Genomic DNA, 55156 nt, shown 5'->3' with positions numbered 1-55156 from the left:
CACGTGGTAGCTGATGACACTCAGCCCGAGCGCGGCCGCCGCGACGACGACGTTTCCCCACCACCCGTGGGTGGTGGCCAGGATCGACGGGGCGAGCACGATGAGCGGCCAGTGCCACAGGTACCAGCCGTAGGACATCCGGCCGCCGAACTGCATGGCCGGCCGGCCGAGGAACCACTGGGCCGACCCCGCGGTCGTCTTCAGACCGGCCGCGACGATCAGGGCGGCGCCGCCGACCGGAACGGCGGCGGCGGCTCCGGGGAACTGGGTCGCGTCGGTGAAGAAGACCGCCGAGGCCCCGATCAGGAGCAGTCCGACCCAGCTTGCCGCGTTCCCGAAACGCTGCGGCAGGCGGAGCAGCATCGGGGTGGCCAGGGCGATCGCGGCCCCGACGGCGAGTTCCCAGGCCCTGGTCTGGATCGCGAAGTACGCCAGGGCCGGGTTCTGCCGGGTGTCGACGATCGAGATCAGCAGGGAGCCGACGCCCACCAGGCCGGCCACCGTCAGGGCGGCGGTTCTGGTCCGCCCGCGAAAGGCGAGGCCCAGCAGCACGATGATCAGCGGCCAGCCGATGTAGAACTGCTCCTCGACGGCCAGCGACCAGAAGTGCTGAAGCGGTGACACCGGGCCGCCGGCGTTCTGGTAGTCGATGCCCTGCGTGGCCAGCCGGAAGTTCATCAGGTAGAAGGTCGCGAAGATGCCGTCCCGGGCCACCGTCGCCGACTGTAGCGCCGGGCCGAAGAACCGGGCCGCGACCTCGGTGCACAGCACCACCGTCAGGGCCATCGGCAGTAGCCGCTTGATCCGCCGGGCGTAGAACGAACTGAGCGACACCCGGCCGGCGCGGTGGTGCTCGGTGATCAACTGACGGGTGATCAGGAATCCGGAGATCACGAAGAAGACATCGACCCCGACGTAGCCGCCGCGGACGACCGGCACGGCGCAGTGGTACAGGACGACCAGCAGCACCGCCACCGTCCGCAGCCCTTGGATGTCCGGCCGAAACCTGCGGTCCCCGAGCACGGTGAGCCCGCCGGCCCCGGCCGGGCGAGGCTCGCCGGGCCGTGGGGGCGAGCTCACCAAGGACACCTGGACGATGGTAGGTCAGCTCATACCGGGCGGCCGCACCCTCAGCTGAACGACACCGTCTCGGCCCCCAGTACGGCCCGGGCCGCCCAGGACGTCGGATCCGCCGCGAAGTAGCGCTGCAGCCCACCGTGATCGAGCACCTTGTCGATGGACGCCATGATCATCGACTGGTCCAGGACGAGGCGCCGGTGTCCGATGGCCCCGGTGGTGGGGTTGATGGCGTCGTAGAACCCGCCATCGCGCGAGTAGCTGCCGGGGAACAGCCGGCGCATGGTGTCGATGTTGTTCATCGCCGCCTGTGGGGTGACGGTCAGCGCCAGGAACGAGGCGTGCGGGGTCACTGTGGTCTCGGTGGCGCAGCTGGTGCACTGCGACAGCTGCTCACCGGCGGGCAGGGTCAGACCGACCGCCCCGAAGATTCCGTACCCGCCGGTGTCGTCGGCCGTGCTGGACGGCGACTCACCCCAGATCGGATAGTGCAGGGCATCGGTGGCGTACTTCTGCTGGACCTGTGCGGTCCGCACGTCGGCCCGGCCCAGGCCCTTGGCCCCCCAGGTGGTCTCCGGCACCACGAGGTTCGCCATCAGGCCCTCGAACATCCCTCCGCTGAAGGTCGGGAGGTAGCTCAGATCGGTGCCGGGATAGGTGTAGTGCCCCTCCCAGACCCGGAACGTCTTGTGCGACAGCGGATCGACGACGTTCGTCCAGTACCCACCGGGCGCCTGGCCCTGCCAGGAGAAGTCGGGATCGGTCGTGCACTGCTGCGGGGGCAGCGTCCGCCAGGTCCGCCACCAGACGTCACCGGGCATCTGGCGCAGACCCATCCCCATGTACATGGCGATCCGGGGGTCGCTGTACAGGGCGCCGTTGTGATAGCCGGCCGGACCCTGGTCCACGTAGTAGCCGCCGTACATCTGGCCGGTCGGCTGGTTCCCGGCGACGGCCGGGTTGGTATTGCACGCCGTCTGGGCCCGGTTGTCGTAGAAGATCGAGAAGTCCATCGGGGCGATGAGCGCGTCGACCGGCCGGGACAGTTCCGGAACCGCCTGCCTGACCACAGCGAGACCGGACGCGTACCAACCGTTGTCGACGGCCGAGAGGAAGGAGCAGTTGTCCTGCGCCGGCGTCGTCTCGGTCGAGCAGTTCGCATCGCCGGGGTTCTTGATGGTGGCCCCGGTGGAGGTGTCGTACCACTGGTAGAGGAAACCGTGGGACCGCTGGAGGCGGCTGACCGTGGCCAGGGTCTGGCCGAGCCGGGTGCGCGCCTCGCGGCGGCTGATGATGCCCAGGTCACGGGCCGAGACGACGGCCCAGAGGTAGACGCCGATGTTGGCGGCGGACGTGTACTCGCCCCGGACGGAGCCGGGCCCGAGGTTGTCCAGCGGCAGGTGGGTCCTGGGATCGACGTCGGCCCGGAAGAAGTTCCAGGTGTCCGTGGCTATCGACAACAGGGAGGCGCGCTGGGCCGAGGAGAGTCCGCCCGACGGAGTGGGGACGGGATGCCCGGGTGGGGCGCCGGCGTCGGCCGGCCCGGCCAGACCGACCAAGGCCATCACGAGGGCCAGGGGGAACAGGAGCCGGCGGTAGCGGCGGGCGATGGTCATCGGGCGGGCCTCCTCGAGGTGTGGCGATGCGTCTTTGCATCCGTGGGCCCGTTTCCCCGGTCCGGCGGGACTCAATCACGATCGGTGTCGCGCCGGACACGCCCCGTGATCCATCAGTCCAGTTCGAACTGGAATACGCCGATCTCGATGTCCTCGTCCGCTTCCAGTTCCGAGAAGTCGGTCAACCCGTCGGTGATGGCGGCGGCCAGTTCGTTCGCCGACCACCGACCGGAGGCGGGGACGCCGACAGCCACGACCAGGCCGGCCGGGCGTCCCGGCACCGGGACCACCGCCGTTCCCCACCGCCGGCCCCTGTCGACCTCCCGGGGGAACGGCGAGGTCAGATCGATCCCACCCGGCAGGAGGAGACGGCGGGCCTGGGCCACGAGGGTGTCCACGGTGCTGATGAGGTCCTCCAAGGGGCAGAGCGGATGCCGTGCACGCTACCGGTGGCACGATCACCCGATCAGGTCCGGCATCGGGCGGCCGCCGGACGACGCCCCAATGGTCGAATCGGCGTCACTGAGGAAGGATTCTCACGTGTTCCACCGCTCAACGCGGCAGTGGTTCGGCATGATCGAGCACGGGGCCGGCACCGGCCGGACCTCGACCGAATGATCTGCCCGCGCCGGAATCCCCTCGTTCCGGTCGGGTCTGGGCGGGAGCGACCGATGGCGCTAGCGGTACTGGCTGCTCTGGCCAGCGCCTTCTGCTTCGCTCTGGGGGCGGCGTTGCAGCACCGCGAAGCGATCGCGGTCAGTTCCAGCGGGGTCGCCGATCCGCGTCTCCTGTGGAAGCTGTGCCAGCGCCCACTCTGGCTGGCCGGTACGTTGGCCGACCTCGCCTCGATGGCCCTGCACGTCCTGGCACTGTCCCTGGGCACGCTGGCCCTGGTCCAGCCGCTGGGCGTCACGGGTCTGCTGTGGGCCATCCCGCTGGCTGCGGTCCTTCGGCGGACAGCCGTGCGCAAGAGCGATATCGCCGCCGGCGCCGCCGTCGGACTCGGTTTGTTCGTGCTCCTCAAGGCGCTGCCCACGCGGCCCGGGCATCACCTGCCGACGTCCTGGTCGATGCTCGCGCTGGCCGGAGGGGTGTTCGTGTTCGTCGCCGCCATGACCGGCATCGCCCATTTCGCGCCCGGCCGGCCCAGAGCCATCCTGCTCGCCCTGGCCGCCGGCACCTCCTTCGGCCTGACCGCGGTCCTCATCCGGACCGTGATGCTGCTGGTCCGGCACGGCGGTACGGCCGCCCAGTTCGTCACCGCATCCGTGGCGACATCGGTGCTGGGTCTGATCGGCTACCTGCTGCTGCAGACGGCCTACCGGTCCGGCCACTTCGCCGGCAGCCTGGCCACCACGTCGGTGCTGAATCCCCTGGTCGCCGTGCTGGCCGGGGGTCTGCTGCTGCACGAAGGCCTGCCCGGCGGCTGGAAGCACCTGACCGTCATCGGGGTCGCCGGAGCCGTCATCTGCGGCGGCATCGCGCAACTCGTCCGCTCGCCGGCGGTGCTGCACTTCGAGACGGGATCGCCCGTCCCGCCCCTTACGGGCGTCGCGTCCGGTCCTGGAGTTGCCGTCGACGAGGCCCCGGGGGTCGTGGTCGGCGCCGCGCCCAGGCAGTGATCGACCGCGCCCGGGGGCTCGGGGCGAGCATGCTGGAGTTCGGGCCCGGCACGGCGCCCGGCCGGTCTGCGCGATGCCCGGCACCACGACGACGGAGGATCCACCGATGGGCGACTCACCGAACGACATGACCGACGAGCAGATCGAAGGTCTCAAGAAGATCCTCGCGCTGAACGCCGAGCACGCGAACCAGCGGTTCACCGATCTGGCCGCCGAATGGGGACTCGGCGGGATCCGGCACCAACTCGACGAGTTGCTGGCCGGTCTCCGCGACGAGGATCGGCCGGTGGTGGCCACGGCTCTGGCCGTCGCACTCGGAGCGTACCTGGATCAGTTCGGACCCACCGGGGTGGTCGGCCGGGCGGACACCTTCCGGGACCACAGCTGACTGTCGGGGGTCACCTCTAAACTTGCCGACATGCCTGAACCCGGTTCCCCGACCGAAATCCAGCTCGACGTCAGGGCGGAACTACCGGCCCTGCCCGACGGATACGGCTTGCCCGAGAGCATCAGCGGGCTGTTGCCGTGGGACCGCGTCGAGTCCGAGCTCGCCGCCGCGCAGCACTACTGGCTCACCAGCGTCCGACCGGACGGCCGTCCCCACGTCGTGCCCCGCTGGGGCGTGTGGCTGGACGGCCGCTTCTACTACGACGGCTCGCCGGCGACCCGCCACACCCGTAACGTCGAGGTGAATCCGGCCGTGACCCTCAACCTCGAGAGCGGCAGCCGGGTCGTCATCGTCGAGGGAACCAGCACCGCCACCCGGGCCGACGCCGACGGTCTCGGCGGGCGTCTGTCCTCCGCCTTCGGCAAGTACGCCGACGCCGGGTACGCCCCGGCGCCCGACGCGTGGGCCGGGATCGATGGCGGGGGACTGCGGGTCATCGCGCCCACCCGCGCGCTGGCCTGGTTCGACTTTCCCCGGGACTGCACGCGGTTCCGCTTCGAGTGATGGTGGTCGACCGGGTCGCGCTCGCGAGGCGACCCGGGGTCGCTGGACCAGGCAAACCCGGGACCTTGTGCTCTACCCGCCGGTAGGCCGATCAACGATCGTTGAGCCATGGTCAACGAACCCGCAGGCACGATGGTGGCGCGATGAAGCAGAGCGTTCCTGAGGATCACACCGGTATGGGCGTTCTGCCTCTCGAGACATGCCTGGAGCATCTGTCGTCGGCCCGGATCGGTCGGGTCGCGTTCCTGGCCGACGGCTACCCGATCATCCTGCCGGTGAATCACGGCGTGGATCACGGCACGGTGGTGTTCCGGACGACCGAGGGTTCCAAACTGGATGCGGCCGAGCTCCAACTTCCGGTTGCCTTCGAGGTCGACGGATTCGACGCCGAGCGCCGGACCGGATGGAGCGTACTGGTGCGTGGGATCGCCGCGCCCGTCGCGAGTCCCGCGGAGATCGCACGGCTGTCCGAGCTGAGGGTCTGGCCCTGGGCCGATTCGGTGTCCCGGACCTCCTGGGTGCGCATCACGGCCCACGAGATCACCGGCCGGCAGATCGTCCATCACTACAACTACTGACCGGTGGGGGTGGAACGCGGCCACGGCCGCCTCCACGCCTTGGTCGGATAGGGAGCAGTTCCATGCGCGCACGCGAAATCATGTCGTCCCCGGTCGTCTCCGTGCCACCGGACATGCCGGTCACCCAGGCGTCGGACCTGTTGGCTCAGCGCGGGTTCACCGCTCTTCCGGTGGTGGACGAGGACGGCCGGTTGATCGGCCTGGTGACCGAGGCCGACCTGATCCGTGACCGGGTCGCACCCGACCCGAGGATCCACGGGTTCGCCTCGCCCGCCACCGGAGGGGGCCGCGCGTCAACCGTGGCCGATGTGATGACCACCTCGGTGGAGTCGTTCACCCCCGGTGCGGATGTCGCCGACATCGCCCGCACCATGCTCGACGAGCGGGTCCGCTGCTTCCCGATCGTCGACGGAAACGCGGTGGTCGGTGTCATCACCCGCCGAGACCTGTTGCGCTCGGCGGTCTCTCATTCCGATCTGGAGCTCGAGCGCGACGTCACCAAGGCGCTGGCCGCCCTGGATGATTCCGATCGCTGGCAGGTCACCGTGCAGGGCGGGGTGGCGCAGGTGGATGACGTGGAGGACGGCCCGGACTCGGCCCGCGACGATGACCGGGCGCGCAGCACTGCGGCGGGTGTACCGGGCATAGTCGCCGCCACAATGCGTCACCGCCCGCCGGATCGGACCTGAGACCCGCTGCACGCTCAGCGCCGGGCTACGTGGCCGGTGACCGCACCGGACCCGATCCGGGTACCGGTTACGGTGAGTAGGTGAAAACCCTCACCGAAGCCCTGCTGGATCAATCCGCCCGACCGGCGGTCGTCAGCGACCTGGTCGACGTCGTCAATGACGAGGTGCACGACAAGAAGGGCGTCTCCGGCGTCACCGTCAAGACGGCGATGGCCACCGTGCGCAAGGTCAGCCCCCACATCATCGGCAAGGCGATCGACCGGATGCTGCCGGACTTCGCCCGGGTCCTGGAGCCGTTCTGGGTCGACTTCGCCGGTGACGGCGACTTCGGCACCTACCTGGCCGGCCGCGGCCGGGAAGCCGCGAACGCCCTGGTCGGCGTGACCGACCGGAAGGCCGAGAGCACGTCGCGGGCGCCGCTGCGAAAGGCCTACGGAGCGTTGCGGCCACGGGCGATCGACAACGTCACCGCCGCGCTGCCCCGACTCGGCATCGTCATGCAGAAGTACGCCACGTCGGGCTGACCCGCGCCGTCGTGGCCGCCGCGAAGCGTCGCGCGAACTGGGCCGCCGGGGGTTCGGACGAGGCGGGGTCACGGTAGGCCCGCCAGACCGCGGACGCCGTGCGGGTGAGCGGGAGAAGATCCGTGTCCTGGACCCTGAACACGGCCAGGCCGTACTCCTCGGCCACCGATCGGGCATCGGAGGTCAGCGCGAAAGCGTCCTGCTCGAAGAACACCACCGGTCGGCCCCCGGCCCGTTCGACCGCCCGCCGGACATCGGCCGGCGTGCGCGTCTCGACCGGTGCGAGCACCGCCAGGTCGGGCGATCCGCCCAGGCGGCGCAGCCACCGCACCGGTAGGGAGTCGCCTCGGCCCTCCCGCTGGACGTCGACCGGCGGACCGAGCGGCGTCCAGGATCCCGGAATTTGGGACGACCACATCAGGCCGGCCGCCTGCTCCGCGATCCGGGTGACGACGGTACGGGCGACGTCACCGGCCCGGATCCGGGCCCGCTGCACGCGCTGGTTGGCGGCCAGGATGCCGAACGCCGTGGCCCAGACCAGCGCGACCACACAGATGACCAGCCGCACGGCCGACAACGGACCGGCGCCGAACGAGCCGATCCCGAGCACGCAGACATCCAGCAGCGCCGCCCAGGCCAGGGCCTTTCCCAGCGTGGTGAAGAACGCCCGGCCGTGGGCCGGCACCGCGGCCAGGCTCTCCACCTCGATCTGGGCGTTCGCGGTGGACAGAGCCTGCGCAGTGATCACGGACAGGTCCTCGCCCGCCGCCGCCCGCCGGGCGGCGTCGTCCCAGATGTGCTGGTACGGACTGGGCGGCGACCGGTGGGACGGCATGGCCCGATCATCCTCCCGGCGGATCATTCAGCTCGAACCCATCGATCGGTGGCCTGGTCGAAGCGGGCCAGGCCGGCGGCGGCGAAACCGTCCAGCCAGCCCGACATGGGCCAGAAACCCCAGCGCCGGTGGAAGATCCCGGCGTTGCGCAGGATGTCGTCCAGATGCTGCGTCGGCAAGGGCGACGTCGGGTGGTACTGGTGATAGGCATCGGCCCCGCCCGTCCACACCAGGTCGATCCCGAGGCGGTGGGCCCGAAATCCGAAATCGGTGTCCTCGGCGCCGTAGCCGACGTAGGCCTCGTCGAATCCCCCGATCCGCTGCCAGGTGGGAGCCGCGACGGCGAACGACAACGACCAGAACAACGCCCAGTCGTCGGACCGGAGGATCTGGCCGGACTCGGGCCGGGGCCGGGCCGGGTGGGCCACCCCCAGCGGCCCGACCGCTTCGGTCCGGGCCAGGTCCACCTCGGGTCCGAGGTAGCGGACCACCCCGCAATGCAGGGCCGGCGCCCCCGGACTGGCCAGGGACCGGGCGTAGGAATCGATCAGGCTCGGTGACGGCACGCAGTCGACGTCGAGGAAGATGAGCCGGTCAGCGCCGGCGGCCAGCGCTTCGGCCGCGCCGGCGTTGCGGGCCGCGGCCAGCGGGAGGTCGGCCGGGGCGTCGAGGAGCCGGGTGCGGATCCGGCAGTCGGTCACGGCCATCGGCCCGCATCGCGTCTGGTCCACGGCGTGGGCGTCGCCCATCGCGACGACGACGTAGAGGTCCGGCAAGCGGCCGGATCGGGCCAGGCCGATCTGCTGGTTCCGGAGATGCTGGGCCCGTCCGGCGACGATGGTGATCACAGCGACCGTCACGACGCGGCCGCCGGTGGTGGCAACGCCGGCCGCAGCCGCTCGGCCGTCTCGGCCAGGAAGGCCGCCGCCCGCTGCGCGCCGTGCGGCGTGAGCCACCGCGACCACTGTGCGCCGCCCAGGGCCAGGGCGCGGTCCAGCAGCTGCGGCCAGTCATCGACCGCCGGCCAGCCCGGGAGCCCGACGGCGATGCCGGCACCGGCGAGGGTCATCGCCGTGTCGTTCTGCTCGCCGTGCGGCCGGGCGTCGGCGATCACCACGGCCGGGGTTCGCGCCGCGGCGACCTCGGCGACGGCGTTCTGCCCGGCGTGGGTGATGACCACATCGGCCCATCCCAGCAAGCGATCGACTTCCGCCCGGTCCACCCGGTGCTCGCCGGTGCCACCGGCGAACCGCCAGTCCCACTGCGGATGCGCCTCGCGCAGAGCCCCGACCCGGGCGGAACCGAAACCGGTGGTGGACGCCTCGTCGCCCCCGGCGCCCCACAGCACCAGGATCCGGCGGGGTTCGTGCACGGCCGGCCGGATCGGTCGCCCACCCGCCGGTGCCGTGATCGGTCCGGCGTGGAAGGTCTTGTCGGTCCAGGATCTGGGCCACCAGGACGGGCCGAACTCCGGTGCCCAGGGAGCGATGAGCGCGTGGGCGCTGTCATATGCGGTGACGTGCGGCCGGTCCGAACGATCACCGCGCATCGCCAGCAGAACCGTTGGCACGCCGAGCAGGCGAGCCAACCCGGCCACCTCGACCGAGACGTCGACCACCAGTAACGCGGGCTGCGCCCGCGCGATCCACTCCGCGATCAGGGCCATCCGCGTCCGCAACCCGGGGTGGTGCAGCGGCACCCAGTGCCAGGTGCCGTTGGCTGTCGGCTCGAGGAAGTCCTGGCCCGAGTCGTCGCCGGGCAGGTGGACCCAGCTCGGCCCGGCGGCCGGACGCGGCAGGCTGGACAGCACGGTCAGCGGGACGGCCATCTCGGCGGCGATCGCCAACATGCGTTCCCGGTGGCCGACGCCTTGATGATGGACGTAATAGCCGATCACCGAGCTCGCCGGACCCGTACCGCGTCGCCGTAGACCTGTTCGTAGCCGATGACCATTCGCTCGACGCTGCAACGGTTCACGGCCTCCCGGCGGACCGCGGCCCGATCCAGCCGGCGGGCCTGCGCGATGGCCTCGAGCGCCGCACCCACCTCCGCGCGGTCGAGTCGATCGGCCTTCGGGGCCGGCAGCAACCGCCCGGACCGGCGGTTCACGACCTCCGGCAGTCCGCCCCGGGCGAAGGTGACCACGGGGGTACCGCAGGCCATCGCCTCGGCCGCCACCAATCCGAACGGCTCGTCCCAGGCCGGCGTGACCAGGGCGACGGCGCTGACCCCGACCAGGCGGGCCAGGTCGGAGCTGGACAGGTGCCCGACATAGCGGATCCGGTCGGTCAGACGCGGGACGATCTGCGCCTGGAAGTACGGCTGGTCCACCACCGGTCCGGCCAGGCACAGACCGAGGCCCGCGGCCGCGGCGATGTCCATCGCCGTGTGCGGAGCCTTCTCGGCCACCAGTCGGCCCGACCACACCGCGTCGGGCCCGCCGGGACCGAGAACCCAGGTGGCGGTGTCGATTCCGTTGCGGACCACCCGGGGTGAAAGGTGTTCCGACCACGAGGCGCCGGTCGAACGGCTGACCGCGACGAAGTGCGCGCTGCGGTGCACACCCGAACCGAGCACGCGGGCCGCCCAGGGCAGCGGGGGTGTGTGCAGCGTGGTGATCAGCGGGCTCGGCAGGGTGGCCGCGCGGTCGACCAGCAGGGGGTACAGGGAGTTGTTGTGAATGATGTCGAAGTCCCCGAGCAGGCCCGTGCGGAGGTCGTCGGCCAGGGATTGGAAGCCGGCCCGCTCGGCGATCCGGACGGCCGGGCTCTCGGTGATGTCGGCGCGTTCGCCGCCGTCGTCGCGGGGCAGTGATCCGAAGACGTGGTCGACCAGACGTGGATCGCTGCCCTGCGCCCCGGCGACCACGACCAGATGCCCGCGATCCCGCAGACCCCGGGCCAGCGCCGCCGTGTGCGCCTCCAGGCCACCGGCGAATGGCTCGGCGATCGGATAGCGCAGGGAAGCGACGAGAAGGATCTTGAAGGTGTCGGCGGCTGGGGTCGACTGATCGGCCGTGAGATCACTCATGACGCCACCGCGGCCAGCGCTCGCCGGTAGACCCGTTCGTGGGCAACGGCAATCGCCCGGCGTTGCGCCGGACGGTCCGGGCGGGAGGGCCGGGCCGGGCTGGGGTCGGCCGCCAGCTCCCGTACCCGTTCCACCAGTTCGGCCCGGTCCCGGAAGGTGGGATGTCCGTGCTGGTCGTGATAGCAACCGGCGGACGGGGCCAGGACCGCGGTGCCGAGGTCGACGCACGCCTCGAGCCAGCCCGAGTGGGTACCGAACCGGTACGGGAGGATGCACAGGTCCAGCGACTCCAGGTAGGTCCACAGATCGCCGTCGTCCATCCGCGGGTGGATCTCGATCCGGATGCCGGGCTGCGAGCGCACCTGTGCGATCCATCGCTGCAATTCGATGGCCCGGCGGTCGGGGTGACCGGGCTCCAGCACGTCGGGATGGACATCCAGGCGCAGGACGACACCCGGCATCGTGGGCAAGGCGGCGGTCAGCTCGTGCAACAACGGAACCGGGTCGATGTTCGCCCTCAGGCTCTTGGCGTGGATACCGACGACGAACGGCCGACCCGATGGCTCGCGATCGCCGATCCGGTCGAGCGGGACGACGTGGGGATGCGGGATGACGGCGGCCGTGCGGCCCCAACGGCGGCTGATCACGGAAGCCGCGCCCGGGGTCAGGGTGATCAGCTCCGCCGCGGCCGGGACGAGCACGTCGAGCTGATCCCGGTGCCGCTCGGGGTCCACGAAGTGCGGGTTCAGCAGATCGTGGACCGTGAACACCAGCGGTCGCCGACAGCGGCGGAGCACGGCGGCGAAGTCGCTCAGCTCGCCCGGCGTCGAGGCGTCGAATCCGAAATGCAGATGCAGCAGATCGAATTCCTCGTGGTGCGCCTGCACCCAACCGGGATCCAACAGGCGCGGCGGCCACCACTGACCCGGAATGGGTTGCGCCACCGCGGGTGCGGGGTCGGGCAGCCGTATGACCGCACTGGGCCGGTCCGGATCGGACAGGTGCCGGACGTAGGGATGCGCGGCCGGGACCGACGCCACCCGGACGGGCGCGATGAGCACAACCACCTTCGTTCCTTCGGGCTCGCAGCCACCACAGCGCCTTCCACTCGAGGGGGCGCCGCGGGTCTGGACGGATCGTCGGTGTCGATCGACCGACGCGCGTCCGGTACCCCGGTGGCCCCGTTTCGAATCCGCGCCACCGGGCATTGGCCGCTCGGCGGCCGGGACCGGCGGCGGGATGTCGGCGAGCCGGAGCCACCGCGTCGAGGGAAGGGCCGACCACCGTGGAAGATCCCGTTGCGTTCGTGTCCTGCGGACCGTCGGAGAACGGGATCGTCCGGTTCGGCCGGGATCTCGTGCACGCCGCCCGTTCCGTCGGCTTCGGCGGTGTGGCCCGGCACGAACCCGATCCGCTGCGGCTCGACGAGTTGGTCGGCCACCTCCCGCCGGGAATCACCTGGGTACACCTCCAGATCAACGACTGGCTGCTGCGCGACGGTCGGACCGCACCGGAGGAGCGGCTCGCTTCGTTCGCCGCGGCCGTACGGGCAGCCGGAGCCGGTCTGTCCCTGACCCTGCACGATCTGCCTCACCCCGCGGTCGGGCCCGAGTTGTTCCGCCGGCGAGCGCTCACTTACGCCCGGATGTGCGCCGAGGCCGTGGCCGTGGTGGTCAGCAGCGAACACGAGCGGCGGTTGCTGGCGGATGCACTCGCGGTCGCCGCCGAGGTCGGGGTGGTGACCCCAGGACGGCCGACCACCGTCATCCGGCTGCCGGTTCCGTCCCCGGTCGCCGGTCACGACGCTCCGTCCGCGCCGGAATGCAGCGCAGGCAGCGTCGGGATCCTCGGCTTCGTCTATCCCGGAAAGGGGCATGACGACGTGCTGGCGGAGCTCGGCGATCGGGCCGGACCGGCGCCGCCGTTGACCGTGGTGGCCATCGGCCGGCCGTCGCCCGGACACGAGGACATGCCGGCCGAGCTGGCCGCTCGCGCCGCGCGACTGGGTCTGGGATTTCGCTGCACCGGATACGTCCCGGACGAGCAGCTGGCGGGTTACCTCCGCGCCGTGGCTGTGCCGGTTGCCCCGGCCGCCCGGATGTCGGCCTCCGCATCGATCAATTCCTGGATCGCGGCCGGGCGGCGACCCCTGGTTCGGGACAACCGGTACAGCCGGGAGTTCGAAGCGGCCAATCCGGGTGCGATCCGGCGCTACGCGCGCGGCGGGTTGGGAACGGCGGTGGAGCAGGCCAGGGCCCGACCCGCCTCGACCTGGCTGCCGGAGACGTTCCGGGGCGAGCCCGACGCCGCCGCGGCGGCGGCGCAGTACCTGCGCTTCGTACGGGATCTGGGGTGGCACCGGATGCGGTGATGGCCGCGGTGGCGGGTGGTTTCAGAAACCGGGAGCCGGGCATTGAGGGACCCGAGGAGTCGATACCCGCAGTCCCGGAAGAAGGTAGGTCAGGCCGTGCCCATGAGTTCATCGGAGGGTAAGGGCTGGGTCAAGGAGCGCGTCGAGGCCCTGGCCGGCGGCCCGCTCGACGTGGTCGACGTCGGCCCCGGGGTCGGGACCTACGCCAAGCTTCTGGCCGGCCCGTCGGTCGGCCGCATCGTGGGGATCGAGATCTTCGAGCCCTACGTGACGACGTACCGGCTGCATGAGTACTACGACGAGATCATCATCGGTGACGTCCGCGAGGTGGAGCTGCCCAGCACCGACGTCGTGATCCTGGGCGATGTGGCCGAGCACATGACCGAGGAGCAGGCGCTCGACCTGTGGGCCCGATCGGCGGCCGCGGCCCGCCGGGCGGTCTATCTGTCCATTCCGATCGTTCACTACCCGCAGGGCGAGATCGAGGGCAACGAGCACGAGCATCATGTGGTCGACGACTGGGACCACGACAAGGTGATGTCCGCCTTCCCCGGTATCGGTCGCTACTTCACGGGCAACGAGGTCGGGGTGTACGAGCGGCTCACCAGTTGATCCCGGAGACCGCGTCGACCCTGGAACCCACGTCCGTCGGCGCCGGCCGATGGGCGGTTCCGGGCAATCGGTGGGATCTGCTCGACGGCATCGACAGTCGCTCGGAGCCGCCCGAGATCTCGGTGGTCATACCGTATTTCGAGAACCAGCACGACCTGGATCTGCTGCTCACGGCCCTGCGCGGGCAGACTCACCCGACGAGTCGTCTGCAGGTCGTCATCGCCGATGACGGATCCGTGGAGCCGCCCCGGACCGACGCGCTGGGCGCCGCGGTCGAGGTGTCGGTGGTTCGACAGGCCGATCGCGGATTCCGGGCCGCCGCGGCTCGCAACCTCGGTTTCCACCGGGCGGAGGGTTCCGTGGTGTTGTTCCTGGACGGCGACACCGTGCCCGAACCGGAGTACGCGGCCCGGCTGGCCCGGCTGCCCGACCTGATTCCGGATGCGGTCGTCTCCGGCCGGCGGCGGTACGCCGACCTGAGCGCTGTGACGCCGGCCGGTTTGGCGAAATGGCTGGGTAGCGGGCCGAACCCCCCGGACGAATGGGCCGAGCCGACCTGGCTGAGCAACCACTACCAGCGGACCGGCAACCTCCTGAGCGTCGACCCGCGAAGCTACAAGTACCTGATCGGTGCCGTGCTCGGGTGTTCGGCGGAGATGTTCGGCGAATTGGGCGGTTTCGACGATTCCATCGTCGGTTACGGCGGCGAGGACTACGACTTCACGTACCGGGCGTTCACCGCGGGAGGCGTGCTGGCCCATGTGCCGTCCGCGGTCGCCTGGCACGACGGGCGCGATTGGGCCGGCCGCACCGCGCCGCAGGAGCGGACGCCCAGGAAGAACCGCGAAGTGATGATGTTGGCCGAACGCATCCCCGAGCCCTCGATGCGGGGAACTGGTCAGCTGTACGGCATTCCCGACGGGGTCGTCACCATCGACGCGTCGAACTGGTCCCTCGGGGCCGGCGTGCTCTGCCTGCGATCCTTGCTGACCGTCCTGGACTGCCGGGTCTGCGTCGTCGGCCGGGACCAGACGTCACGGCGGCTGCGCCGGGCCTTCGACCAGGACCCTCGGGTGTCCGACCGGGGCCCCGAGTCGGACCGGTTCCGGCGCGAACGCTGGTACCTGGACGTGTCACGCCCGGTGGTGGCCACTTCGATCTTTGCCGATCATCTGGCCGCGCAGTGGGAGGCGGACGTCGGCTCGCTGGCCGTGTGCGCCGGCGGCGACCTGATCGTGGCGGCCGAGTCGGCGCGCTACCACTGGCGTTCGCAACGCCACCGATCGCTCCCGGCCGCCCTTCGCGACCAGTGGTTTGCGCGCTGTCGGTACGACCTTGACGAGTGCGGCCTGCGCCTGATCGCGGACGAGCCGGCACTGGACGCGGAATTCGGCGGGTACTGAGCCGGTCAGTCGGCCCGCTTGAGCCGGAGGGCGAGCACCGGGCACGCGTTGGCCGCCGCTCTGGCCCGGCGGACCAGACCCGGCGCCAGAGCCCCGGCCGGCAAGATCGGGTAGCCCCATTCGTCCAGCCGGATGGCCTCCGGCAACTCCTCCGCGCACAGGCCGTGGGCCCGGCAGCTGACGGCATCGACCTTGAGCAGAACGCCGTGGCGGCCGATCACCGGGCACCGCCCTGCGAGTCGGCCGGGCGCGGCCCGACGGGGACGATCGGTGCGGGCGAGTTGCATTGACCGTGGCGCAGGTGGATCTCCAGGTGGGCCGGTTCGCTGCGGATGGCGTTCATGGTGCTGGCGGCCAGGGCCACCGCCCCGTCGGGATGTCCGCACCCACCGCGCTTGTCGATGGTCGGCAGGCGACGTAGCAGCCGGTTCGCGGCCGAGCGGTCACCCTCGCTCAGAGCCTGGACGTCGGCCGCCACCGCCGGCAGGCCGAACATGCAGGGCCCGCATTGGCGGGCCCCGGCGTCGGCCAGGAAGCTCAGGATGCGCGCCGCTTCGGTCAGCGGGCAGCCGCCGGGCGGCAGCACCACGATTGACGCGACGCCCTTGGTCGCCCCCACCGCGCTGAGTTGGGCGTTGGAGAACCCGACCCCGGAGTGGCGTGACAGGTCCAGCCACCGACCGGCCAGGCCGCCCACCAGGGCCCAGGAGGAGGCGTACCGGGGCCCGGCATCCCATCCGCAGGATGCGGTGATGACCGAGATCGCGGTCCCGATCGGCACCTCCACCACTCCCGGTCCCGACACCGCGCCGCTCACTGTGACCAGCGCCGTTCCCGGTTCGGCGGCGGTGCCAACCGATCGGAACCAGTTGGCGCCGTACCGCGCGACGAGGGCCAGTTGGGCGAGGGTCTCGGCGTTGTCGACCAACGTGGGACGCCCGTCGACGCCGGCCTTCCAGATCGCGGAGAACCGGCCGGCCGGACGGGCGTCCCCCGAGTTGAGGTAGCGGACCAGGGCCGTCGCCTCGGAGGCGACGAAGCGCTCCGGTACGCCGACGACCGTGGCCCGGGCCGCGATCGACGGGCGGTCGGCCAGGGCCTGCCGCAACCGATCGGCGGCCGCCGCCCCGTGGTGGGTGACGAAGATGATGCGGTTGGCGCGCACCGCGGTGGCGGCGAGCTCGGCGCCGTCGATGACCAGATGAGGCGAGACGTCCAGGAGGACGGCGTCCTTGGCCGACGTCGGATCGCCCTCGCAGCAGTTGACCACGACCACACCCGGATTGCGTGCGCTGGTGTGCTCGGCGACTCCGGTCAACTTGCGCATCGTGGCGACCGACGCCCCGCCGCGGCCCAGGAGGCCGGCCTCGCCGACGACGTCGATCAGGTGGTGCCGGGTCCGCTGGATGATCCCGCCGAAGTGCCGGACATGATCGGCGTACCGGAGGACCGGATCGATCGGGAGGAGCCGGTTCGAACCGGCCCGCGCGATCGGCACGGCCGAAAGGGTGGGTGAGTAGGTCTCGGTCAACGGTTTGCTCCAGGTGGGGTGCGGGGATGTACGACGTCTGCGACGGACCGCTGCAGGGTGTCCGGATGACGGTCCGGCCGCAGGCGGACGAGCAGCATGCCCGCGACGGCGGCGATGCAGACGACGTCCAGGGCGAGCATCCACGTCGAGCGGCCGTCACCGCCGGCGATGCCGAACCCGTGGACGAGGGCGATCGGCCACATCGCGTACGAGGCCAGGTGCACCAACCGCCACGTCCGCACGGTCAGACGACGGCGCACCGCGCTGGACACCAGGACGGCCAGCAGCAGGTCGACCGCGACCGATCCGAGGCCGACCCACAACGGGTCCCAGGCGGCGGTGAAGGGCAGGAACACGTCCCAGTAGTTCAGCTTCACGTATCCGTCGGCGATGGCGGTGACGATGTGCACGGTCAGGAACACGACTGCCGTGACGGACACCGAACGGTGCAGCCGCAAGGTGGCCGAGCGCGGGAAGGCCGGGCGGTTGTGACGCCGGGCGGTGCTGATGCCGAGCAGGATCACGGCGGTGAACAGGACGAGTGAGACCGCGCCGGTGGCCCGGCTGGCGTACCAGAGGGTCTGGGTGTTCATCAGGCGGCCACCGCCGGTCCGGCCGGCCACCCGGCGATCCGGCGGGTCTCGCCGTCGAGGGCCACCAACCGGGCCGGCAGGCCGAGTTCGGCCAACCAGGCCGGTGCTCGGTCGCCGAGGATGATGGCCGCCGTGGCGGCGGCATTGGCTTCGGCCGCGGACCGGGCGGTCACGCTGACCGTCCGCCAGGGGCTGTCCGGGTTGTCGCCGGTGCGGGGGTCGATCAGATGGTGCCGCTCGCCGCGGCTGGTGGGCCACCGCCGGCCCATCACCGAGGACGTGGCCAGGCCGCCGTCACGGATGGTGACGGTCACGTCCGGCCGCGTCTCGCTGGTGCGGTGGTCGTCGCCGACCGCGATCGTCCAGCCCGGTTCCGCAGGCTCCCCGGCCACCGCTATGTCCCCGCCCAATCCGACCAGCACCCCACCGCCGGTGACCGCGGCGATCCGTGCCGCCGCCCGGTCGGCGGCCAGCGGTTTGGCCGTTGCGCCGAGATCGAGCCCGACACCGACCGGCACCGTCACGGTGTGCGCCTCCCGATCGTGGTCGACCAGCCAGGCCCCGGGGGCCGCCAGCGGGCCGCAGGTCACGAACGGCAGTTCCCGGTCGCGCACCTGCCGGATGTCGCGGTCGTACCCGAGGGCGATGACCGCCGCGGCGACCGTCGGATCGACCAGGTGATCGGTGGCGCGGGCCAGTCGCAGGGCCGCCGTCAGCGCGTCGTTGAGGACCGGGGACAGCTCGACCTCGACCCCAGGGGTGCGCAGCAACCGGTTGATCTCCGAGTCGGGCCGGAACCGGCTGCAGGCCAGGTCCATCGCCGCCAGCTCGGCGTCCAGTTCGGCACGGGCCCGGTCGAGATCGCGAGCGTCGGTCACCACCAGAGTGGCGGTGGTGGACCAGATCTCGAAATCGACCCGGGTCGCCTGCCGGTCGGCCGGGCTGGTTCGGATGGCTTCCATGGGTTCGATCGTGCCGGGGTTCCTTCTGTGTGCGTTCTCAACCGGCCCCGTGGGGCCGGTGTCGGAACCCGGCTGTCAGCCGCCGAAATGGGCCGCATCCAGGGCCGATTGCAGGGAGGACTGGAATCCCTGGCTGGTGTATGTGGCTCCGCTCACTCCCTGGATTGCCGCGCTCTGCGCGGAGATCACTTCCGATTGCAGCTGGGGGACGGCGAACGAACTGATGTCCGAACTGTGGCCGCCGGACGGGTACTGGATGGCCGTCGCCCTGGTGATCCGCCGCCCGGTGATCACCACCTGGACCTGGACCGGCCCGAAGGCGGTATCGACGGTCCCGCCGTTGACGACGATCGGCGCGGGCGCCGGGGGCTTCGTGGGCGGGGGAGTCCGCGGCTTGGGCGGTGGCGGTGGCGGTGCCGGTGCCGCGGTCGTGGGTGCCGGGCGTGGGGCGACCCGGTGGGTGCTCGGCGGCGGCGCCGGGACGGACGTGTGGTGGACCGGAGCAATCGTCCGCGGCGGCGCGACGGCTGAGGTCGCAGCGGCTGGGCGTGGGGCGGGCGTGCTGGGCGGCGGCGCCGCGGCGGCTGGTGCGACCGACGTCGTGGCCGGGGTCGTCGCCGCCGTCGGGGTGCCGACCGTGGTCGGTCCCGACGGCAGTGGACGCCCGCTGCTCGGTGTGCCCGGCGGTGTCCGCTTCGTCGGGGACCCACTCGAAGGGGTGGCGGAGAGCGGAGCCGAGGACGGCGGGCCGCCGGGGGCGACCGCCGGGCCGGACGTCAGCGGACCGACCATGACGGAGCCGCTCGGCGGCGAGGACGAGGGGTCGGGACCGGACGAGACCGACCCGGAGACCACCTGACCGGCCACCACCTGCGCGGCCGCGACGATCCCACCGGCCTCGGATCCGGGGGCTACCCGGTGCGGGTCGCTCTCGCGGTACGCGAGCAGCAGCATCCCGACCGACACCGTGCTCACCAGGGCCATCCCGGCCCGCCTCATCCCCGTTCCCCGGGCTGGGCGCGATCGTCGGGTCTGGGTCGGGTCACCATTGGAACTCCTCGGCGTGGATCTGCTGTTCGGGGACACCGGCCGCCACCAGGTGGCGACGTGCCTCGTGCATGAAGGAACGGGGCCCGCACAGGTACACCTCTCGGGACACCAGGCCCGAAACCAGGGTGGGGAGCCGGCGCTGCGGGTCGACCTCGTCCGGTCCGGGGAAGATGGACGAGTGCTCGCTGCGCCGGCCGATCAGGGGAACGACCGTCAGGTCGGCTCGGCGGGACAGATAGGCGAATTCGGCCGCAAAGGTCTGGTCGGCCGGCGCCTGGACCCGATGCAGGATGGTGACGGCCGGTCGCCGCAAGCGGCCGGAGTCAAAACTGGCGCCCTCGTTGAGAATGTGCTCGGCCAGCGCCCGCATCGGGGTGATTCCGATTCCGGCGCACACCATCAGCACGTCCCGGCGGTGCCGGCGCTCCGGCGTCATCCGTCCGTAGGGGCCCTCGAACAACACGCGCTGGCCGGGCCGGAGATCCTTCAGCGCGCGGCTGCCGTCACCCAGGAACTTGGCGGTGATCCGCAGCCGGTCCCCGGTGGGCATCGCCGACAGAGAGAACGGGTGGGCCCTGGTCCAGCCGCGGCCGCCCAGGAACCGCCACTGGCAGAACTGCCCGGCCCGCAAGCCGGCTCGGTCGAGCCGTCGCCCGGACATCACCACCGACACCACACCCGGCCCCTCGTCGATGACCTCGTCGACCTGGATCCGGTGACGCAGGCTCCGCAGGATGGGCAGGGCGATCCGGCACGCGATGACGGCCAGCGTGGCACAGGCCCACAGCCCCCACCAGAACACCGTGGCCGCCTGGGACCTGGTGAAGTCCGTTCCCGCCCAGAGCTGATGGGGCAGGGCGAGTCCGACCCCGAGGTAGGCGTACAGATGCAGCAGATGCCATGACTCGTACCGGAGGCGGCGACGAGCGGCCCGCACGGACGTCACGACGACGACGACCAGGGCGGCGGTGCCCGCCGTGGCCAGCAGCATTCCGGGATAGGTGGTCACCTCGGTCCACGTCTGGGCCAGGACCGGCGCTCGGCCGGCCTCCGCGTAGCCGATGGTGATCAGGACGATGTGCGCGACCATCAGATGGAACGAGGCGAATCCGACCAGCCGGTGTCGACGGGCCAGGACATCCTGTCCCCAGGTTCGCTCGACCCAGGGGATGCGGGCCATCAACAGGACCTGCAGCAGCAGCAGGACCGACGCCACCAGCCCGGTGACCCGGCCCAGCGACGACGGGACCGATCCCGGTCCGACGTTGTGCTCGATGCCGCCCCCACGGACCCACAGGGCGATCGCGATCACCACGAGAAGGACGGTCAGTGCCCCGAACACGTCGGCCCGCAGCACGTGAAGGCGCCGGGCCCGATGGGATCGCCCGCTCGCGTAGGTGGTCGTGCGGCGGTCCTCGGCGGTCGAGCTCCGGGTGGTCAAGACGCAGATCCCGAGAGGCGATCGATGGGACTCGTGGTTCTGCTGGGGCTGCTGTGACTGCTGTGCATTCGCGGAGCCTGGCAGACCAGGCTCTGAAAGCACTCTGAATCGGCCCCGGCGTCGCGGCGCCCGACGGGACCCGGCGATGGTCGGGCCCGTCCCGGCTGACGTGGCCATACACCCGGTCGGGCGCATGATCGGGCCGGTCGAGCGCCCCGCGGCACCGCCCCGGCCGAGGGTCGGGTGTCCCTACAGTCGGGTGATGTCCACCAAGCACCGGAGAGGGGAGCCGATGTCGGCTCGGAACAGAACGATCGACCACACCAGCATGCGACGCCGGGTCCGGTTGATCACCGCGGGAGTGGCCGGGCTGGCCGGAATGGCCTCGATCGGCGCGACCGTCGCGCTGGCGTCCCCGCCCAGTGCCGCGCACAGCACGGCGAAGGCCGGCCATCGAACCAACGCATCCTCGACGAAGGAACGCCTCGCCCGGGCCGCGGCGACGCGCACCTCGACGAGCCCGCGGACCACCCGTGCCGCGGCCCGGACCACGACCGAACACCCGGCGACCCACTCGAGAACAGCGTCGTCGACACCGAAGAAGCCGACACCCGTGTCCTCGTCGAAGGCACCGACCACCAGTGCCGCGCCGACGCCCACCCCTACGACGACGGCCATCGCACCCCCCACTCAGGCCCCGAGCACGGCCAGCAGCAGTTCGAACGCCGGCTCCGGCGGGTCCTGACGCCTGGCGGCGCTGGGAAATCCGTCCCGCACGTCAGGGGCCGGCCGATGCTGCGGCCGCGTTCGCGCCGGCCCGGGTGGGCGCTCGGCCGTCGCTGCTGAACCGGGCGGTGCGGCGCCGGAGGTGATGGCCAGGTCGGTACGGCCGCGGCCGGTGCGGCTTTCTGGCCGTGGCCGCGACCCGGTAGAAGATCGACTTGCCGACCTCGATCAGCACCAGATAGCACACGACCAGGGCGCCCATGGCGGCGAAGTAGGCGCCTGGTAGCGGCTGGAAGCCGAGTTCACGGGCCAGCGGCGTGGAGGGCAGCAGCGCTCCGACCAGGACCACACCCAGAGCGGCCAGGGTGAGCGGCAGACTGGGGTGGCTGCGGAAGAACGGGACGCGCCGGGTGCGGATGGCGAAGATGACCAGGGTCTGCGTAGCCAGCGACTCGACGAACCAGCCGGACCGGAACTGGGCCGGACCGGCGTGGAACACCCAGAGCATCACCGCGAAGGTCAGCAGGTCGAACACCGAACTCAGCGGGCCGAAGCAGACCATGAACCGGCGGATGAAGCCCAGGTCCCAGTGGGACGGGCGGTGCAACTGTTCCTCGTCGACGTGGTCGGTGGGAATGGCCAGCTGGCTGGTGTCGTACAACAGATTGTTGAGCAGGATCTGGGACGGCAGCATGGGCAGGAACGACAGGAACATCGAGGCCGCCGCCGCGGAGAACATGTTGCCGAAATTGCTGGACGTGCCCATCAGCACGTACTTGATGGTGTTGGCGAAGATCCGGCGCCCCTCGGCGACGCCGTCGGCCAGTACGTTCAGATCCTTGTCGAGCAGGATGACGTCGGCGGCGTCCTTGGCGACGTCCGTGGCCGAGTCGACCGAGATGCCCACGTCCGCCGCGTGCAGGGCCAGGGCGTCGTTCACTCCGTCGCCCAGGAACGCCACCCCACCGCCGGTCCGCCGTTGCACGCGCACGATGCGCGCCTTCTGCTGCGGGCTGACCCGGGCGAAGACCGTCGTGCTGGGGATCCGGGTCGCCAGGGCCTCGTCGTCCAGTTGATCGATCTGCGTCCCGGTGAGGACGGCCGTACCGGTCAGCTCCAGGTCGTGACAGACCTTCACGGCGACGGCAGGGTTGTCGCCGGTGATCACCTTGACCGCGATGCCAAGGCCGTCCAGACGCCGAAGTGCATGCGCCGCATCTGGTTTCGGAGGGTCGCGGAACACCAGGAGACCGGCCAGCGTCAGGTCCCGTTCGTCCGTCACGGACAGTCGGTGCGCGTCGGGGGCGGCCCGGACCGCGACCGCGATCACCCGGTTCCCGGCGGCGAACTCCGCGTCCAGCGCGTGCCGGGTCGAATCCGACACCTCGGTGCAGCGTTCCAGGACCGTCTCCGGCGCACCCTTGGTGATCATCTGTGGGGGGTCAGCCGGGGTCTGGACCAGAACCGACACGAGGCGCCGGTCGTGGTCGAACGGCAGGACATCGCGGACGGCGTGAGCGGCGACGTCGGGCAGAGCCGGGGCCGCGGCGGGGGAACGCCACAGGGCCTGGTCGAGCGGGTTGCCGCCGACGGCGGCTGCGCCGTCGAGGGTGTTCTCGGTGCACAGCAGAGCCCAGCGCAAGAGCTGTTCGGACGTGGTTCCCGGCGCCGGGACGGCCCGCATGTAGTCGATCCGTCCGATGGTCAAGGTCCCGGTCTTGTCGGTGAACAGGACATCGACGTCACCGAGATCCTCGATGCAGACCAATCTCTTGACCAGGACGCGGCGGCGACTCATCCGCCCGGACCCGGCGGCGAGGCTGCTCGAGACCACCGCCGGCAGCAGCTGGGGCGTGATGCCGACCGCGATCGCCAGCGAGAACAGCAGGGCGTCAAGGACCGGTTTGTGCAGGACCACGTTGATCAGGAAGATCGCGCTGGTCAGGGCGCCGGCCACGTAGACAAGCAGCATCGAGAACTTCCGCAGCCCGACCTGGAACTCGGTGTCCAGTTGGTGCGTGCTCAGACCGGCGGCGATCTTGCCGAACTCGGTGTGGGGGCCGGTGGACACCACCACCCCGCGCCCGCGCCCGGCGTGCACCACCGTACCCATCAGAGCGCAGCAGGTCAGGTCGGCCACCGCCGTGTGGTCGGGGACGCGGGCCACGTTCTTCTCGGCCGCCGTCGACTCGCCGGTGAGGATGGCCTCGTCGCATTCCAGATCGGACGCCTGCAGCAGGCGGAGATCGGCCGGCACGATGTCGCCGAGGGCCAGCTCGACGATGTCGCCGGGGACCAGCTCCCGCACGTCCACGACGGCCCGGTGCCCGTCCCGGGTGGCCACGCAGTTGTGACGGATCCGCGAATGCAGGGCCTCCGCCGCCTTCTCAGCCCGGTACTCGTTCACGAGACCGAGCCCGACCGACAGAGCGACGATCACACCGATGATGACCGCGTCACTGCGTTCGCCGACGAAATAGGAGGCCACCGCGGCGGTCAGCAGGAGGGCCAGCAGCGGCGACCGCAGCTGGTGCCACAGCACCGGCAGGAATCGGGCTCGGTGCGAGGTCACCGCGTTGGGGCCGTAACGGGCCTGCCGCTCCGCCACCTGCGCGGCGGTCAGCCCCTGGTCGGCCGTCACCTGCAGTGCGGCCAGGACCTGGGTCTCGGTGCGAGCGGCCGCGATGACCAGGTCAGGATCGGCCTCCAGACGGATGCCCGGCCCGGCCGGGGAGGATGCCGGGTCAAAGCCGCGGACGGACACGTGCATCGATCCACTGTCATTCCCGCAGGACCCGGACGGTAGAGAGGTTCGGTCCCGATCGGCCGGGACTTTGGTCTCGAATCGGGCGCGGAATCGGCTGCTCGCCACGCTCGTGCGCCGCCGATCGGCTGCCGCTCCGGCCAACCGGCCGGGACGAGCAGGTGGTCCCCGGCGATCAAGGACCTTGTGCCCTACCAGGAGCAGGGCGGCCGGAGAAGCCTTGACGGCATGATCGAAACGGCGAAACGGACGAGCGAGCAGTTGACCGACGATGCGAGGCAGGCCCTGGCCGCGCAACCGCAGTTGCGCGGCCTGCCCATCTTCGTCCAGGTCGACAACGGAGCCGCCACCCTCTACGGGCGCACCGAGACCAAGGCCCAGGCGTTGATCGCCCAGCGGACGGTGCTTGGCGTGAGCGGCGTCCATGTGGTGGCCCAGAAGTTGCTGACCTCGGCCCCGCCGCGGTTGTCGGACACCGATATCGCCGTGGAGGTCGCGGCCGCGCTGGCGAGTGCGCCACACGTTCCGGACTCGGTCCGGGCCACCGTCCAGGACCGGCGCATCACCCTGACCGGCGAGGTCAACTGGCAGTACGAGAGCCAGGCGGCCTGCCGTGCGGTCGACGAACTGCCAGGAGCCCGGTCGGTGCTCAATGCGATCACGGTTCGTTCGGGCACCATGGCCGCCGAGCTGGAGCGGTTGATCCTGGCCACCCTGGCCAACCGGGACCCGTTGTCCGACATCCGGTTGACGGTCACCACCAACAGCCGCGGCGCCATCATGCTCGACGGCACCGTACCGACGGTGGAAGCCCGGCGCGAAGCGGAGGCGATCTGCTGGGGAGTCCCGGGGGCGGCGTCGGTGACCAACCACCTCGTCGTCGCGCCGATCACGCAGGGCGCGGGCGAGACCAGTCGGCTCGGTGCCCAGCGGTGAGGAGTCCCCGACCGCCCTTCCCCGCCGCACCGGACGCCCCCTGCCCGCCGTCCAGAAGGAATCGAGAGAAAGAGGAATCGTGAGCGAATCCAGCAAGAAGAGGGTCGTCGTCGGCGTCGACGGTTCGGCCGCGGCGACCGCGGCCGCCCGGTGGGCGGCCGACGAGGCGCAACGGCGAGGCTGCTCCCTCGATCTGATCGAGTCCTATCTGATTCCGGTGGGGTACGCCGGGCCCGGAGCGGTGCTTCCCCCCGAGTTGTTCGACGCTCCACGGCTGAGTGCCGAAGAGGACCTGAAGCGGACGATGGCCGAGATCCGGGCCCAGCATCCCGACCTGGAGATGACCTCGACGGTCAGCATGGACACGCCGTCGGCCTCGCTGCGAAAGGCCTCGGCCGGAGCCGAACTGGTCGTCGTCGGCTCGCACGGCCAGGGTCTGGCCAGTGAGACGCTGCTGGGGTCGGTCGCGCAGAAGATCGTCAGCCACAATCCGGCTCCGGTGGCGGTGATTCGGACCGACCCGCACGATCACGGCTCGACGCCACCTGCTCCGGACGCTCCGGTGCTCGTCGGTCTGGACGGGTCCAGCGGCTCCGAGAGCGCTCTGGCCTTCGCGTTCGAGGAGGCCGGCCTGCGCGGCGTGGAACTGCTCGCCGTCCGTTGCTGGGACGACGAACCGCTGGACGGCTTCCTGCAGGCCTACCCGCTGGAGATCGACCGCGCCCAGTTGGACCTCAAGGAACGGGCCGAACTGGACGCCCAGCTCGCACCCTGGCTGGAGAAGGACCCGTCGATCAAGGTCCGTCCGATCGTCCGCCGAGGCCGGTCCACCCAAGCGTTGCTGAAGGAAGCGGCGGCGGTGAAACCGGCGCTGCTGGTTCTGGGCAGCCGCGGCCGAGGCGGCTTCGCCGGATTGCTGCTCGGTTCCACCAGCCACGAGACCGTCGCCTACGCGGTGTGCCCGGTGGTCATCGTCCATCCGCCTCGGGCCTGAGCTCACCGAGCCGGCGGGACGCACCCGGCGCGCCGCCGGTCACCCTCCACAGAAAGGTAGACAACCCATGAACGACCCCCGGACCGACGTCGGTCAGATCCTGGTCGCCGTGGACGGATCCCCGGCCTCGTTGGAGGCGCTGCGTCACGCTCACCGGATGGCCACCTTGCTCGGTGACGAGCTGGTGGCGGTCACGGCGTGGCAGCCGTTCCGCCGCCTGGTGCTTCCGCCGCCCACCGCCCACCCGCAGGAGGCCGCCGAACAGTTGTTGGCCGCCAGCGTCATCGAGGCCTTCCGCGGACAGGTCACACCGCTGGTGCGCACCATGGTCGTCGAGGGCGACCCGGCCGACTGCCTGGTCAAGCTCAGCCGCGACGCCGACCTCCTGGTGGTCGGGAGCCGCGGTCACTCGGGATTGGCCGGTGCCGTGCTGGGATCGGTCAGCGCCCACTGCGCGGCCCACGCACACTGCTCGGTGCTGGTGGTGCACGCCCCGCCGGGCGCAGCCGCCGCCGAGGACGCCGAGGCCGCCGTCGAGTCACCGGATCCCGCGGAGCGGATCGTCGTGACCTACTGAAGGCCTACTGAAGGCAGGCCCGCCTGAAGTCCGGCGCCGCCGGATCCGGGTTGCCGGATCCGGCGGTTGGTGCGGAGCCTCAGCCGGGCGGGAGTGCCCCTCAGCCGGGTGACCGCGCCGGATCTTCCGCACCGGCAGCCGGATCCCCGGTTCCGGCCGATGCCTCGGGCCCGGTGACGACCCGACCATGGCGGTCGACCACGACGACCGGGCAGGTGGCGTGCCGACGGACGGTCCGTTCGACCGGACCGCGAAGAAGGTCGCGCACGGCCCGTTTCTCGCGGGCTCCCAGCACGATCATCCGGGCGTTCCCGGACCGCTGCAGCAACGCGGTCGCGGCCCGGCCGTGAACGCTGCTCTGGGTCACCGCGGGCGGACCGGCCATTCCGCGCACGGCGGCCGAGACCTCGGTCTGCAGCAGACAGACCGAAGCCGTGGACAATTCGTGGGCCGACGCGAACAGCACATCGGTGAAATCCTGGGGCTCCCAGCAATGGATCACTTCCACCGGCACCTGTGCCGTCACGGCCTCGTGCAGTGCCCATCGGAGGGCGGCCAGACTGCTGTCCGACCCGTCCAGCCCCACGATGATGGGCCGCGAGTCGTGAGCACTTGCGGACATGACATTGCCTCTCTCGTTTTCCTGGATGGCTCCGGCGGTCCTCCTCCGCCGGTACCTCCAAGGAACGCTCCGTCGAGATGTTCTCGACAGAGCCGAAAGTCCCATCCTTCCCGGGCGATGACGGACCGCCGATCCGCTCGGCCCGGGGAGTCCGTCGGCCCGGGCGGGTGGGACCAAATGCCCTGGCGTCCGGGCGTCGGGCGGAGCGAACATATTCGGCGGCAGGTCAAGGGAAATGACATCGGGGCGCATGCAGCGGCCCCCTTCGGGTTGATCAGACATCGCCCGATTTCGGCACCACGTCAAGGCATCGGCGGTCCGACATGACACGAGCTGGGCATCACGGCCGCTTTCGGGGTCATCTTCCTGGCCTGGCCTGGCCTGGCCTGGCCCGGTCGGTACGGTCGATCGGGCGGCCCGAATGACGCCGTGCCCGCCCCGGCCGAGCGGGGCGGTCGGCTGAGATGAATCGCTACCGGCGCGACAAGGATGCGGCCCGGCGGCGGTTGGCCGCACGTGGGCGAAGGACGCTGGCCGCACCTTCGTGGGGGAACATCGAATACGCCGTCTGGGGCGAAGGCCCGCCGGTGCTTCTGAGCCATCCGCTGTTCGGCGGGTTCGACATCGGGCCGGGCCATCAGGATCAGGGCGCCGGTGCCCGGATGCTGTTCGGCTCCGACCTGTTGTTCTGGGTCCTCAAGCAGTACGCACCGCCGGTGCTCGCGCGAATCCTGGGCCAGCCCAAGGGGTTTCACCCCACCGACGACGAGGCCCGGCGGGTGCGGGACGCCGAGCAGAGCCTGTTCCCGATTCGGCCCCGCAAGCGCGGTGCTCTGTTCGACACCTTCGTGTCCAATCCCGATGTCCAACGATATCCACTCCAGGACCTCGCGGTACCGACGCTGATCATCAACGCCGAGGACGACGGCCTGTCGGCGTTCGAGAACGCCGCCCGGGCGGCGAAGCGCATCCCTGGGGCGAAGCTGGTCGCGGTGGAACGGGGCGGCCACCTGCTGCTCGGACGCCAGAGCCGGGTCCGGGACGAGATCGGGGCCTTCATGGCCGGGGCATCCTGACGCGTCCAGATCCGACGTCGGCGGGCCCGACGACACTCGGGGCCGCCGGCCCGTTCGCATGGGACCAAAGACTCTCGTCGCGATCGGCCGACGACGCCAGACTGACCTCATGACGACTTCACTCAAGGCCTCCGACGTCGCACTCCGCAACTCCGTCCTGCAGGAACTGGAATGGACGCCCAGCGTCGACGCGGCGAACATCGGGGTCGCCGTCAGCGACGGCGCCGTGACGCTCTCCGGCGAGGTCGGGACCTATCCCGAGAAGGCACAGGCGAGAAAGGCGGCCCTTCGTGTGCGTGGGGTCACCGCGATCGCGGACGAGATCACCGTCCGAGCGAACTGGGCGCCCAACGACACCGACATCGCGCGTCTGGCCGGCGAATCCCTGGAGCACGCAGTCGACGTGCCCGACGGCGCGGTCAAGGCCACCGTCCACGACCAGGTCGTCGAGCTGACCGGGGTCGTGTCCTGGGAGTACCAGCGGCGGGCGGCCTACCGGGCGGTGGCCTTCATCAAGGGTGTCGTCGCCGTCAACAACCACATCCGTATCGGTGCTCCGTTCCATCAGCTGACGGCCGTGGAAGCCATCAAGGCCGCACTGGCCCGCAACATCCATGTTCGCCCCGACCGGATCCACGTCTCGGCGACCCCGAAAGCGACGGTGCATCTCACCGGGACCACCAGCTCGTGGTTCGAACGCGAGCAGGCCGAGAAGGCGGCCTGGTCCGCGGCCGGGGTCCTGGACGTGGACAACCAGCTCCGCGTCGAGATCGACGAAACCGATTGACGAGCAACGACCACAAGGCCGGGCGGGCCGCGCCGCGGCCCGGTCGAAAGGGAAGGGAAGGGCACATGCACGCTCAGGTAGGGGACTGGTTGCTCGTGCACAATCGCACGGATCGGCAGCGTCCGCGGCGAGCCGAGATCGTCGACGTGCGGTCCGAGGACGGGTCGCCGCCGTATCTGGTCCGCTGGCTGGACTCCGGCGAGTCCACGCTGGTCTTCCCGGGATCGGACGCGACCATCGTCTCGGCGGCCGAACAGCAACGGCGGGACGAGGAGGAATCCGCGCGCGTCTCGGCCGTCCAGCAGTCGATCGCCGGTGGGCACCTGGCCCAGGGCACCGGCCATTTCCGGTGAACGATCCGCAGTGAGACCGAACCGGATTCCCGGCCGTGGGAGCAGTCCGGGCACGACGTCCCCCCGCGCCACCGATGGATCCGACCGGCCCGGCGACGGGCCGACCCGGTGAAGGCATGGGTGGTCGATCGCTGCGGCCCGATAGACCGCGGCCCGCTCCGCCGGGTGGAGCGCGAACCGCCGACACCGGCGCCCGGCCAGATCCTGGTCAGGATCAGCTGTTGCGGTGTGTGCCGCACCGACCTGCACCTGGCCGAGGGTGACCTCTCGCCCCGCCGCCCCCAGACCACTCCCGGCCACGAGATAGTCGGGCACGTCGAAGCCCTCGGAATCGGAGCCCACCGATTCCGGATCGGCGACCGGGTCGGTGTGGCCTGGCTCGGACACACCGACGGTGTCTGCCGCTACTGTCGACGCGGCGACGAGAACCTGTGCCCGGGCGCGGCGTTCACTGGCTGGGACCGCGACGGAGGCTACGCCGACGCCTGTGTCGCCGACGAGGAATTCGCCTATCCGCTACCCAGCGGGCTGAGCGACGAACAGGCCGCTCCACTGCTGTGCGCCGGGATCATCGGGTACCGGGCACTCCTGGCCGCCCGGGTGCCGGCCGGAGGCAGCGTGGCCCTCTACGGCTTCGGCGGCAGTGCCCACCTGACCGCCCAGGTCGCATTGCATCTCGGGCTTCGCGTGCATGTGCTCACCCGCGGCGAACACAACAAGTCCTTGGCCGCCGCCCTCCGGGTCGACTCGGTCGGAGACGAGCGCGAGAGGCCGCCGGAGCGGGTCGACTCGGCCATTCTCTTCGCGCCGGCCGGTGACCTGGTGCCGGTCGCGCTGCAGGCCCTCGACGCCGGCGGGACCCTCGCCGTCGCCGGGATCTACCTGTCCGAGATTCCGAGTCTGAACTACGAGACCGACTTGTTCCGGGAGCGGAGTGTCCGCAGCGTCACCGCGAACACCCGACGGGACGGGGAGGAGTTCCTCCGACTGGCCGATCGCTTCCGGCTCCGGGCGACCACGGTCGCCTACCCGATGAGCGAGGCCCCGGCGGCGTTGTCCGATCTTGCGCACGGGCGCTTCCGCGGGGCCGCCGTCCTGCACAACCCGTGAACGCCCGCGAGGTAGGGACCAAAGACCCTCCACCGACGACCGAACAGGGGACACGATGACTGCGACCCCCCCAACCGTCCCCGGGTGATGGTCCCGGCCGGCACACAGACCCGACGATCGAGAAGGTGTGATGAATCGACATCCAGATACCGCAGTGCTGCGGCCCGGACGGTCCGAGGTCCTGAAGGCGGTGGTTCCGGCCCAACGGATCGCCGACGTGTCGGCGCAATCCGCGGCGGGGGATCAACGGCGGCGGGAGAGCGAACTACTGCAGCTGGCCATCGACATCGCCGCCGGTCGCTGAAGTCTCCCGGCCCCGGTGCGATTCATCTGATCGGTCCCCAGATCTGATCCGTGCGCCAGAAAGGACTGCCCCGGTCATGTCGATCCTCACCAGCCGCACCGATGCGGATCTCAAGAGTGCCGTGCTGCAGGAGCTGGAGTGGACGCCCAGCGTCGACGCCGTCAACATCGGCGTGTCGGTGACCGACGGCGCGGTCACTCTGTCCGGAGAGGTCGACAGCTACCCGGACAAGGAGCAGGCCGAGCGGGCCGCGCTGCGGGTGCGTGGCGTCCTGGCCGTGGCCGATGAGATCGTGGTGCGCTCCCTGGTCCCGACCAATGACACCGACGTCGCCCGGCACGCGGCCGAGGCGATCGAGCACGCGGTCGATGTGCCCGACCACACCGTCAAGGTGACGGTCCGGCACGGAGTGGTCACGCTCACCGGCGCGGTGGCGTGGCAGTACCAGCGGGACGCGGCCCGACGCGCCGTGGCCTACCTGAAGGGTGTCCGCGGCGTGGTCAACGACATCAAGATCCACCGGGGCGGGATGGCCGCCGACGCCAAGGCCGCGATCGTGGCCGCCCTGCACCGCAACGCCCAGGTCGAGGCGCAGAACATCACCGTCACCGCCACTCCCGACGGGACGGTCCGCCTGTCCGGGAGCGCCCATTCCTGGTTCGAACGACAGCAGGCCGAGCATGCGGCGTGGAGCGCCCCCGGTGTCACCGACGTGGAGAACGAGCTCCGCGTGCAGTTCTGAAAGCTGCCGCGTCGCTCATCGGCCGCCCACCGCGGACGAGTCCTGCCGTTGCCGGCGGCCGACGACGGCCGCGAGAACCCCCGCCCCGACGCACAGCAGCCACTCACCGTAGGTCAGCGGGCGGGTGTGGAAGAGGGCCAGCAAAGGGGACCAGGTCACGGCCAGCACGACAAGGAGCAGATTCAGCCCCACGCTCGCCGGGAGCAGCGGGTTGTGCCGGATCGCGCGACCCGGTCGCAGCGCGACGGCCACGCCTAGCTGGGCGAACGTCAGGGCGACGAAGATGGTGCTCTGGGCCGACCCGCCGGTCGCGGCCCCGATCCGGCCGGCGAGCAGGCAGACGGTGGCGATCCAGGTCCCGAGCAGGGCGACCCGGAGTCCCGCTCGGCGATCCAGGAGTTGATCGGTCGGTGTGCGCGGCGGCCGGGTCAGCACGTCGGCCACGGCCGGCTCGCTGCCCATGGCGACGCCCGGCAGGCCGTGGGTGAGCAGGTTGATCCACAGGATCTGGCCCGCCGACAGGGGCACCGGGACCACCAGGACCGGCCCGATGATCATGATGACGATCTCCGCGATGCCGCCACTGACCGCGTAGTGCAGGAACCGGCGCAGGTTGTCCGCGGCCCGGCGTCCTTCACGCACGGCCGAGATCATCGACGGCAGGCCGTCGTCGGTGAGGATCAGGTCGGCCGTCTGCTTGGCTACCTCGGAACCGCGTCGACCCATGGCGACACCGATGTCGGCCTGGCGGAGGGCCGGGGCGTCGTTGACTCCGTCACCGGTCATGGCGACCAGTTGCCCGCGGCGTTGCAGCTCGCCGACGATCGCTCGCTTCTCCTCCGGCCGCACCCGGGCCAGCACGCTTCCGTCGGCTCCGGCCAGGAATTCGGCGGCCGAGAGCGGGTGATCTCCCGGTCCGATGAGGCCGATCGCCGACGCGATCGCCTGTGCGGTCGCCTGGTGGTCGCCGGTGACCATCACCGGCCGGATACCGGCCCGCCGGAACTGTTCGATCATTCCTCGGGCCGTGCTGCGCGGAGCGTCGGTGATGGCGACGAGGCCCAACAGGTGCCACCGGCCGTCCGTGCGGCCGGCGACCGCGATTACCCGGCTCCCGGCCGCCGCCCAGCGCTCGGCCATCGCCCCGGCCGCCGGGTCGGACTCGTCCAGCACCGATCCCAGTACCGCCTCGGGCGATCCCTTGCACAGCTCGACCTGCCGGTTGCCCGACCGATGGGTGGTCTGCATGCGGGTCGCCGCCGCATCGAAGGGGATCTCGCCGACCCGGACCCACCGACGCCGGAGGGCCGCGACGTCGATCCCGGCTGCGGTCGCCGCATCGACCAGGGCGACCTCGAGCGGGTCGTCATGCGTGCTCGGCAGCGGGTCGTCGGCGTTCCTGGCATTGTTGCAGAGCGCCGCGGCCGACAGCAGATCCACTCCGCCCACCGCGACCGAGATATCGGGGGCCCAGGTGTCGGACACCGACATCCGGCCCTCCGTCAGGGTTCCCGTCTTGTCCACGGCCAGCACGGTCACCGACCCGAGGGCCTCGACCGCGGCCAGATGGCGGGCCAGGACGCCGGCCTCGGCCATCCGTCGCGCGGCCAGCGCGAGCGCGATGGCCGAAACCGCGGGCAGCGACTCGGGGATGGCGGCCACGGCGAGGCTGATCGCCAGGACGACACTGGTTTCCAGGCCGTGGCCCATGGCCAGATTCAGCCCGGCCACCACCACGGCCGCGGCCGCCGCAGCGACGGCCAGGCGGTGCCCCAGGGTGGCCAACTGACGTTGCAGAGGCGTGCCGGCCGGCCGGATCTTGCTCAGCGAGGCCGCGATCGAGCCGATCGAGGATCTGGCCCCGGTCTCCTGCACGACGGCCAGACCCCGACCCGTGCTGACCACTGTGCCGGCGGCCAGCCGATCGCCGTCGGTCTTCTCGACCGGTATCGACTCACCGGTCAACATCGACTCGTCCACCCGCAGGAACTGGGCCAGGGACAGGGTGGCATCGGCGGCCACGATGTCGCCGCCGCTGACGGCGAGCAGATCCCCCCGCACCACCTGGCTGGAGGGGATCAGCCGCGGGACCGCGTCGCGGATGACCGTTGCCTGCGGAGCGGTCAGATCGGCCAGGGCGGCGATCGACCGCGCCGACCGCACCTCCTGGACGGTTCCGAGAATCGTGTTCAGCACGATGACCGCGACGATGACGGCGCAGTCGGTCCAATCCGCGGTGAGCGCGGTCAACCCAGCTGCGGTCAGCAGTACCAACATGATGGTGTCGAGCAGTTGCCGCCGGACCGTGGTGAGCAGATGCGACGAACGAACGGTCGGCACGTCGTTGCGGCCGTCGCGTTCCAACCGCGACGCGGCCACCGAACTGCTCAGGCCGGTCGGCGCCGAGCCGGGAACGGTCGGCGAGCGACCGGCGTCAGCCATGGCCGGGAGCCTTCCGCATCGTGGCCCCGACGACCTAGGGCCGAAGGTCACCGGCCGCGTCGGCCGGATCGACAAGCTCGGTCCGGTTCGTGCGACGGCCCGGACCGGGCAGTTGCGGGGTCCGGTCGGTGGGGACCTTCGGCCCTTCTCGGACCGCCGCGCCCCGGATCAGAATGGGCTCGGCGCGGCCGTGCGGGATCTGCTTGCTGCTCGGCCGTGCTCATCAGGCGAAGGGAAGTGCGCGCATGTCGACTCAGATATCGGCCCAGGACGGGGACGCGGCCGGGACCGGCCGTCCGGCCGAACGACGGACCGGGAGAAAGGCGCGGTCCTGGGCCGACCTGAGCCCAGGAGCGAAACGGGGAACCGTCGTCGGTGCGGCCGTGCAGCTGGCCCTGTTGACGGCCGCCCTGCGCGATATCGCACGCCGCCCGCAGAACGAGATCCGTGGACCCAAGGGGATGTGGGTGGCGGTCAGCTTCATCAACTTCGTCGGTCCGGTGGCCTATTTCGTGTTCGGGCACCAGCGCGTGCGCCGCCACTGACCGTGGGGCCGATCGGTTGACGGGTGGGGACTTTCGGCCCTTTGACGGGCCGGTAGGAGTTCCGATGATGGAAGGCGCGGGCGGGACAGACCCGCCGACGCGACGGAGAGGAACCCGAACATGTCCATCGTGAAAGCGAAGAATGCTGTGACCTGGCCGTCCGAAGAACTATGGTCCGACGACTGGTTCGACCGGGCGTTTCGCGGTCTGTTCCGCAACTACTTCGCCGGCGGGGATCAGGTGGACCCGTTCGTCGACGGCCGGACCAAGATGATCAAGGTGGAGGAGTACGTCGAGGACGGACACGGAGTGATCCGGGCCGAGCTCCCGGGCGTCGATCCGGAGAAGGACATCGAGATCACCGTCGCTGACGGGATTCTGCACCTGGCCGCCCAGCGGGAGGAACGGGACGAGGAGAAGCGGCCGGACGGCTACCGCTCGGAGTTCCGATACGGCAGCTACCGCCGGTCCGTGCGGCTGCCCGAGGGCGTCACCAGTTCCGATGTCAAGGCCAGCTACAAGGACGGCATCCTGGAGGTACGCATTTCGATGCCGACCAACCCGCCGGTGTCCGCGGCCTCCCGGATCGCGATCGAAAAGGGCTGACGAAGGGGGCAGTGAGATGCATACAGCGCAATTGCAGGCCGACACCGACCTGCAGGACGCGGTGCGTAAAGAGCTGCAGTGGACACCGGCCGTCCACGACGCCCACATCGGGGTGGCCGTCACCGACGGTGCGGTGACCCTGTCCGGCGAGGTGAACAGCTACCCCGAGAAGGTACAGGCGGCCAAGGCTGCATTTCGGGTGCGCGGCGTGACCGCCGTCGCCGACGAGATCGAGGTCCGCAGCGATTCGGTGGTCAACGATGCCGACGTCGCCCGGGCGGCCACTCGTGCCCTGGAACGCGCGGTCGACGTGCCGGACAACTGCGTCAAGGTCGCCGTGCACCACAACGTGATCACTCTGACCGGTTCAGTGCCCTGGCAGTTCCAACGGGCCGCGGCTCGGCGAGCGGTCGCCTATCTCAAGGGCGTGGTCGACGTCGTCGACGAGATCAAGTTGCGCCCGACCGCACCGGCGGCCGGAACCAGACGAGCGATCACGGCCGCCCTGCATCGCAATGCCCAGGTCGAGGCGGACGGGATCGAGGTCACCGACGACCCGGGCGGTGTGGTCGAGTTGACCGGTACCGTCCATTCCTGGTCGGCGCGGATGCAGGCCGAGCACGCGGCTTGGGCGGCGCCCGGTGTGACCAAGGTGAGGAATCTGTTGGTGGTTCGGGGCTGATCGAAGAAATCGCCCCCCCCCCCCCGGTTCAGCTGGCCCGATCGTCGATCATCGATCGGGCCAGTTGGGCTGTGCGCTGCGGGTCGTGACCGGTGTCGATGACCGCAGCCTCCGGCCAGGGATCGAAGTGCGCGGCCATGGTCGTCGCGATCTCACCGGTGGCGTCCGACGGATCGCCGGAACCTCGTCGTCGAGCGATCCGGTCCATGGCCACCGAGGTCCCCACCGTGCAGCGGAGTTCGGCGATCGGACTGGACGAGTCGGCCGCGACGGAGCGCGCCCGGGCACGCTGGGCGGCCGAACTCCAGCTGGCATCCAGGACGACCGTCTCGCCCATGTCCAGCATCTCCCGCGCCCGGACGAGCATTGCGGCGTAGGCCATCTCGGAGATCTCGGGGCGGTAGAGGCCCGCTTCCCACGCCGCTCCGGCGCGTGCTTCCGGGTCGATGCCGTTGATCTCCTTTCGCACCCGGTCGGACCGCACGATCGCCCCGTTGAGTTGGTCGGCCAGGGCTCCGGAGAGGGTCGACTTCCCGGTTCCGGGCAGTCCGCCGACCAGGATCAGCCGGGGTTGACCGACGCGCAGGTGCCATTGGGCCATGGTCAGCAGAAATCGCGCCCGCTGCTCCTCTTCGACCACACCCTGCTCGTGGCGCAGACACGCCACCTTCGCCCGGACGAGCGCCCGATAGGCGGTGTAGTGGTGTTCCAGTGAGGTCGACCTGGGTCCGGCCGAGAATTCGGCGTACAGATCCAGGAATCGGCTGCCGAGCCTGGGCGCACCCAGCCGCTCGAGATCCATGGCCAGGAAACAGGCATCGTCCAGCCCGTCCACCCAACGGAGCCGATCGTCGAACTCCAGGCAATCCAGCGCGCGCGGCCCGTCGGGCAGGCAGAAGACGTCGTCGGCGATCAGATCACCGTGACCGTCGCAGTTGCGCCGTTGTTCGGCCCGAGCACGGAACAGCGCGGCCCGCCCGGCGATGTAGCCCAAGGCCCGGCCGGCCACGTCGTCCAGCACATCGGGTTCCAGCGGATCACCTCGGAAGCGGGACATCTCGTCCAGATTGTCGCGCCAACGGCGTTCCAGCCCGGCCGCGGAGGCGGCCGCGTCGATCCGAGGGCCGCGTTCGGCTCGGGAGTGGAAGGCGGCCAGCATCTTGGCCAGGGCCCGTAGTTCGTCGTCGACGTCGGCCCCCTGTCGGACCAAGGTGGACAACCGTCGGTCGGCCGGCATGCGCCGCATGACCAGGATCCAGTCGCAGGGCCGTCCGGCTCCGTCCGACACCTCGGCCACATCCAGATAGACGTCAGGGGCGAGACGTCGATTGAGTTCCAGCTCCCGGTGGCACACCGCCTTCCGGGCCTGGGGCGTGGTGAAGTCCAGGAATCCGAGGTCCACCGGCTTCTTTATCTTGAACGCCTTGTCGCCGATGAAGGTCACGACCGCACAGTGAGTCTCGGCAATCGCTGCCGGTTCCGGCTCGGTCACGATCACGACTCCGCCCGGGCGATCTCGGTCCGTTCCCGGTCCCGGTGCCGTGTGTTCGGCCGTCCGCCCGGAGCGGGCGAGAGGTGCCCGACCTTGAACTCGGTCCATCGTTGATCGTCACCCGTCCGTTCGGCGTCAATGAGGGGCCGATGTCCCGCTCCCTGACTCTTTCTCAGCCTGCGGGACGGAGGGATCGGCCGTCGTGCCCGATCCTGATCCTGCTCCAGTGGGCGAGGTCCGGCCTAGGGCCGAAGGTCATCAGGACCGGAGGTTCCGCGCGGCCGGGGCACCGGCCTGACACAACACCACCGCCGACGTATACGCCATGAGAGCGACATCGGCCGGAACTACCCGGATGCCACCGTCACCCGTAAGGGTCGAATCCTCGCACGCGGCGGCATCCGCCAGCAATCATTCGCTCATTACCATCCGATTACGCAGACGCCGGCATTCCCGCTCACGCGCGACTGACGAACGCGGTCAGGAACGTCACCGCTGCGGCGACTCCGATGACCACCGCCAAGACGATCATTCTCCGGCCTCCTCGTCCCGATTCAGTCGATACCGGGCCAGCACGAACGCCATCTGCGGCAACGCATCCGACCGGATCGAACCCTCCAGATCCCGAGCCGCTTCGACCAACGCGTCGTGCACGACGCCGGGAGCGAACCGCCCGGCGCACTCCGACTCGAGTTGATCGACCATGGAGGGATCCAGATGCGGCACAGCACGACTGACAGTCATGGAACGACCCCTTTCCCCGAGCGGGATACGCCGCAGACGTTCGGCGGTGATATCCGGTGAATTCCATTGTGCCCGGCCGGGCCATGCCACCTAGGGTCAAAAGGCCTTCGTTCGGAACCGGTCACGGCGGAACGTCGGCTCCGGACTGGTCGTGCTCGGGGCCGGGCGCCGGCGGCGATTGGCCGTCGGAGTGACGCAACCCGGCGAGGAACAGGTCCACCGCATAGCTGACGCCTTCGGCCGGATCGATGGCGTCGAACAGGCCGAGGGGACCGAGGCGACCGCTCGCCGTTGTCTGCGCGCGCGCGGTGGGCAGCCCGTCGACCTGGGCGACCAGGAACCCGACGATGATGCCGAGGAGGCCCCGGAAAGCGTGCACCATCTGGGGTCCGGACAATCCGGCTTCGGCCAGCATCCGCAGGATCGACTCCAGCAAACGCATCACGGCACCGCCCGCGTCGGGTGCCGAGATCAGAGTCCGAGGCCGGAGCTGTTCCGCGGCCAGTACTTCGAACAGAACTGGGTTGTCCAGGCCGGCCTGATACAGATCCAGGAGCACCGTCCGGAGCCGATCGGGCCAGGGCAGCGCCGGGTCCGGAGCGGGTATCAGGGCCACCGAACGGTCGGCCATCAGCACCAGGAGCGCATCCCGGCTGGGCACCCAGTGGTAGAGCGACATCACCTCCACCCCGAGCGCGTTGGCCACCTTGCGCATCGAGACCCCGGCCACGCCGCCGACGCGGGCCAGAGCCAGGGCCTGGTCGACGATCAGGTCCCGGTTCAGGTGCCGCAACGGGGCCTGCCGTGAACGGCCGGTGGTCATGACGCCGGCCGCGACGCAGGCACGCTCCGGACCGGGGGAGGGAGGCCGCCGTTGCGGACGACCTCGGCCGCGAGCACGTGCAGCCGGACATTGCGCTCCCGCGACAGTCGGCGCAGGACGCCGAACGCCTCGATGGCCCTGACGCCCAACTCGTTCATCAGGATGCCCTCGGCCTGACCGATGCTGTGCCGGGCGTCAATGGCCTTCCACCAGTGGGTCGGCCCACGGACGTGGGCGAACGCGATCGATGCGTGGGCGGCGATCAAGCGGGCCGCCTCCCGATCGTCCTCGGAGTAGTCCCGCGGACGGTCGCTGTACACGTTCAGGGCGGCCATCGCGTCCTGGTCGGCGAACAGATGGACGCTGATCAGGCTGGTGATGCCCCATTCGGCGATCTCCGGGCCCCATCGTGGCCACCGGGGGTCGGTGGCCACCGCGGACGACGTCAGGACATCCCGGAAGTAGACCCCGTCGATGCAGGGGCCCTCCCACAGCCGGTGTTGCGACTTGTCGATCAATGCGACCAATTCCCCGGATGAGGCGGTCGTTTTCATCTCGCCCCCTGGCACCCGCTCGGAGACGCTGACGTGGTCGCCGAGCTCTGCGTCCACAGCGGCGGCGATGACCTGGCGCAAGGTGGTCTCGAGTTCGGCTGCGCCATCTGTCCGCGCTTGATCAGGCGGCCACGGCGCCCCTTCGGCACGATCGATTCGGTTCATCGGGATTCGACTCCATGGCCCAGGCCACGGCACGGCACGCAAATACCGGCGGTAACGCGACGGTCAGCGGGCTTGTTGTCGCTGCATTCGAAGCGTACGGCGTAGGCGAACCGGGAGGGCGGGGGATTGCGAAGGTTCCACCAGTCGGTCCAACGGCAGGATGCACTCGGCCGCGGCACCCTCGGGCGGAGCCGTCCGCCCGCGCGCGGAAGGGTCTGTCTCATCGCCGGTCGGCTGGGCCACCGGGCCGGGCCGGGGCCGATTCTCGGGCCGCCGGGTCAGCTCGTTCGGGCGCGTCCGGGGGGCCGGGCGGCCGGCCGAGCAGCCGGTCGTCCGCATGCACGACCAGGACGGGGCAGTGGGCGTGGGCGGCGCAGGCCGAGCTGACCGAACCGATCAGCAGGCCGGCCATTCCCGCGTGTCCCCGGCTGCCGAGCACCAACAGGTCGGCCGTCCGGCTGAGCCGGAGCAATTCCTGCGTGGCATCGCCTTCGATGACCAATCGCTCGATCCGTCCGGGATCGACGCCGGCCGCGTGGATCGAATTCTCCAGGACGCGGAGAGCGTCGGCCTCTGGGGTCCAGGTGGACGGCAGGTTGACTCCGTAGTACCGATGCCAGACCTGGACGGCGGTCACCCGCACCTCGGGATCGGTGGACAGCCGGAGGGCCTGGGCCAGGCCCCGCACCGACGACGGTGAGCCGTCGACCGCGGCGACGATTCGAGCAGCACCGGCAAGCAAGGTCATGATGAGTTCCCTTCCGGGGGCGGACCGATCGGTCTCGGGCCTTCCCACGAATGGACTGTCGTCCCTGCGCGCTCGTGGCGATAGGGCCGAAGGTCATCAAGCGGCCATGTGCGGCACCAACCCTGGTCGGCCCGAACGGGACCTTTTCCTCTGGACCCCGGCCGGGGACCGAACCACGCTGGTCATCGGCCGATCACCGCGGTCGGCCCGGCACTGGATCGGAGGAAGGCCGTGGTTCATTCCAGAATCGCATCATCGCCCTCGATATCGTCGGCTCCGGCCGGCCAACATCGGGGAGCTGCCGGCGGAGCCGGGCGGGCCCGCTGGGTTCTGGTTGCGCTGGAGGTGGTGGTCGCCGTCGGGGCGGTCTACGGCGGGGTCGGACTGATCGCCGACGATCGCATCGGCATTCCCTCGGAGTGGCTTCGGTCGACACCGTTCTCGACATGGGTGTGGCCGGGAATCTTCCTCCTGTTGATCGTCGCCGTGCCGATGGCGACGGCCGCGGTCGCCGAGGTGCTCGCTTCGCGTGCGGCGTTCGCCCTGACCATGCTGGCCGGAACGGCTCAGGTGGGCTGGATCGTCGTTCAGTGGTTGATGGTCGGGCACTTCTTCTTCTTGCAGCCGGTCATGTTCGTGGCCGGCCTGCTGGTGATGCTGATCGGTTGGTTGGTCCATCGTCACGCAGTGGGTCCAATGCCGCGCGGGATGTGACTTTCGGCCCTCTTCGGGGGTGGTGGCGGGGGAGATGCTTTGTTGGTCCTGGTGTTTCGATGAGGTGAGAGGAGTTCGGTGATGTCGACGGACGAGCGTCGGTCGGTTCGGGTTCCGGTGGATCAGGGTGGTGCCGCTGCCGCGGTGGAAACCCGCGTGTCGCCGGTGGCGGGGATGGGTCGACCGCATTGGTCGGTGGAGTTGTTGCGGTTCGGTCTTGGGTGGGTGTTCTTGTGGGCGTTCGCCGACAAGGCATTCGGCTGGGGCTACTCGACGCAGAGTTCGCAGGGGTGGGTGCGAGGTGGCTCGCCGACGCGAGGGTTCCTGAGTCACGTGGAGGTCGGTCCGTGGCAGAGCGGGTTCCGGTCGATGGCCGGCAACGGGTGGGCTGATTGGTTGTTCATGATCGGCTTGCTGGGAATCGGAGTCGCGTTGATCACGGGGGTGTTGTTGCGCGTGGCGGCGGTGGCCGGATCCATCTTGCTGGTGTTGATGTGGGTGGCGGAATGGCCGATGGCCCGGTTCACCTCGACCGGCACGGCCAGTGGCTCGACGAACCCGTTCCTGGACTACCACTTGATCTTTGCGGTGGGGTTGATCGTGGTGGCGACGTTGGGTGTTGGGTCGGCGTGGGGGTTGGGACGCTGGTGGTCGCGGCGTCCGGTGGTGCAGCAGTACCGCATCCTGCGATAGCCCGCCGCTTGCGCGGCGACGAGGAAGCCCCCGGCATCGACGCCGGGGGCCGACGCGGTTGGACGGAAAGGGACGATGGGATGAGCGGGTACCCGGACAACCAGGTGGTGGTCGGGATCGATGGGTCGGCCTGCGCGTTGGACGCCGCCCGATGGGCGGCCGGCGCCGCTGTGCGTCGCCGGGCCGAGTTGACGTTGCTGCTCGCCTATGACGTGTCGGTGGGGTTCGCCGGGCCGGGAGTGATGATCGCCCCGGATGTCTACACCGACGTCAGGCACTGGGCGCAGCAGGTGCTCACCGACGCCGCCGAGGCGATACGGGCCCAATTCCCGGAATTGACGGTGTCGACGCTGCTGCGCCGCGGCAACGCGGCTCGAGTGCTGATCGAAGCGACCGGGTCGGCGTTGCTGACGGTGCTCGGGTCCCACGGTGACAGCGAGTGGACCGAGGCGGTGCTCGGGTCGGTGGCGGCGCGGGTGGCCGCCCATGGCCGAGGTCCGGTCGTCGTGTTGCGCGACGTCGCGGCCGACAACCCGTCCAACCGGCCGGTGTGGGTGGGGGTGGAGGGCTCGGACCTGGACGCCGCACCGTTGGCCTTCGCCCTGCAGGAAGCCTCGTTGCGGCAGGCGTGTCTGGTTCCGCTGCACTGCTGGGGGGAGGAGCCGGGCGTCATCGATGTGCCGTACTACTCCTCGGAGGCCGCGGACCAGCGACGTCAGGAGCGGGAGCAGCGGTTGCTGGCCGAACAGCTGACCGGCTGGGCCGACAAGTACCCCGACGTCCCCGTCCTGCCCACCTTGTTGCACGGCCACCCGGCCACCCAGATCCTGCACCGCTATCAGCAGGTTCCGCTCGACGCCCGGCCCAGTCTGATCGTGGTCGGAAGCCGTGGCCGCAGCGCCATCGCCGGGCTGCTCCTGGGCTCCACCAGCCACACACTGATCGCCCATTCGCCCTGTCCGGTCGCCGTGGTCCGTACCCGGCCCGATCGGCCCTGACCAGATCCTCTCGTCCACCCCTGATCGAGGAGCAGCGTCCATGCACATCGTCGTCGTCTACGAATCGATGTTCGGCAACACCCGGCAGGTGGCCGAGGCCATCGCCGATTCGATTCGGCCGGTCCACTCGGTCTGGTGCCAACCGGTCGGATCCGCCGATCCGACGATCGTGTCGACCGCCGACCTGCTGATCATCGGCGCGCCTACTCATGCCTGGTCCCTGAGCCGGCCGACCACCCGGCAAGGAGCGGCCGACCAGGCGAGCGAACCCGACAGCCACAAACAACTGGAACCGGACGCAACCGGCATCGGATTGCGCGAGTGGCTGGAACGCGAGGATCCGCTCCCGAGCCGAGCCGCCGTGTTCGACACGAGGCGGAACATCAGCCCCCTGTTGAGCGGGCGGGCCGGGCGGGCCATCAAGCATCTGTTGCACCAGCACGGGGTGAAGGTGGTGGCCGGACCGGTCAGCTTCCTGGTCGATGCCGACAACCAGCTGGTTCCGGGCGAACTGGAGCGGGCTGCGTCCTGGGGGCGGGAGATCACGGCGCACATCGAGCCGCTGGTCCTGCGTGGCCATCGCGACGACCTGCTCTAGGCCGGATGAGGGACCAGCGGCGCAGGTGCCGACCCGGCAACAATGATCCGCACGCGATCCACCGCACGTCGTCCTTACGCCCTAGAATTGGCCTGTTGGTTGCACGCCGCCGTCGGCGGCCCGGGGCTGATTCGGGAGCGCGAAGATGCTGAAGGTTTTCCTCACCGATGACCACGAAGTCGTCCGTCGCGGCGTCGCCGACCTGCTGGACGAAGAATCCGACATGACCGTGGTCGGGCAGGCATCCACCGTGGCCGAGGCGCTGGCCCGCATTCCGGCCGCCCGGCCCGATGTCGCGGTGCTTGATGTGCGGCTGCCCGACGGGAACGGTGTGGAACTGTGCCGGGAGCTGCGGTCGATGCTGCCGGATCTGAATTGCCTGATGTTCACCTCCTACCCCGACGAACAGGCCATGGTCGACGCGATCATGGCGGGCGCCGGCGGGTACGTCATCAAGGACATCACGGGGTTGGACCTGTTGTCCGCGGTGCGGACGGTCGGCGCCGGACGGTCCCTGCTGGACAACCGGGCCGCGGCGGCCTTGATGAATCGGCTGCGGGCCGGTACCGACTCGGATCGGCCAGGGCCGCTGGCCGGGCTGACCGAGCAGGAGCACACCGTCCTGGATCTGATCGGTGAAGGTTTGACCAACCGGCAGATCGCCGAGCGGATGTTCCTGGCCGAGAAGACGGTCAAGAACTACGTCTCACGGCTGTTGGCCAAGCTGGGAATGGAACGCCGCACCCAGGCTGCTGTCCTCGCGACCGAGATGCGCGCTCGAACCCGATAGGTGAGGTCGCGCCGAGCCGGGTCGAGTGACGCGGCCAGTGTCCCACTCCGGGGTGTTCGGCTTTGACGTGCGCGGCCCTTGCTGTGCGGCCCCTCAGTCGACGCTGAGCACCTCGTCGAGCCGCCGTCGGGGAGTCGGGGGGGCCGGTGAGCCGTAACCCAGCCGAAGGACGGTCTGCGGCCACAGGGCGCCGCCGAGCAGCCCTCGAAGTTCGGCCCGCGCCGACGGCACCTCGATGACCTGCGACATGAAGGAGGAGGCCAGACCACCGGCGGTGGCGGTCAGCAATACCCGCTGCATCGCCTGGCCGGCGTTCAGTTGCGCCAACGGGAGATCGTGGAACGAGCCGATGACGGCAACCAGCGGATCCGATTCGAACTCCTTGCCGGGCCGGCGTTCCGGCGCCGACCCGGTGCCGAAGTCGCGCATCGTCCAGACATCCTGCGGCGCCGGGCGGATGCCCGCGCTGCGCAGCGGCACACCGTCGGACGAGTCACCGGTGCGGGCCGTCCACGCTTCGAACTCGGCTCTGAACTGTGGATCCTGTTGTTGCACCCGATGGGCCTCGGCCAGGATGTCGCGCAACCGGCTCTGCTGGGCCGGTGCGACGGTGGCCAACCAGGACTGCTCGGTCCGGGCCGCGCGCCGCATCTCGGCACACAACTCGGGCGGCACCGGCTCATCGAGGAACGGGCGCCGGCTCGTGTGACGCTGGCGGATCGCGCGTGCCAGCCGCTGGTCATGCGGAGTCACCCGGGCGAACCCCTCGGGCCGGAGGATGGCCAGCAGATCGCGATCCGCCGGATCGGGCAGCAACCGCAGATCGACCGCCGATCCCAACGCGCCGATCGCGATCCGCAGATTCAGCAGGGCCGCACCGCACGCCAACAACGTCTCCCGACGGTCCGGATCGCTGGCCGGCAGCATGCGTTCCGGGTCCGCTCGCAGCTCGATCGTCCGGTCGGTGCATCGGAACAACCACGGCTGGCTGTTGTGCAGCGAAGGGGCGGCAATCGCCGCCTGCAACACGGACTCGACTTCTCCGTCGGTGAGATTGCCTACTGGCCTCAGAAGCGTCGTCATGCTCTCCGGTCCTCGCTGCCTGCCGAATCGACAGCCGAGACGGATGCCGATCTGCCCTCACTCTGCTCGGGCGACGCGGATCGGACCAGTGCCGAAAGTCCCGCCTGCCCGCCCGATTGCGGAAGTTCCTCCATACGGTGTATGGGTGAACCGTCCGTCGCGTGTCAAGGTTGACCGATGGCCGAACGGTTAGACCTCCCCGCTTCCGGTGGACAGACCGATCGGCACGCGAACCCACCGTCACCTCTCGACCTGAGGCCGCTGATGGACGAGACGCAGCTGAGCCAGGGCCATCTGGCTGCCGTCGACGGTTCGACGGGCTGGGGCGGCTTGTTGTCGGCGGTGTTGGCGGTGTCGCGGGGGTTGGATTTGGAGGTGACGTTGCGGCGGATTGTGGGGGCGGCGCGGGAGTTGGTGGGGGCGGAGTATGGGGCGTTGGGGGTGTTGGGGGTTGATGGTGGGTTGTCTCATTTTGTGTATGAGGGGATTGATGATGTGACGCGGGAGCGGATTGGGCCGTTGCCGACGGGGGGTGGGGTGTTGGGGGTGGTGATTTCGCAGGGGGAGCCGTTGCGGTTGGCGGATTTGTCGGTGCATCCGGCGTCGGTGGGGTTTCCGGTGCATCATCCGCCGATGCGGTCGTTTTTGGGGGTGCCGGTGTCGGCGCAGGGGGCGACGTTTGGGCGGTTGTATTTGACGGAGAAGCGGGGTGGGGTGGGGTTTACGGCGGAGGATGAGTCGGTGGTGCAGGTGTTGGCGGCGGCGGCGGGGATTGCGGTGGGGAATGCGCGGTTGTTTGAGCAGGGGGTGCGGCGGGCGCGGTGGTTGGAGGCGATCACGGAGGTGACGTCGGAGTTGTTGGGGGGTTCGGATCCGGGGCGGGTGTTGTTTTTGATTGCGTCGCGGGCGCGGGAGTTGGCGGGGGCGCAGTTCACGTTCATTGCGTTGGCTGATCCGGATGATGGGTCGGTGTTGGAGGTGACGTTGTGTGTGGGGTTGGCGCCGGACACGGTGACGGGGCGGCGGATTCCGGTGGTGGGGTCGACGGCGGGGGAGGTGTTTGTGGATCGGACGCCGCGGAATGTGGGGCGGTTGCGGTTTGATTTGGGGGGGCAGTTTGGTCCGGCGTTGGTGTTGCCGTTGGGGGATGGGGAGGCGCGGGCGGGGGTGTTGTGCACGATTCGGTCGCCGGGGGCGGCGCGGTTTGATGAGGAGGAGTTGCAGTTGGTGTCGGCGTTTGCTGATCAGGCGGCGTTGGCGTTGGGGCGGGCGCAGGCGTTGGCGGCGCGGCGGGAGTTGGATGTGTTGGTTGATCGGGAGCGGATCGCGCGGGATTTGCATGATCAGGTCATTCAGCGGTTGTTCGGGATCGGGTTGGCCATGCAGGGCACCCAACACCGGACCGTCGTCCCGACCGTGTCGCAGCATCTGACCGAACACATCGACGACCTGCAACAGGTCATCCACGACATCCGCACCGCCATCTTCGACCTGCAGTTCGATTCGCGTCAGGGGCCCGGGCTCCGGGCGACGCTGCAGGGCGCGATCAGCGAGCTCACGGCCGGCCGCCCGATCCGGACGACGGTCCGGATGTCGGGGCCGGTCGACATCGTCGCCCCCGCGATGGCCCGGCAGGCCGAGGCAGTGGTGCGGGAGGCGGTCGGCAACGCCGTCCGTCACTCCGGAGCCGACGAGCTCAGGGTGACCGTCTCGGTGAACGACGAGATGGTCGTGTCCGTCATGGACGACGGCATCGGCATCCCCGACACCGCCGTCCGCAGCGGTTTGCGGCGCATGGCCGAACAGGCCGTCGTCGCCGGTGCCACCTGCACCATCGGACGGGTCGACCCGCACGGCACCCAGATCCGCTGGGCCGTACCGCTGCCGTGACGCCCGCGCCGTCCACCGCGGGAACGCAGAGGACGACTCTCCGGAATCGATCAGGCCATCGACGGCCGCCCCGACCAAGGGCGGACGAAGAAAGAGTGCTTGACAGAATTCGCCCTAAACCGGTTTAATCCTCGCAGTCGGATTCAACGGTGAAGGGACGGCGAGTGAGCGCAAAACCCACGATCTCTGACGTCGCTGCGCGCGCCGGGGTGTCCAAGGGGCTCGTGTCCCTGGCCCTGAACGACAAGCCCGGGGTCGCCTCGGCCACCCGGCTCCGTATCCTGCAGGCGGTCGAGGACCTGGGGTTTCGGGCCAGTCATGCGGCCCGCGCACTCTCCTCGTCCAAGACCGGCACATTGGGACTGGTACTGGCCCGGCGCCCGGAAATGCTGCGCGCCGACCCGTTCTTCCCGCCGTTCATCGCCGGGCTGGAGCAGGTGATCGCACCGATCGGAATGGCCCTGATGCTGCGTTTCGTCTCGGATGTCCGAGAGGAGAAGCAGGCGTACACGGAATTGGCCAACGGACGGGTCGACGGTGTCTTCGTCACGGACCTTCGCCAGGCCGACCCCCGACCCAGCCTGCTGGCCGAGCTGCGGCTGCCGGCGGTGTCGCTCAACCGCCCGTCGGAGGACTCCCGCATTCCGGCCGTCTGTCTGGACGACCTGCCCGGTGTGCGAACGGCCCTGGATCACCTGATCGCGCTGGGGCACCGTCGCATCGCCCACGTCGGCGGTCCGCAGGAGTACCTGCACGCCGATCGGCGCCGGTCCGCCTGGGCCGAGACCCTCAGTGCCGCCGGTCTTCCGCCCGGGTCGTGGGTGGAATCGGACTTCACCGCCGCCGGCGGTGCGCGGGCCACCGCCGAACTGCTGGACGCACCGCACCCGCCGACGGCGATCCTCTACGCCAGCGACCTGATGGCCGTGTCCGGGATGGCCGAGGCCCACCGTCGGGGCCTGAGCGTGCCGGGCGATCTGTCCATCGTCGGCTTCGACGACGCCGAACTCTCGGCCCATCTGCATCCGCCGCTCACCACCGTCCGGACCGATGCCTTCGCCTGGGGTCAGGCGTCGGCCTCGGCCATGGTGGCCCTGCTCGGCGGCGGCGTTGTCACCGATGTCCAACTTCCGTCCGCCTCCTTCATCCTTCGGGGCTCCACCGCCCCGCCGCCCTAGCGCACGCCCGCTCCACCACCGTTCCCCACATCACCGGGTACTAGTTCCGGTGTCCTTGCGTTGCCACCCGCTTGCCCCGCCGTGTCCGCGAAACCGGGCCACGGCCTCCGCTCCTCTCATCGGAGCGGTGCACCACACACCTGTCCCCACCACGACAAGGAAGTCGTCATGAAACGCACGTCGCTGGCCATCGCCGGCCTGCTCCTCGGCACCATCGCCCTGACCGCCTGCGGATCCAGCAGCGGGGGTTCGGGTTCGAGTTCCACCGCGACCGGTCCGATCAAGATCTGGTACTCCAACAACGCGCAGGAGGTCGCCTGGGGCAAACAAGCCGTGGCGGCCTGGAACACGGCCCATCCCGACCAGACGGTGACGGCCGAGGAGGTTCCGGCCGGCAAGTCCTCCGAAGAGGTCATCGGGGCGGCCATCACGGCCGGCACCGAGCCGTGCCTGATCTACAACACGTCGCCGGCCGCGGTCCCGCAGTTCCAGAAGCAGGGCGGCCTGGTCGATCTGAACTCGTTCGCCGACGGAGCGTCCTACATCGAGGGGCGCACCGGCGACATCAGCAAGCAGTATCAATCCTCCGACGGGCACTACTACCAGCTGCCGTGGAAGTCCAACCCGGTGATGATCTTCTACAACAAGAAGATCTTCGCCAAGGCCGGCATCACCACACCGGCCCTGGCCACCTACGCCGATTTCATCGCGACGAGCAAGAAGATCGTGTCCTCCGGTGCGGCGAAGTACGCCATCTTCCCGTCTCCGGCCAGCCAGTTCTACCAGTCCTGGTTCGACTTCTACCCGCTGTACGCGGCCGAGACCGGGGGCAAGCAACTGCTGGTGGACAAGAAGTCGACCTTCAACTCCCCTGAGGGGCTGGCGGTCGCCAACTTCTGGAAGACCCTCTACACCGACAAACTGGCCGGTACCGAGACCTACAACGGTGACTCGTTCGCCGACGGGGTCGCGGCCATGGCCGTTGTCGGCCCCTGGGCCATCGCCAACTACAAGGGCAAGGTCGACTGGGGCGTCGTTCCGGTCCCCACTTCCAAGGGCACCGCGGCGGACAAGATCCACACGTTCTCCGACGCGAAGAATGTCGGGATGTACGCGAGCTGTCAGAACCGCGGCACGGCCTGGGAGTTCATGAAGTTCTCGACCAGCGTCGCGCAGGACTCCCAGCTCCTCACCCTGACCGGGCAGATGCCGCTCCGCAAGGACGTGTCGACGGTCTACGCCGACTACCTGACCAAGAACCCTGAGTACAAGTTGTTCGCCGACCAGGCGGCCCGCACCGTGGAGGTCCCGAACGTCTCCAACTCGGTGCAGATCTGGCAGACCTTCCGCGACGCCTGGTCCTCCTCGGTGATCTTCGGCAAGAGTGACCCGGCCACCGCTCTCCCCGGGGCGGCGACCAAGATCGATTCGCTGGCCGGACAGTCCTAGGTCCCGTCATGACACTGCCTTCCTTGGATCGACCGGCCCAGCCCGGACGACAGAGTCCGAAGGTCGAGCAGCGGAGCGAGAAGGCTCGTCACGATCGGTTGGTGGCCAAGATATTTGGCCGCCAGCCGATCGGGATCGCCTTGACCGCGCCGTATGCGATCTTCATCGGGGCGATCTTCGCGTTCCCCCTGGGGTTCGCCGTGTACATGTCGTTCCACAAGTACTACTTCACCGCCCCCGGGGTGAGCGTCCCTCACCCCTTCGTCGGGTTCGCCAACTACAAGACCGCACTGACCGACCCGGACGTTCTGCAGTCGTTCGCGCACGTCGGTGTGTTCCTGATCATCAACGTGCCCCTGACCGTCGTCCTTTCACTCGGACTGGCGGCCGCCTTGAACCAGGCCATTCGGGGGCGGACGTTCTTCCGGGTCTCGTACTACGTCCCGTACGTGACCGCGAGCGTGGCGGTGGTCGGTGTGTGGCTGTTCCTGTTCAACTCCGACGGACTCGTCAACAAGGTCCTCGGGCCGTTGGCGCCCAGTCCGTCCTGGTTGGTCAACTCGTTCTGGGCCATGCCGACGATCGCCATCTTCGTGACCTGGAAGCAGTTGGGCTTCTTCATCCTGCTGTACCTGGCGGCGCTGCAGAACGTGCCCAAGGAGCTGTACGAATCGGCGGCCACCGACGGCGCCGGGAAATGGAAGTCGTTCACGTCGGTGACGATTCCCGGAGTGCGGCCGGCCACCGGCCTGGTCATCCTGCTCGCCATCGTCACCGGAGCCAACCTGTTCACCGAGCCCTACCTGCTGACCTCGGGCGGTGGCCCCGACAAGGCGTCCACGTCGCCGGTGTTGCTCATGTACCAGAAGGGCATCGAGCAGGGCAATCCCGACGTCGCGTCGGCGATCGGGATCGTGCTGGTCATTCTCGTCCTGGCGATCGCCCTGATCGGACGTCGACTCACCGAAGGAGACAACCGATGAGCGCCGCGATCACCGAGTCGGTCGAGGTCACCGCCGTCCCGAAGGGCAAGCGGGGGCGGCTCGGCCGCATCGTGACCATGCTCGTCCTGCTCATCGGGGCGGTCGCGTTCCTGTTCCCGTTCTACTACATGATCGTCGGTTCCCTGCAGAAGTCGCCCAACACCTCGGTGGCCGGCGCATTTCCCAATCCGTCCAACCTCACGTTCAACAACTTCGCCCAGATCAACGCCTCGATCAACCTGTGGCGCTCGCTGGTCAACTCGGGGATCTTCACCGGGGGAGTGCTGTTGTGCACCATGGTGTTCGGGGTGATGACCGGGTACGCCCTGGCCATGTTGCACTTCCGCGGGCGCGGACTCGTGTTCGGTGCCATGCTGCTCATGCAGATGGTGCCGTTCCAGCTGTTGATGATCCCGTTGTACGTCCTCATCGCCCGCACCTACGGCCTGGCCGACAACTATCTCGGGATGATCCTGCCGTACGCCATCAACTCCACCGCGGTCTTCATCTTCCGCCAGTACTTCCTGCAGTTGCCCACCGAACTGTTCGATGCGGCCCGGATCGACGGGGCGAACGAGATCAGGATCCTGCGGTCGATCGCTCTGCCCCTGGTCCGCCCGGCCATGCTGACGGCCGTGCTGCTGACCTTCATCGGCCCGTGGAACGAGTTCCTGTGGCCGTTCCTGATCACCAAGAAGCAGTCCATGCAGCCGTTGGCTGTCTCGCTGGCCAACTACATCTCCACCGTCGCCTCCAGTGCGGCCAACCCGTTCGGCGCCATCCTGGCCGGCGCGGTGGTGCTGGCCGTGCCGGCCGTTGCCCTGTTCATTGCATTCCAACGCAAATTCATCTCCACCGATCTCGGATCCGGTGTGAAGGGATAACTCTTGTTCAACCACGTGAAGGCCCAACCCCAGATGAAGATCAGTCATGAGGTGCCCTACACCCTCACGCGGGCCGGGACGGTCATGATCCCCGATCCCGCGGACCCCAACGAGGCCGAGGGTGTGCTCAATCCGGCCAGTGGTCGCGGTCCCGACGGGACCCTGTACCTGTTGCCCCGGCTGGTCGCGGACGGCAACGTCTCGCGGGTCGGCCTGGCCACCGTCACGGTGGTCGACGGCCGGCCGGTCGGCGTGGAGCGTCAGGGTGTTGTGCTCGAGCCCGACGCCGGGTGGGAGCGCAGCCCGCTGCACGCCGGGGTCGAGGACCCGAGAATCACCTTCCTGCCCGGTCTGGGCCGGTTCGTGATGACTTATGTCGCCTACGGCCCGCTCGGCCCGCGGCCCGCGTTGGCCACCTCGACCGACCTGCACACGTGGGAGCGACTGGGCCCGCTGCACTTCGGGTACCAGGAGGACCTGGACATGGACCTGAACCTGGTGCCCAACAAGGACGTGGTGTTCTTCCCGGAGCCGGTTCCCGGCCCGGACGGAGCCCTGTGCTTCGCCGCGCTGCACCGCCCGATGTGGGACCTGGACTGGATCGTCCCCGGAGCCGGCAACCACCTGCCGGCCGGGCTCGCCGATGACCGTCCCGGTATCTGGATCTCCTACGTTCCGGTGGCCGACGCCCTGCACGACGTGGCCGCGCTGACCCGGCTGGGCGGGCACAAGTTGGTGGCCCTGCCCGAATTCCCGTTCGAGGACCTGAAGATCGGGGCCGGCCCGCCGCCGATCCGGGTACCCGAGGGCTGGTTGCTGATCCACCACGGGGTGTCCGGCACCATCGTGCCCGGCGTGGACCAGCAGAAGGGCGCGCACTACTCGGCCGGGGCGATGATCCTGTCGGCCAACGACCCGTCGACGGTGCTGGCCCGCACCGCGGTGCCATTGCTTGAACCGACCACCGAGGCGGAGAGGAGCGGCATCGTGCCGAATGTCGTGTTCCCAACGGCGATCGAGATGATCGGCGACCAGCGGTACGTGTTCTACGGCATGGCCGATTCCCGCATCGGCGTCGCCACCCTCGAACGCGTCGGGGCGAGCGAATGACCACCCGCGGCCGGCGGGTTCGCTCCGGGCTCGGTGCGCTCGGTCTTGCTGCCACGTTGACCCTCGGGCTCCTCGAGCCGGCCCAGGCCTCGTCGCCGGCCACGGTGACCGCGCCGTTGACGAATCTGTCGCACCTGAACTTCCTCACCGACCGGGTGACCGTCAAGGACACGGCCGACCACAGCACTTACCACCTGTCGACCGAGCCCCAGATCGGGGTGGTCTGGGTGTACGCAGATCCCCGGCCGGGCAACACGTTCGAGCGGGTCGGTGGCGGCGCGTATGACTCGGCGACGAACCACTGGGGGCAGGGCGCCTACGACGGCGACGACATCTCCCGGGCGGCCGTGGTGTACCTGCGCCAGTGGCGGGCCACGGGTGACCAGGCCTCTCGCGAGCAGGCTTATCAGCAGCTCCGGGGCCTGGCCTACCTGCAGACGCTGACCGGCGCCCACGCCGGCGACAGTGTGCTCTGGATGCAGCCGGACGGGGAACTCAATCCGAGCCCGACTCCCACCGACACGCCCAATCCGTCGGATTCTGGCCCGTCGTACTGGCTCGCCCGAAGCCTGTGGGCCTTCGGCGAGGGCTATGCCGCCTTCGCGCACAGCGACCCGGAGTTCGCCGCCTTCCTCCGGTCGCGGATGGACCTGGCAATCGGTGCCCTGAACCGCGACGTGCTGTCCAAATACGGTCAGTACCAGGTCATTCACGGGGTGAAGGTCCCGGCCTGGCTGATCGTCGACGGCGCCGATGCTTCATCGGAGGCCATGCTCGGACTCGCCGCGTACGCCCGGGCCACCCCGCCCGGCACATCCGGCGACACGGCGCGCTCGGCGCTGCGGAAACTGGGCGTCGGAGTGGCGAAGATGTCGGCCGGTACCACCACCAGCTGGCCCTATCGAGCCTTGTTGCCGTGGGCGCTGTCCCGTTCGGACTGGCACGCCTGGGGGGCCCAGATGCCGGCTGGTCTGGCCGCCGCCTCGGTGACTCTGCACGACCGATCACTGCTGCAGCCGGCCATCGCCGACGCCGCCGGGTTCACGCCTCACCTGCTCACCTCGACCGGTGCGGTCAACGGTCTGCTGCCCACACCGACCGACGGCACGACGATCGCCTACGGCGCTGACGCACGGGTCGAGAGCCTGCTCGCGGTGGCCACCGCGTCCGATCGCCCCGGGCTGCGGACGCTGGCCGGCATCGCCGCCGGGTGGTTCTTCGGACAGAACGCGGCCGGGACAGCGGTCTACGACCCGGCCACCGGCGTCACGAACGACGGCGTGTCGGCCACCGGCACCGTCAACCAGGGCAGCGGCGCCGAGTCCACCATCCACGGACTGCTGACCATGCAGCTGCTGGACGCCAATCCCGACATCGCCGCGGTCGCCCGGTCATCGGCATCGATCCGGTCCCGGGACGGACAGCGCGTGGTCGAGGCGGAGTCCGGGAAGCTGACCGGTAACGCGTCGGTGGTCGTCCCGGCGTCGACCTGGACGGGCGAATCCGCCTGGAGCGGTTCGTACCTCACGGTCGGAAGCGGAAGCACCGCGACCTGGCAGCTGCCGGCCGCGACCGGTGAACGCCGCATCGAACCGGTGGCTGAACTGACACCTGGCTCGACGGCTGTCTCGACCTTCACCGCCGGTCGCCAGATGCTGGGGCAGGTGCGATACGGAGCGACCGGTGCCCAGGGCAACGCCCCGTCACCGACCGAGCTCACCCCGGTCGATCTGAGATCGCCGGTACCGGCCGCCGCGACCACGGTGACCGCGCGGACCCGTGGTGGCAGCGGCAATCTCGATGCCCTCCTGGTCACGCCGGTCGTCTCCACCTTGTCGTTGACCGGTGACGGCCACCGCACGGTGTTGCTCAACAGCGTGTCCCGTTCGCGGGAGTTGGTCGCCGTCGGCGGTCCGCGGGACCGGTTGACGGTCAACTCCTACGACCGCAACGGTGCTCTGGTGCAGACCCGCACCGGCTCGACCGCTCTGGTCCTGCCCGGCGGGTTCACCATCGCCCGGAACTGAGCCGCTGACGCTCGGCCGTCCTCATCGAGGGCGGCCGAGCGTCGGGCGTTCTCACGGCCCGGCCCGGTACCGATGGACCGG

At 69.9% G+C, this 55156-nt stretch carries 59 protein-coding genes (2 of these 59 running past the window's edge); 34 read left to right on the top strand and 25 right to left on the bottom strand.

Annotation, left to right across the window (positions count from 1 at the left end; translation table 11 throughout):
* The 3 genes from BLS97_RS19805 to BLS97_RS19795 form a co-directional block, all read right to left on the bottom strand.
* Positions 1-1080, bottom strand: partial view of an acyltransferase family protein gene (locus BLS97_RS19805; protein ID WP_157695567.1) — the 5' portion only. The gene continues 1038 nt to the left of window position 1, outside the view; the window shows 1080 of its 2118 coding nt (coding positions 1-1080); it begins with the start codon at positions 1078-1080; the stop codon falls past the left edge of the window.
* Between the two features lie 50 nt (positions 1081-1130).
* Entirely contained in the window at positions 1131-2693 is a 1563-nt protein-coding gene (locus BLS97_RS19800) for a glucoamylase family protein (RefSeq protein WP_090479531.1), read from the bottom strand.
* A gap of 113 nt (positions 2694-2806) precedes the next feature.
* Positions 2807-3112 carry a hypothetical protein gene (locus tag BLS97_RS19795; RefSeq protein ID WP_090479528.1) on the bottom strand — a complete coding sequence of 102 codons (306 nt, stop codon included), beginning with the start codon at positions 3110-3112 and terminating at the stop codon, positions 2807-2809.
* Between the two features lie 252 nt (positions 3113-3364).
* Here BLS97_RS19795 and BLS97_RS19790 point away from each other — a divergent pair, with 252 nt between their 5' ends.
* The 6 genes from BLS97_RS19790 (at position 3365) to BLS97_RS19765 (ending at position 7058) form a co-directional block, all read left to right on the top strand.
* The gene (locus BLS97_RS19790) at positions 3365-4315 is read left to right on the top strand and encodes a DMT family transporter (protein WP_090479525.1); all 951 of its coding nucleotides are present in this window, start codon (positions 3365-3367) and stop codon (positions 4313-4315) included.
* A gap of 106 nt (positions 4316-4421) precedes the next feature.
* On the top strand, positions 4422-4703 hold the full coding sequence (locus tag BLS97_RS19785; RefSeq protein ID WP_157695566.1) for a hypothetical protein: 282 nt from the start codon (positions 4422-4424) through the stop codon (positions 4701-4703).
* A 30-nt stretch (positions 4704-4733) separates the two neighbouring features.
* Positions 4734-5267 carry a pyridoxamine 5'-phosphate oxidase family protein gene (locus BLS97_RS19780; RefSeq protein WP_090479519.1) on the top strand — a complete coding sequence of 178 codons (534 nt, stop codon included), beginning with the start codon at positions 4734-4736 and terminating at the stop codon, positions 5265-5267.
* 143 nt (positions 5268-5410) lie between these two features.
* Positions 5411-5845: a pyridoxamine 5'-phosphate oxidase family protein gene (locus tag BLS97_RS19775; protein ID WP_090479516.1), complete on the top strand. Its 435-nt coding sequence runs from the start codon at positions 5411-5413 to the stop codon at positions 5843-5845.
* A 62-nt stretch (positions 5846-5907) separates the two neighbouring features.
* The gene (locus BLS97_RS19770; RefSeq protein ID WP_090479513.1) at positions 5908-6534 is read left to right on the top strand and encodes a CBS domain-containing protein; all 627 of its coding nucleotides are present in this window, start codon (positions 5908-5910) and stop codon (positions 6532-6534) included.
* Positions 6535-6614: 80 nt separating this feature from the next.
* Positions 6615-7058: a DUF6918 family protein gene (locus BLS97_RS19765; RefSeq protein WP_090479510.1), complete on the top strand. Its 444-nt coding sequence runs from the start codon at positions 6615-6617 to the stop codon at positions 7056-7058.
* On the opposite strand, the gene BLS97_RS19760 is transcribed toward BLS97_RS19765, so the two are convergent.
* Genes BLS97_RS19760 through BLS97_RS19740 form a run of 5 tightly spaced genes read right to left on the bottom strand, consistent with a single transcriptional unit; the run spans position 7030 to position 11990 of the window.
* Positions 7030-7893: a hypothetical protein gene (locus BLS97_RS19760; RefSeq protein WP_157695565.1), complete on the bottom strand. Its 864-nt coding sequence runs from the start codon at positions 7891-7893 to the stop codon at positions 7030-7032. The two genes, BLS97_RS19765 and BLS97_RS19760, sit on opposite strands and share 29 nt — an antisense overlap.
* A 23-nt stretch (positions 7894-7916) precedes the next feature.
* Positions 7917-8753: a glycosyltransferase family 2 protein gene (locus tag BLS97_RS19755; RefSeq protein ID WP_090479501.1), complete on the bottom strand. Its 837-nt coding sequence runs from the start codon at positions 8751-8753 to the stop codon at positions 7917-7919.
* Positions 8750-9742, bottom strand: a complete 993-nt coding sequence (locus BLS97_RS19750) for a glycosyltransferase (RefSeq protein WP_090482705.1) — start codon at positions 9740-9742, stop codon at positions 8750-8752. Before BLS97_RS19750 ends, BLS97_RS19755 begins: the two co-directional genes overlap by 4 nt.
* Before the next feature lie 44 nt (positions 9743-9786).
* A complete protein-coding gene (locus BLS97_RS19745) occupies positions 9787-10923 on the bottom strand; it encodes a glycosyltransferase (RefSeq protein ID WP_090479498.1) in 1137 nt (378 codons plus the stop codon).
* Positions 10920-11990 (bottom strand): glycosyltransferase family protein, encoded by a 1071-nt coding sequence (locus tag BLS97_RS19740; protein WP_197676287.1) that lies wholly within the window; start codon positions 11988-11990, stop codon positions 10920-10922. The genes BLS97_RS19745 and BLS97_RS19740 overlap by 4 nt, the downstream gene beginning before the upstream one ends.
* Before the next feature lie 218 nt (positions 11991-12208).
* On the opposite strand from BLS97_RS19740, the gene BLS97_RS19735 reads away from it, so the two are divergent.
* The 3 genes from BLS97_RS19735 (at position 12209) to BLS97_RS19725 (ending at position 15309) form a co-directional block, all read left to right on the top strand.
* Positions 12209-13294, top strand: a complete 1086-nt coding sequence (locus tag BLS97_RS19735) for a glycosyltransferase family protein (protein ID WP_090479495.1) — start codon at positions 12209-12211, stop codon at positions 13292-13294.
* Positions 13295-13396: 102 nt separating this feature from the next.
* A complete protein-coding gene (locus BLS97_RS19730) occupies positions 13397-13906 on the top strand; it encodes a class I SAM-dependent methyltransferase (protein WP_157695564.1) in 510 nt (169 codons plus the stop codon).
* Positions 13903-15309 (top strand): glycosyltransferase, encoded by a 1407-nt coding sequence (locus tag BLS97_RS19725; RefSeq protein ID WP_157695563.1) that lies wholly within the window; start codon positions 13903-13905, stop codon positions 15307-15309. The genes BLS97_RS19730 and BLS97_RS19725 overlap by 4 nt, the downstream gene beginning before the upstream one ends.
* Before the next feature lie 5 nt (positions 15310-15314).
* Here the strand turns inward: BLS97_RS19725 and BLS97_RS19720 are convergent, their stop codons facing one another.
* From BLS97_RS19720 to BLS97_RS24615, 5 genes are all read right to left on the bottom strand, one after another.
* A complete protein-coding gene (locus BLS97_RS19720; protein WP_231988204.1) occupies positions 15315-15530 on the bottom strand; it encodes a ferredoxin in 216 nt (71 codons plus the stop codon).
* Positions 15527-16840, bottom strand: a complete 1314-nt coding sequence (locus tag BLS97_RS19715; RefSeq protein ID WP_090479483.1) for an NADH-ubiquinone oxidoreductase-F iron-sulfur binding region domain-containing protein — start codon at positions 16838-16840, stop codon at positions 15527-15529. The genes BLS97_RS19720 and BLS97_RS19715 overlap by 4 nt, the downstream gene beginning before the upstream one ends.
* Positions 16837-17433: a ferric reductase-like transmembrane domain-containing protein gene (locus BLS97_RS19710; RefSeq protein ID WP_090482700.1), complete on the bottom strand. Its 597-nt coding sequence runs from the start codon at positions 17431-17433 to the stop codon at positions 16837-16839. The genes BLS97_RS19715 and BLS97_RS19710 overlap by 4 nt, the downstream gene beginning before the upstream one ends.
* Positions 17433-18395 carry an FAD:protein FMN transferase gene (locus BLS97_RS19705; RefSeq protein WP_090479480.1) on the bottom strand — a complete coding sequence of 321 codons (963 nt, stop codon included), beginning with the start codon at positions 18393-18395 and terminating at the stop codon, positions 17433-17435. The genes BLS97_RS19710 and BLS97_RS19705 overlap by 1 nt, the downstream gene beginning before the upstream one ends.
* A gap of 75 nt (positions 18396-18470) precedes the next feature.
* Positions 18471-18689, bottom strand: coding sequence for an FMN-binding protein (locus BLS97_RS24615; protein ID WP_157695562.1), 219 nt, complete (start codon positions 18687-18689; stop codon positions 18471-18473).
* Between BLS97_RS24615 and BLS97_RS23070 the strand changes: the two genes are divergently transcribed.
* Positions 18619-19254: a hypothetical protein gene (locus tag BLS97_RS23070; protein ID WP_172832185.1), complete on the top strand. Its 636-nt coding sequence runs from the start codon at positions 18619-18621 to the stop codon at positions 19252-19254. The genes BLS97_RS24615 and BLS97_RS23070 overlap by 71 nt on opposite strands.
* Positions 19255-19437: 183 nt before the next feature.
* Here the strand turns inward: BLS97_RS23070 and BLS97_RS19695 are convergent, their stop codons facing one another.
* The 3 genes from BLS97_RS19695 to mgtA form a co-directional block, all read right to left on the bottom strand.
* On the bottom strand, positions 19438-20886 hold the full coding sequence (locus BLS97_RS19695) for a ferredoxin reductase family protein (RefSeq protein WP_197676286.1): 1449 nt from the start codon (positions 20884-20886) through the stop codon (positions 19438-19440).
* A gap of 249 nt (positions 20887-21135) precedes the next feature.
* Positions 21136-21564 (bottom strand): hypothetical protein, encoded by a 429-nt coding sequence (locus BLS97_RS19690; RefSeq protein WP_157695560.1) that lies wholly within the window; start codon positions 21562-21564, stop codon positions 21136-21138.
* Between the two features lie 100 nt (positions 21565-21664).
* Complete coding sequence (gene mgtA, locus BLS97_RS19685; RefSeq protein WP_090482696.1) at positions 21665-24382, bottom strand: magnesium-translocating P-type ATPase; 2718 nt, start codon at positions 24380-24382, stop codon at positions 21665-21667.
* A gap of 222 nt (positions 24383-24604) precedes the next feature.
* Between mgtA and BLS97_RS19680 the strand changes: the two genes are divergently transcribed.
* From BLS97_RS19680 to BLS97_RS19670, 3 genes are all read left to right on the top strand, one after another.
* Positions 24605-25312: a BON domain-containing protein gene (locus BLS97_RS19680; protein WP_090479470.1), complete on the top strand. Its 708-nt coding sequence runs from the start codon at positions 24605-24607 to the stop codon at positions 25310-25312.
* A gap of 79 nt (positions 25313-25391) precedes the next feature.
* The gene (locus BLS97_RS19675; protein ID WP_172832311.1) at positions 25392-26306 is read left to right on the top strand and encodes a universal stress protein; all 915 of its coding nucleotides are present in this window, start codon (positions 25392-25394) and stop codon (positions 26304-26306) included.
* A gap of 67 nt (positions 26307-26373) precedes the next feature.
* Entirely contained in the window at positions 26374-26883 is a 510-nt protein-coding gene (locus BLS97_RS19670; RefSeq protein ID WP_090479463.1) for a universal stress protein, read from the top strand.
* Between the two features lie 100 nt (positions 26884-26983).
* Here the strand turns inward: BLS97_RS19670 and BLS97_RS23065 are convergent, their stop codons facing one another.
* A complete protein-coding gene (locus BLS97_RS23065; RefSeq protein WP_157695559.1) occupies positions 26984-27505 on the bottom strand; it encodes a universal stress protein in 522 nt (173 codons plus the stop codon).
* 464 nt (positions 27506-27969) lie between these two features.
* Here BLS97_RS23065 and BLS97_RS19660 point away from each other — a divergent pair, with 464 nt between their 5' ends.
* The 6 genes from BLS97_RS19660 to BLS97_RS19640 all read left to right on the top strand — a co-directional run bounded on the left by BLS97_RS19660 (position 27970) and on the right by BLS97_RS19640 (position 31877).
* Entirely contained in the window at positions 27970-28581 is a 612-nt protein-coding gene (locus BLS97_RS19660) for an alpha/beta fold hydrolase (protein WP_157695558.1), read from the top strand.
* A gap of 109 nt (positions 28582-28690) precedes the next feature.
* Positions 28691-29368 (top strand): BON domain-containing protein, encoded by a 678-nt coding sequence (locus BLS97_RS19655; RefSeq protein ID WP_172832310.1) that lies wholly within the window; start codon positions 28691-28693, stop codon positions 29366-29368.
* Between the two features lie 65 nt (positions 29369-29433).
* Positions 29434-29721, top strand: coding sequence for a DUF1918 domain-containing protein (locus tag BLS97_RS19650; RefSeq protein WP_090479451.1), 288 nt, complete (start codon positions 29434-29436; stop codon positions 29719-29721).
* 108 nt (positions 29722-29829) lie between these two features.
* Positions 29830-30831 (top strand): zinc-dependent alcohol dehydrogenase family protein, encoded by a 1002-nt coding sequence (locus BLS97_RS19645; protein ID WP_090479448.1) that lies wholly within the window; start codon positions 29830-29832, stop codon positions 30829-30831.
* Between the two features lie 130 nt (positions 30832-30961).
* Positions 30962-31135 carry a hypothetical protein gene (locus tag BLS97_RS23060; RefSeq protein WP_157695557.1) on the top strand — a complete coding sequence of 58 codons (174 nt, stop codon included), beginning with the start codon at positions 30962-30964 and terminating at the stop codon, positions 31133-31135.
* A gap of 76 nt (positions 31136-31211) precedes the next feature.
* Complete coding sequence (locus BLS97_RS19640; RefSeq protein WP_090479442.1) at positions 31212-31877, top strand: BON domain-containing protein; 666 nt, start codon at positions 31212-31214, stop codon at positions 31875-31877.
* A 15-nt stretch (positions 31878-31892) separates the two neighbouring features.
* Here the strand turns inward: BLS97_RS19640 and BLS97_RS19635 are convergent, their stop codons facing one another.
* On the bottom strand, positions 31893-34319 hold the full coding sequence (locus tag BLS97_RS19635; protein WP_090479439.1) for a cation-translocating P-type ATPase: 2427 nt from the start codon (positions 34317-34319) through the stop codon (positions 31893-31895).
* A gap of 245 nt (positions 34320-34564) precedes the next feature.
* Between BLS97_RS19635 and BLS97_RS19630 the strand changes: the two genes are divergently transcribed.
* From BLS97_RS19630 to BLS97_RS19620, 3 genes are all read left to right on the top strand, one after another.
* Entirely contained in the window at positions 34565-34864 is a 300-nt protein-coding gene (locus tag BLS97_RS19630; protein ID WP_090479436.1) for a PLD nuclease N-terminal domain-containing protein, read from the top strand.
* 120 nt (positions 34865-34984) lie between these two features.
* Positions 34985-35470 (top strand): Hsp20/alpha crystallin family protein, encoded by a 486-nt coding sequence (locus BLS97_RS19625; RefSeq protein ID WP_090479433.1) that lies wholly within the window; start codon positions 34985-34987, stop codon positions 35468-35470.
* Positions 35471-35486: 16 nt separating this feature from the next.
* The gene (locus BLS97_RS19620; protein WP_172832309.1) at positions 35487-36152 is read left to right on the top strand and encodes a BON domain-containing protein; all 666 of its coding nucleotides are present in this window, start codon (positions 35487-35489) and stop codon (positions 36150-36152) included.
* A 28-nt stretch (positions 36153-36180) separates the two neighbouring features.
* On the opposite strand, the gene BLS97_RS19615 is transcribed toward BLS97_RS19620, so the two are convergent.
* The 5 genes from BLS97_RS19615 to BLS97_RS19595 all read right to left on the bottom strand — a co-directional run bounded on the left by BLS97_RS19615 (position 36181) and on the right by BLS97_RS19595 (position 40678).
* Complete coding sequence (locus BLS97_RS19615; RefSeq protein ID WP_197676285.1) at positions 36181-37596, bottom strand: bifunctional aminoglycoside phosphotransferase/ATP-binding protein; 1416 nt, start codon at positions 37594-37596, stop codon at positions 36181-36183.
* Between the two features lie 576 nt (positions 37597-38172).
* Positions 38173-38388, bottom strand: coding sequence for a hypothetical protein (locus BLS97_RS19610; protein WP_157695556.1), 216 nt, complete (start codon positions 38386-38388; stop codon positions 38173-38175).
* Between the two features lie 121 nt (positions 38389-38509).
* Positions 38510-39211, bottom strand: coding sequence for a TetR/AcrR family transcriptional regulator (locus BLS97_RS19605; protein WP_090479424.1), 702 nt, complete (start codon positions 39209-39211; stop codon positions 38510-38512).
* The gene (locus BLS97_RS19600) at positions 39208-39930 is read right to left on the bottom strand and encodes a GAF and ANTAR domain-containing protein (RefSeq protein ID WP_090479420.1); all 723 of its coding nucleotides are present in this window, start codon (positions 39928-39930) and stop codon (positions 39208-39210) included. Before BLS97_RS19600 ends, BLS97_RS19605 begins: the two co-directional genes overlap by 4 nt.
* 220 nt (positions 39931-40150) lie before the next feature.
* Entirely contained in the window at positions 40151-40678 is a 528-nt protein-coding gene (locus BLS97_RS19595) for a universal stress protein (protein ID WP_090479418.1), read from the bottom strand.
* Between the two features lie 231 nt (positions 40679-40909).
* Here BLS97_RS19595 and BLS97_RS19590 point away from each other — a divergent pair, with 231 nt between their 5' ends.
* The 5 genes from BLS97_RS19590 to BLS97_RS19570 all read left to right on the top strand — a co-directional run bounded on the left by BLS97_RS19590 (position 40910) and on the right by BLS97_RS19570 (position 44471).
* Positions 40910-41392, top strand: coding sequence for a hypothetical protein (locus BLS97_RS19590; RefSeq protein ID WP_157695555.1), 483 nt, complete (start codon positions 40910-40912; stop codon positions 41390-41392).
* A gap of 81 nt (positions 41393-41473) precedes the next feature.
* Positions 41474-42085: a DoxX family protein gene (locus BLS97_RS19585; RefSeq protein ID WP_090479413.1), complete on the top strand. Its 612-nt coding sequence runs from the start codon at positions 41474-41476 to the stop codon at positions 42083-42085.
* An 80-nt stretch (positions 42086-42165) separates the two neighbouring features.
* A complete protein-coding gene (locus tag BLS97_RS19580) occupies positions 42166-43083 on the top strand; it encodes a universal stress protein (RefSeq protein ID WP_090479410.1) in 918 nt (305 codons plus the stop codon).
* A 40-nt stretch (positions 43084-43123) separates the two neighbouring features.
* On the top strand, positions 43124-43681 hold the full coding sequence (locus tag BLS97_RS19575; RefSeq protein WP_090479406.1) for a flavodoxin family protein: 558 nt from the start codon (positions 43124-43126) through the stop codon (positions 43679-43681).
* Positions 43682-43826: 145 nt separating this feature from the next.
* Positions 43827-44471 carry a response regulator gene (locus BLS97_RS19570; RefSeq protein ID WP_090479402.1) on the top strand — a complete coding sequence of 215 codons (645 nt, stop codon included), beginning with the start codon at positions 43827-43829 and terminating at the stop codon, positions 44469-44471.
* A 93-nt stretch (positions 44472-44564) separates the two neighbouring features.
* Here BLS97_RS19570 and BLS97_RS19565 read toward each other — a convergent pair whose 3' ends face one another.
* A complete protein-coding gene (locus tag BLS97_RS19565) occupies positions 44565-45554 on the bottom strand; it encodes an Acg family FMN-binding oxidoreductase (RefSeq protein WP_090479399.1) in 990 nt (329 codons plus the stop codon).
* 177 nt (positions 45555-45731) lie between these two features.
* Between BLS97_RS19565 and BLS97_RS19560 the strand changes: the two genes are divergently transcribed.
* From BLS97_RS19560 to BLS97_RS19530, 7 genes are all read left to right on the top strand, one after another.
* Positions 45732-47444 (top strand): sensor histidine kinase, encoded by a 1713-nt coding sequence (locus tag BLS97_RS19560; RefSeq protein WP_090479396.1) that lies wholly within the window; start codon positions 45732-45734, stop codon positions 47442-47444.
* Positions 47445-47608: 164 nt separating this feature from the next.
* The gene (locus BLS97_RS19555; protein ID WP_090479393.1) at positions 47609-48622 is read left to right on the top strand and encodes a LacI family DNA-binding transcriptional regulator; all 1014 of its coding nucleotides are present in this window, start codon (positions 47609-47611) and stop codon (positions 48620-48622) included.
* Positions 48623-48790: 168 nt separating this feature from the next.
* Positions 48791-50071 carry an extracellular solute-binding protein gene (locus tag BLS97_RS19550; RefSeq protein ID WP_090479390.1) on the top strand — a complete coding sequence of 427 codons (1281 nt, stop codon included), beginning with the start codon at positions 48791-48793 and terminating at the stop codon, positions 50069-50071.
* 8 nt (positions 50072-50079) lie between these two features.
* Positions 50080-51054 carry a carbohydrate ABC transporter permease gene (locus BLS97_RS19545; RefSeq protein ID WP_090479385.1) on the top strand — a complete coding sequence of 325 codons (975 nt, stop codon included), beginning with the start codon at positions 50080-50082 and terminating at the stop codon, positions 51052-51054.
* 77 nt (positions 51055-51131) lie between these two features.
* Entirely contained in the window at positions 51132-51938 is an 807-nt protein-coding gene (locus tag BLS97_RS19540) for a carbohydrate ABC transporter permease (RefSeq protein ID WP_407938073.1), read from the top strand.
* Positions 51939-51971: 33 nt separating this feature from the next.
* The gene (locus tag BLS97_RS19535; RefSeq protein WP_090482691.1) at positions 51972-53048 is read left to right on the top strand and encodes a glycoside hydrolase family 130 protein; all 1077 of its coding nucleotides are present in this window, start codon (positions 51972-51974) and stop codon (positions 53046-53048) included.
* The gene (locus tag BLS97_RS19530; RefSeq protein WP_090479379.1) at positions 53045-55075 is read left to right on the top strand and encodes a hypothetical protein; all 2031 of its coding nucleotides are present in this window, start codon (positions 53045-53047) and stop codon (positions 55073-55075) included. The genes BLS97_RS19535 and BLS97_RS19530 overlap by 4 nt, the downstream gene beginning before the upstream one ends.
* 51 nt (positions 55076-55126) lie before the next feature.
* Here the strand turns inward: BLS97_RS19530 and BLS97_RS19525 are convergent, their stop codons facing one another.
* A protein-coding gene (locus BLS97_RS19525; protein ID WP_090479376.1) for a response regulator crosses the window boundary here: on the bottom strand, positions 55127-55156 show its 3' end. The gene runs 645 nt beyond the window's last position; 30 of the gene's 675 nt are visible here — the last part of the coding sequence; its start codon lies beyond the right edge, outside the window; its stop codon occupies positions 55127-55129.

This window comes from Nakamurella panacisegetis, assembly GCF_900104535.1.
GTDB classification, from domain to species: domain Bacteria; phylum Actinomycetota; class Actinomycetes; order Mycobacteriales; family Nakamurellaceae; genus Nakamurella; species Nakamurella panacisegetis.
The sequence above is the reverse complement of the archived record's forward strand: the minus strand, read 5'-3'. Positions and strand labels throughout refer to the sequence as shown.

What these genes read in the sequence shown, in the direction of transcription:
- BLS97_RS19800 (WP_090479531.1), bottom strand. Translation starts at nt 2,693, where the DNA reads ATGACCATCGCCCGCCGCTACCGCCGGCTCCTGTTCCCCCTGGCCCTC.
- BLS97_RS19775 (WP_090479516.1), top strand. Translation starts at nt 5,411, where the DNA reads ATGAAGCAGAGCGTTCCTGAGGATCACACCGGTATGGGCGTTCTGCCT.
- BLS97_RS19565 (WP_090479399.1), bottom strand. Translation starts at nt 45,554, where the DNA reads ATGACGACGCTTCTGAGGCCAGTAGGCAATCTCACCGACGGAGAAGTC.
- BLS97_RS19605 (WP_090479424.1), bottom strand. Translation starts at nt 39,211, where the DNA reads ATGACCACCGGCCGTTCACGGCAGGCCCCGTTGCGGCACCTGAACCGG.
- BLS97_RS19610 (WP_157695556.1), bottom strand. Translation starts at nt 38,388, where the DNA reads ATGACTGTCAGTCGTGCTGTGCCGCATCTGGATCCCTCCATGGTCGAT.
- BLS97_RS19585 (WP_090479413.1), top strand. Translation starts at nt 41,474, where the DNA reads ATGTCGACGGACGAGCGTCGGTCGGTTCGGGTTCCGGTGGATCAGGGT.
- BLS97_RS23060 (WP_157695557.1), top strand. Translation starts at nt 30,962, where the DNA reads ATGAATCGACATCCAGATACCGCAGTGCTGCGGCCCGGACGGTCCGAG.
- mgtA (WP_090482696.1), bottom strand. Translation starts at nt 24,382, where the DNA reads ATGCACGTGTCCGTCCGCGGCTTTGACCCGGCATCCTCCCCGGCCGGG.
- BLS97_RS19760 (WP_157695565.1), bottom strand. Translation starts at nt 7,893, where the DNA reads ATGCCGTCCCACCGGTCGCCGCCCAGTCCGTACCAGCACATCTGGGAC.
- BLS97_RS19545 (WP_090479385.1), top strand. Translation starts at nt 50,080, where the DNA reads ATGACACTGCCTTCCTTGGATCGACCGGCCCAGCCCGGACGACAGAGT.
- BLS97_RS19730 (WP_157695564.1), top strand. Translation starts at nt 13,397, where the DNA reads ATGAGTTCATCGGAGGGTAAGGGCTGGGTCAAGGAGCGCGTCGAGGCC.
- BLS97_RS19535 (WP_090482691.1), top strand. Translation starts at nt 51,972, where the DNA reads ATGAAGATCAGTCATGAGGTGCCCTACACCCTCACGCGGGCCGGGACG.
- BLS97_RS19550 (WP_090479390.1), top strand. Translation starts at nt 48,791, where the DNA reads ATGAAACGCACGTCGCTGGCCATCGCCGGCCTGCTCCTCGGCACCATC.
- BLS97_RS19630 (WP_090479436.1), top strand. Translation starts at nt 34,565, where the DNA reads ATGTCGACTCAGATATCGGCCCAGGACGGGGACGCGGCCGGGACCGGC.
- BLS97_RS23070 (WP_172832185.1), top strand. Translation starts at nt 18,619, where the DNA reads ATGTCCGAACTGTGGCCGCCGGACGGGTACTGGATGGCCGTCGCCCTG.
- BLS97_RS19560 (WP_090479396.1), top strand. Translation starts at nt 45,732, where the DNA reads ATGGCCGAACGGTTAGACCTCCCCGCTTCCGGTGGACAGACCGATCGG.
- BLS97_RS19780 (WP_090479519.1), top strand. Translation starts at nt 4,734, where the DNA reads ATGCCTGAACCCGGTTCCCCGACCGAAATCCAGCTCGACGTCAGGGCG.
- BLS97_RS19575 (WP_090479406.1), top strand. Translation starts at nt 43,124, where the DNA reads ATGCACATCGTCGTCGTCTACGAATCGATGTTCGGCAACACCCGGCAG.
- BLS97_RS19540 (WP_407938073.1), top strand. Translation starts at nt 51,132, where the DNA reads ATGCTCGTCCTGCTCATCGGGGCGGTCGCGTTCCTGTTCCCGTTCTAC.
- BLS97_RS19595 (WP_090479418.1), bottom strand. Translation starts at nt 40,678, where the DNA reads ATGACCTTGCTTGCCGGTGCTGCTCGAATCGTCGCCGCGGTCGACGGC.
- BLS97_RS19750 (WP_090482705.1), bottom strand. Translation starts at nt 9,742, where the DNA reads ATGTTGGCGATCGCCGCCGAGATGGCCGTCCCGCTGACCGTGCTGTCC.
- BLS97_RS19635 (WP_090479439.1), bottom strand. Translation starts at nt 34,319, where the DNA reads ATGGCTGACGCCGGTCGCTCGCCGACCGTTCCCGGCTCGGCGCCGACC.
- BLS97_RS19670 (WP_090479463.1), top strand. Translation starts at nt 26,374, where the DNA reads ATGAACGACCCCCGGACCGACGTCGGTCAGATCCTGGTCGCCGTGGAC.
- BLS97_RS19785 (WP_157695566.1), top strand. Translation starts at nt 4,422, where the DNA reads ATGGGCGACTCACCGAACGACATGACCGACGAGCAGATCGAAGGTCTC.
- BLS97_RS19790 (WP_090479525.1), top strand. Translation starts at nt 3,365, where the DNA reads ATGGCGCTAGCGGTACTGGCTGCTCTGGCCAGCGCCTTCTGCTTCGCT.
- BLS97_RS19600 (WP_090479420.1), bottom strand. Translation starts at nt 39,930, where the DNA reads ATGAACCGAATCGATCGTGCCGAAGGGGCGCCGTGGCCGCCTGATCAA.
- BLS97_RS19745 (WP_090479498.1), bottom strand. Translation starts at nt 10,923, where the DNA reads ATGAGTGATCTCACGGCCGATCAGTCGACCCCAGCCGCCGACACCTTC.
- BLS97_RS19690 (WP_157695560.1), bottom strand. Translation starts at nt 21,564, where the DNA reads ATGGCCGTCGTCGTAGGGGTGGGCGTCGGCGCGGCACTGGTGGTCGGT.
- BLS97_RS19640 (WP_090479442.1), top strand. Translation starts at nt 31,212, where the DNA reads ATGTCGATCCTCACCAGCCGCACCGATGCGGATCTCAAGAGTGCCGTG.
- BLS97_RS19710 (WP_090482700.1), bottom strand. Translation starts at nt 17,433, where the DNA reads ATGAACACCCAGACCCTCTGGTACGCCAGCCGGGCCACCGGCGCGGTC.
- BLS97_RS19620 (WP_172832309.1), top strand. Translation starts at nt 35,487, where the DNA reads ATGCATACAGCGCAATTGCAGGCCGACACCGACCTGCAGGACGCGGTG.
- BLS97_RS19625 (WP_090479433.1), top strand. Translation starts at nt 34,985, where the DNA reads ATGTCCATCGTGAAAGCGAAGAATGCTGTGACCTGGCCGTCCGAAGAA.
- BLS97_RS19680 (WP_090479470.1), top strand. Translation starts at nt 24,605, where the DNA reads ATGATCGAAACGGCGAAACGGACGAGCGAGCAGTTGACCGACGATGCG.
- BLS97_RS19655 (WP_172832310.1), top strand. Translation starts at nt 28,691, where the DNA reads ATGACGACTTCACTCAAGGCCTCCGACGTCGCACTCCGCAACTCCGTC.
- BLS97_RS19650 (WP_090479451.1), top strand. Translation starts at nt 29,434, where the DNA reads ATGCACGCTCAGGTAGGGGACTGGTTGCTCGTGCACAATCGCACGGAT.
- BLS97_RS19705 (WP_090479480.1), bottom strand. Translation starts at nt 18,395, where the DNA reads ATGGAAGCCATCCGAACCAGCCCGGCCGACCGGCAGGCGACCCGGGTC.
- BLS97_RS19770 (WP_090479513.1), top strand. Translation starts at nt 5,908, where the DNA reads ATGCGCGCACGCGAAATCATGTCGTCCCCGGTCGTCTCCGTGCCACCG.
- BLS97_RS23065 (WP_157695559.1), bottom strand. Translation starts at nt 27,505, where the DNA reads ATGTCCGCAAGTGCTCACGACTCGCGGCCCATCATCGTGGGGCTGGAC.
- BLS97_RS19530 (WP_090479379.1), top strand. Translation starts at nt 53,045, where the DNA reads ATGACCACCCGCGGCCGGCGGGTTCGCTCCGGGCTCGGTGCGCTCGGT.
- BLS97_RS19570 (WP_090479402.1), top strand. Translation starts at nt 43,827, where the DNA reads ATGCTGAAGGTTTTCCTCACCGATGACCACGAAGTCGTCCGTCGCGGC.
- BLS97_RS19580 (WP_090479410.1), top strand. Translation starts at nt 42,166, where the DNA reads ATGAGCGGGTACCCGGACAACCAGGTGGTGGTCGGGATCGATGGGTCG.
- BLS97_RS19660 (WP_157695558.1), top strand. Translation starts at nt 27,970, where the DNA reads ATGAATCGCTACCGGCGCGACAAGGATGCGGCCCGGCGGCGGTTGGCC.